At 59.7% G+C, this 57,671-nt stretch carries 35 protein-coding genes and 3 pseudogenes (2 of these 38 only partly in view); 26 read left to right on the forward strand and 12 right to left on the reverse strand.

Annotated features, from left to right (window positions below; genetic code table 11):
• The 4 genes in view from BFQ00_RS08375 to BFQ00_RS08390 are tightly spaced (at most 2 nt apart) and all read left to right on the forward strand, a layout consistent with a single transcriptional unit that may run on beyond the window.
• Window positions 1–6,168, forward strand: the 3' portion of a protein-coding gene (locus tag BFQ00_RS08375) for a non-ribosomal peptide synthetase (protein ID WP_139114979.1). The gene continues 3,312 nt to the left of window position 1, outside the view; the window shows 6,168 of its 9,480 coding nt (coding positions 3,313–9,480); the start codon falls outside the window, past its left edge; the stop codon is at window positions 6,166–6,168.
• A 2-nt stretch (window positions 6,169–6,170) separates the two neighbouring features.
• The gene (locus BFQ00_RS08380; protein ID WP_065933174.1) at window positions 6,171–15,197 is read left to right on the forward strand and encodes a non-ribosomal peptide synthetase; all 9,027 of its coding nucleotides are present in this window, start codon (window positions 6,171–6,173) and stop codon (window positions 15,195–15,197) included.
• On the forward strand, window positions 15,194–18,976 hold the full coding sequence (locus tag BFQ00_RS08385) for a non-ribosomal peptide synthetase (RefSeq protein WP_065933175.1): 3,783 nt from the start codon (window positions 15,194–15,196) through the stop codon (window positions 18,974–18,976). Before BFQ00_RS08380 ends, BFQ00_RS08385 begins: the two co-directional genes overlap by 4 nt.
• Window positions 18,976–20,619 (forward strand): cyclic peptide export ABC transporter, encoded by a 1,644-nt coding sequence (locus BFQ00_RS08390; RefSeq protein WP_065933176.1) that lies wholly within the window; start codon window positions 18,976–18,978, stop codon window positions 20,617–20,619. Before BFQ00_RS08385 ends, BFQ00_RS08390 begins: the two co-directional genes overlap by 1 nt.
• 14 nt (window positions 20,620–20,633) lie before the next feature.
• On the opposite strand, the gene fhuF is transcribed toward BFQ00_RS08390, so the two are convergent.
• Window positions 20,634–21,356, reverse strand: coding sequence for a siderophore-iron reductase FhuF (gene fhuF / locus BFQ00_RS08395; RefSeq protein ID WP_065933177.1), 723 nt, complete (start codon window positions 21,354–21,356; stop codon window positions 20,634–20,636).
• A 299-nt stretch (window positions 21,357–21,655) separates the two neighbouring features.
• Here fhuF and BFQ00_RS08400 point away from each other — a divergent pair, with 299 nt between their 5' ends.
• Both BFQ00_RS08400 and BFQ00_RS08405 read left to right on the forward strand, forming a co-directional pair.
• On the forward strand, window positions 21,656–21,871 hold the full coding sequence (locus tag BFQ00_RS08400; RefSeq protein ID WP_065884378.1) for an MbtH family protein: 216 nt from the start codon (window positions 21,656–21,658) through the stop codon (window positions 21,869–21,871).
• 14 nt (window positions 21,872–21,885) lie between these two features.
• The gene (locus BFQ00_RS08405) at window positions 21,886–23,301 is read left to right on the forward strand and encodes a diaminobutyrate--2-oxoglutarate transaminase (protein WP_083227326.1); all 1,416 of its coding nucleotides are present in this window, start codon (window positions 21,886–21,888) and stop codon (window positions 23,299–23,301) included.
• A 382-nt stretch (window positions 23,302–23,683) separates the two neighbouring features.
• Here BFQ00_RS08405 and BFQ00_RS27850 read toward each other — a convergent pair.
• A pseudogene (locus BFQ00_RS27850) lies at window positions 23,684–23,836 on the reverse strand (IS3 family transposase); the annotation flags it as partial.
• A gap of 202 nt (window positions 23,837–24,038) precedes the next feature.
• On the opposite strand from BFQ00_RS27850, the gene BFQ00_RS29030 reads away from it, so the two are divergent.
• The 18 genes and pseudogenes from BFQ00_RS29030 to BFQ00_RS29970 form a co-directional block, all read left to right on the forward strand.
• A complete protein-coding gene (locus BFQ00_RS29030; RefSeq protein ID WP_139114980.1) occupies window positions 24,039–24,278 on the forward strand; it encodes a hypothetical protein in 240 nt (79 codons plus the stop codon).
• 2 nt (window positions 24,279–24,280) lie between these two features.
• On the forward strand, window positions 24,281–25,267 hold the full coding sequence (locus BFQ00_RS08410; RefSeq protein WP_065933178.1) for an ABC transporter ATP-binding protein: 987 nt from the start codon (window positions 24,281–24,283) through the stop codon (window positions 25,265–25,267).
• Window positions 25,268–25,303: 36 nt separating this feature from the next.
• Window positions 25,304–26,347, forward strand: a complete 1,044-nt coding sequence (locus BFQ00_RS08415; RefSeq protein ID WP_065884375.1) for an ABC transporter permease — start codon at window positions 25,304–25,306, stop codon at window positions 26,345–26,347.
• Entirely contained in the window at window positions 26,347–27,279 is a 933-nt protein-coding gene (locus BFQ00_RS08420; protein WP_065933179.1) for a lantibiotic dehydratase C-terminal domain-containing protein, read from the forward strand. The genes BFQ00_RS08415 and BFQ00_RS08420 overlap by 1 nt, the downstream gene beginning before the upstream one ends.
• A complete protein-coding gene (locus BFQ00_RS08425; RefSeq protein ID WP_170827542.1) occupies window positions 27,266–28,612 on the forward strand; it encodes a YcaO-like family protein in 1,347 nt (448 codons plus the stop codon). Before BFQ00_RS08420 ends, BFQ00_RS08425 begins: the two co-directional genes overlap by 14 nt.
• 10 nt (window positions 28,613–28,622) lie before the next feature.
• Window positions 28,623–29,252, forward strand: a complete 630-nt coding sequence (locus BFQ00_RS08430) for a hypothetical protein (RefSeq protein ID WP_065933181.1) — start codon at window positions 28,623–28,625, stop codon at window positions 29,250–29,252.
• 11 nt (window positions 29,253–29,263) lie between these two features.
• Window positions 29,264–31,654 carry a SagB family peptide dehydrogenase gene (locus tag BFQ00_RS08435; protein WP_170827543.1) on the forward strand — a complete coding sequence of 797 codons (2,391 nt, stop codon included), beginning with the start codon at window positions 29,264–29,266 and terminating at the stop codon, window positions 31,652–31,654.
• A complete protein-coding gene (locus tag BFQ00_RS29595; protein WP_065933183.1) occupies window positions 31,654–32,673 on the forward strand; it encodes a hypothetical protein in 1,020 nt (339 codons plus the stop codon). Before BFQ00_RS08435 ends, BFQ00_RS29595 begins: the two co-directional genes overlap by 1 nt.
• On the forward strand, window positions 32,670–35,240 hold the full coding sequence (locus BFQ00_RS08445) for a lantibiotic dehydratase (RefSeq protein ID WP_065933184.1): 2,571 nt from the start codon (window positions 32,670–32,672) through the stop codon (window positions 35,238–35,240). The genes BFQ00_RS29595 and BFQ00_RS08445 overlap by 4 nt, the downstream gene beginning before the upstream one ends.
• A complete protein-coding gene (locus tag BFQ00_RS08450; RefSeq protein WP_065933185.1) occupies window positions 35,237–36,238 on the forward strand; it encodes an efflux RND transporter periplasmic adaptor subunit in 1,002 nt (333 codons plus the stop codon). Before BFQ00_RS08445 ends, BFQ00_RS08450 begins: the two co-directional genes overlap by 4 nt.
• Before the next feature lie 11 nt (window positions 36,239–36,249).
• The gene (locus BFQ00_RS08455; protein WP_065884367.1) at window positions 36,250–36,960 is read left to right on the forward strand and encodes an ABC transporter ATP-binding protein; all 711 of its coding nucleotides are present in this window, start codon (window positions 36,250–36,252) and stop codon (window positions 36,958–36,960) included.
• On the forward strand, window positions 36,957–38,102 hold the full coding sequence (locus BFQ00_RS29600) for an ABC transporter permease (protein ID WP_065884366.1): 1,146 nt from the start codon (window positions 36,957–36,959) through the stop codon (window positions 38,100–38,102). The genes BFQ00_RS08455 and BFQ00_RS29600 overlap by 4 nt, the downstream gene beginning before the upstream one ends.
• A complete protein-coding gene (locus tag BFQ00_RS08465; RefSeq protein ID WP_165386107.1) occupies window positions 38,099–39,298 on the forward strand; it encodes an ABC transporter permease in 1,200 nt (399 codons plus the stop codon). The genes BFQ00_RS29600 and BFQ00_RS08465 overlap by 4 nt, the downstream gene beginning before the upstream one ends.
• Window positions 39,291–41,207 carry a S9 family peptidase gene (locus BFQ00_RS08470; protein WP_065933187.1) on the forward strand — a complete coding sequence of 639 codons (1,917 nt, stop codon included), beginning with the start codon at window positions 39,291–39,293 and terminating at the stop codon, window positions 41,205–41,207. Before BFQ00_RS08465 ends, BFQ00_RS08470 begins: the two co-directional genes overlap by 8 nt.
• 57 nt (window positions 41,208–41,264) lie before the next feature.
• Complete coding sequence (locus tag BFQ00_RS08475) at window positions 41,265–42,413, forward strand: SbmA/BacA-like family transporter (RefSeq protein WP_065884363.1); 1,149 nt, start codon at window positions 41,265–41,267, stop codon at window positions 42,411–42,413.
• On the forward strand, window positions 42,410–44,128 hold the full coding sequence (locus BFQ00_RS08480) for a hypothetical protein (protein WP_065884362.1): 1,719 nt from the start codon (window positions 42,410–42,412) through the stop codon (window positions 44,126–44,128). Before BFQ00_RS08475 ends, BFQ00_RS08480 begins: the two co-directional genes overlap by 4 nt.
• Window positions 44,121–44,585, forward strand: a complete 465-nt coding sequence (locus BFQ00_RS08485; protein WP_065892716.1) for a toxin-activating lysine-acyltransferase — start codon at window positions 44,121–44,123, stop codon at window positions 44,583–44,585. The genes BFQ00_RS08480 and BFQ00_RS08485 overlap by 8 nt, the downstream gene beginning before the upstream one ends.
• 200 nt (window positions 44,586–44,785) lie before the next feature.
• Window positions 44,786–45,032, forward strand: a pseudogene (locus BFQ00_RS29970) (NAD-dependent deacylase); the annotation flags it as partial.
• 12 nt (window positions 45,033–45,044) lie between these two features.
• On the opposite strand, the gene BFQ00_RS08490 reads toward BFQ00_RS29970, so the two are convergent.
• The 5 genes and pseudogenes from BFQ00_RS08490 to BFQ00_RS08505 all read right to left on the reverse strand — a co-directional run bounded on the left by BFQ00_RS08490 (window position 45,045) and on the right by BFQ00_RS08505 (window position 50,570).
• Window positions 45,045–45,650, reverse strand: coding sequence for a TetR/AcrR family transcriptional regulator (locus BFQ00_RS08490; RefSeq protein ID WP_065884360.1), 606 nt, complete (start codon window positions 45,648–45,650; stop codon window positions 45,045–45,047).
• Window positions 45,651–45,667: 17 nt separating this feature from the next.
• Entirely contained in the window at window positions 45,668–46,888 is a 1,221-nt protein-coding gene (locus BFQ00_RS08495) for a multidrug effflux MFS transporter (protein WP_065884359.1), read from the reverse strand.
• Window positions 46,889–47,106: 218 nt separating this feature from the next.
• Window positions 47,107–47,211: pseudogene (locus BFQ00_RS29975) on the reverse strand (transcriptional regulator FeaR); the annotation flags it as partial.
• Window positions 47,212–47,429: 218 nt separating this feature from the next.
• Window positions 47,430–49,055: a methyl-accepting chemotaxis protein gene (locus BFQ00_RS08500; RefSeq protein WP_065933188.1), complete on the reverse strand. Its 1,626-nt coding sequence runs from the start codon at window positions 49,053–49,055 to the stop codon at window positions 47,430–47,432.
• Between the two features lie 324 nt (window positions 49,056–49,379).
• On the reverse strand, window positions 49,380–50,570 hold the full coding sequence (locus BFQ00_RS08505) for an acyl-CoA dehydrogenase family protein (protein WP_065933189.1): 1,191 nt from the start codon (window positions 50,568–50,570) through the stop codon (window positions 49,380–49,382).
• 259 nt (window positions 50,571–50,829) lie between these two features.
• Here BFQ00_RS08505 and BFQ00_RS08510 point away from each other — a divergent pair, with 259 nt between their 5' ends.
• On the forward strand, window positions 50,830–51,357 hold the full coding sequence (locus BFQ00_RS08510) for a flavin reductase (protein WP_065884356.1): 528 nt from the start codon (window positions 50,830–50,832) through the stop codon (window positions 51,355–51,357).
• A gap of 56 nt (window positions 51,358–51,413) precedes the next feature.
• Here BFQ00_RS08510 and BFQ00_RS08515 read toward each other — a convergent pair whose 3' ends face one another.
• The 5 genes from BFQ00_RS08515 to BFQ00_RS08535 all read right to left on the reverse strand — a co-directional run bounded on the left by BFQ00_RS08515 (window position 51,414) and on the right by BFQ00_RS08535 (window position 56,789).
• Complete coding sequence (locus tag BFQ00_RS08515) at window positions 51,414–52,355, reverse strand: LysR family transcriptional regulator (protein WP_065933190.1); 942 nt, start codon at window positions 52,353–52,355, stop codon at window positions 51,414–51,416.
• On the reverse strand, window positions 52,356–52,913 hold the full coding sequence (locus tag BFQ00_RS08520; protein WP_065933191.1) for a cytochrome b: 558 nt from the start codon (window positions 52,911–52,913) through the stop codon (window positions 52,356–52,358).
• On the reverse strand, window positions 52,913–53,989 hold the full coding sequence (locus BFQ00_RS08525; protein WP_065884353.1) for a catalase family peroxidase: 1,077 nt from the start codon (window positions 53,987–53,989) through the stop codon (window positions 52,913–52,915). Before BFQ00_RS08525 ends, BFQ00_RS08520 begins: the two co-directional genes overlap by 1 nt.
• A 259-nt stretch (window positions 53,990–54,248) precedes the next feature.
• On the reverse strand, window positions 54,249–55,202 hold the full coding sequence (locus tag BFQ00_RS08530) for a PDR/VanB family oxidoreductase (RefSeq protein ID WP_065884352.1): 954 nt from the start codon (window positions 55,200–55,202) through the stop codon (window positions 54,249–54,251).
• Between the two features lie 66 nt (window positions 55,203–55,268).
• Window positions 55,269–56,789 (reverse strand): aldehyde dehydrogenase family protein, encoded by a 1,521-nt coding sequence (locus tag BFQ00_RS08535; RefSeq protein ID WP_065933192.1) that lies wholly within the window; start codon window positions 56,787–56,789, stop codon window positions 55,269–55,271.
• Window positions 56,790–57,171: 382 nt separating this feature from the next.
• Here BFQ00_RS08535 and BFQ00_RS08540 point away from each other — a divergent pair, with 382 nt between their 5' ends.
• On the forward strand, window positions 57,172–57,671 hold the 5' portion of the coding sequence (locus BFQ00_RS08540; RefSeq protein ID WP_065933193.1) for a TetR/AcrR family transcriptional regulator. Its footprint extends 133 nt past the window's final position; 500 of the gene's 633 nt are visible here — the first part of the coding sequence; the start codon lies at window positions 57,172–57,174; its stop codon lies off the right edge, out of view.

Consider the following 57,671-nt stretch of genomic DNA (forward strand, 5'->3'; position numbering starts at 1 on the left):
GGCGCGGTGCGCCTGAGCGGCGACCTGCATGTCGCTGACCTGCAGGCCGCTTTGCAGGCCCTGGTCGATCAGCACGAAGTCCTGCGTACCCGTTTCGTCAGCGATGGCGGTGAACCGTCGCAGGTCATACTCGCCAAGGCCGAGCTGGCCTTGCCGCTGATCGAGGTGGCCAGCGAGGCGCAGTTGCACGACCTGCTGCGCCAGGACGCGATGACTCCGTTTGCCCTGGACAGCGCGCCGCTGCTGCGTGCGTGCCTGTATCGCCTCGGGCCGCAGGCGCACGTGCTGGCGCTCAATTGCCACCATATCGCCGCCGATGGCTGGTCGCTGCAACTGATCATCGACGGGCTTTGCAGCCATTACCGCGAGCTGCGCCAGGGGCGTAAACCGGCGTTGGCCGAGGCGCCGATGCAGTACGCCGACTATGCCCTGTGGCAACGCCAGTGGATGGACAGCGCCGCCTGCCAGGACGAGCTGGCCTACTGGCGCGAGCAGTTGTCCGGCGAATTGCCGGTGCTCGAGCTGGCCGCCGACTTCCCCCGGCCGGCCCATGCCAGCCAGGCCGGCGGGCGCGTCGAGCAACGCCTGCCGGATGCGCTGGCGGCGCGCGTGCGGGCATTCAGCGCGAGCCACGGCTGGAGCAACTTCATCCCCATGCTCTGCGCCTTCCAGCTGCTGCTGCGCAGCCGCAGCGGCGAGCACGACATCCTCGTCGGGGTGCCGGCCGCCAACCGCCATCACGCGGCGTTGCAGCCGTTGGTGGGCTGCTTCGTCAATACCCTGGTCTATCGCCAGAAGCTCTCCGGCACGGCCAGCCTGCTGCAACTGATGCGCCAATTGCAGGCGCTGTCCGTGGCGGTGCAGTCACATCAGGACCTGCCCTTCGATTACCTGATCGAACAGCTCGGCGTGGCCCGCCAGGTCAGCTACAACCCGTTGTTCCAGGCCATGTTCAACTACTTCCCGGGCCATGCCCTGGAGCGTTTCGAGCTGACCGAGCTGATCGCCGAGCCGCTCGACAATCGCCCGGACAGCGCCCTGTGCGACCTGCATCTGGACGTGCGCGACAGCGAACACGGCATTGCCCTGAGCCTGCAGTACAGCAGCGAGCTGTTCGGCGAGCAGACCGTGCAGGCGATGCTCGAGCAGTATCTGGCGCTGCTCGATGCCGTGCTCGAACAACCGCAGCAGGTACTGGGCGAACTCGCCTGGCAGCCCGAGCAGCGCGCGCTGGCGCGCTTGCACGGTGAGGCCGTGGAGGGTCGGGAAGACATCCTGCAGGCCTTTGCACGGCAGGTCGCCGGGCAGCCCGAAGCCATCGCCGTGCAGGCCGGCGAACAGCGCCTGAGCTATGCCGACCTGAACCAGGCGGCCGAACGCTTGGCCGCTGCCTTGCAGGCCCGTGGCGTCGGCGCCGAGGATCGTGTGGCCCTGCGCCTGCCGCGCGATGCGCGGCTGCCCATGGCCATGCTGGCCATTCTCAAGGCTGGCGCCGCCTACGTGCCGCTGGCCGAGGACACCCCGGCCGAGCGTGGCCGTTACATCCTTGCCCATGCGCAGCCGCGGTTGTGCCTGACCAATGCCGAGGCCCTGGCGGAGCTGGCAGAGTGGGGCAGTGCCGTCGAACTGCTGGATATCGATGCGCTGACCACCCCCGAGCCCTACCGCTCGCCGAGCGTGCATCCTGCCCAGCTCGCCTACGTGCTCTATACCTCCGGTTCCACCGGCCAGCCCAAGGGCGTGGCCATCGCCCGTGGCAACTTGATGAACCTCATGCTCGGCGTGCAGCAGGTGCTGCCATTGACGGCGCAGGACAGGGTGCTGGCGCTGACCACAGCGACCTTCGATATCGCCATCCTCGAGCTGCTGCTGCCGCTGAGTCGCGGGGCCATCATCCTGCTCGCCGACCGTGAGCAGGCACGCGACCCGCGCGCCCTCGACCGCCTGATCGAGGCCGGCCAGCCGACCGTAATGCAGGCCACCCCCGCCACCTGGCGCATGTTGGTGGCGCACACCGGGCGCAGTTGGCAGGGCGTGCGCGCCATTTCCGGTGGCGAGGCCCTGCCGTGTGCATTGGCCGAGGCCATGGAGCAGCGTGGTGCCCAGGTGATCAACGGTTATGGGCCGACCGAGGCCACCGTCTACAGCACCTTCGAGCCGCGTCAGGGCGAGAGCGGCGGGGCGGAGGTGCCGATCGGCCGGCCGCTGGTCAATACCGCCGCCTATGTGCTGGACGCCGACTTGCAACCCGTGGCGCCAGGCGTTTCCGGCGAGCTGTACCTGGCGGGTGCCAACCTGGGGCGTGGCTACTTCGCCGCGCCTGCCCTGAGTGCGGCGAGCTTCCTGCCTGATCCTTTTGTGCCGGGGGCGCGCATGTACCGCACCGGCGACCGTGTGCGACGCAACGCCAAAGGCAGCCTGGACTACCAGGGGCGCCTGGATTTTCAGGTCAAGCTGCGTGGCTTCCGTATCGAGCTGGGCGAGATCGAGGCCTTGCTGGCGCGGCTCAGTGGGGTGCGGGAAGCGGCCGTGGTGCTGCTCGGCAGCGGCGACGGCGCGCGCCTGGTGGCTTACTACTCGGTCACGCAGGCGGCGGATGCTGAACTGGACGACGCCGCGCTACGCGTGCAGCTGGCGCAGCACCTGCCGGATTACATGCTGCCGAGCCAGTTCGTGCGCCTGGACAGCTTGCCGTTGAGCCCCAGTGGCAAGGTCGAGCGCAAGGCGCTACCGGCGCCAACCCAACATGAAGGTCAGCGCGACGGCGAGCCGAGCAAACCCTGGGAGGCGCCACTGGCCGAACTGTGGTGCGAGCTGCTCGGTTGCAACGCGGTTGGCGCCGGCGACAATTTCTTCGCCCTCGGCGGCCATTCGCTGCTGGCGGCACGGCTGGTGGCGCGCATCGCCGAGCGCTACGAGCGGCAACTGCCGCTGCGCAGCGTGTTCGAGTGCCCGACCCTGGGTGAACTGGCGGCCAGCCTGGCCACTGCCGAGGGCGCAGGCGAGAGCATCCTGCGGCCATTCGGCGAGGCGCCGGCGCCGCTGCACTTCACCCAGCAGCGGCTGTGGTTCCTCGACCGCTTGCAGGGCGATACCCAGGCCTACCACCTGTCACTGGCCATGCACCTGCGCGGTACGCTGCAAGCCGAAGTCCTGGAACGCGCGTTGGCACAATTGGTGGCGCGCCAGCACAGCCTGCGTAGCGTGTTCAGCGAGACGCAAGCAGGCGCGCGTCAGCAGGTCGTGCAGTTGCACGGCAGGCTGCTTCGCGTCGAACCCTTGCAACAGGATGTGCAGTCGCCGGCCTTCGCCCGCACCTTGAGCGAGGAAGCGCAGCGCGCCTTCGACCTGAGCGCAACGCCGCTGTGGCGGGTGCGGCTGTATCAGGGCGAAGGGCAGAGCGTGCTGCAGGCCACCTTGCACCACATCATCGCCGACGCCCGCTCGCTGGAGATCTTCTTCGATGAGCTGCAACGTCTTTACCAGGCCGAGCTGAGCGCAACCCAGGCGGCGTTGGCGCCGCTGCCGCTGCAGTTCAGCGATGTCGCCGCCAGTTGGCAGACGCCTGCCGGGCAGGCACGCATTGAAGCGCAGCTGGACTACTGGCGGCAGGCCCTGGCCGGCGAACCGCCGGTGCTGGACCTGCCCACCGACCTGCCACGTCCTGCCGAGCAGGGCTACCACGGGCGGCGCCTGCGTTTCGAGCTGCCCGTCGAGTTGGTCGAACGCCTGCGCAGCACCGCGCAGCGTCATGGCCTGACCGCCTTCGCGCCCCTGCTGGCAGCATGGAAAGTGCTGCTGGCCAGGCATTCGGGGCAGCGCGAGCTGTGGATCGGCCTGCCGGTGGCGCAGCGTCAGCAGGCGCACACCGACAACCTCATCGGCTATTTCGCCAGCACCCAGGTGCTGCGTAGCCAGATCGACCCACTGCAATCCGTGGCCTCGTTCTGGCAGGCGTTGCAAGCCACCCACCTGACCGCGCAGCAGCACGGCGACGTGCCCTTCGAGCGGCTGGTGGAGGCTTTGCAGGTACGCCGCGATCTCAGCCATACGCCGCTGTTCCAGGCGCTGTTCAACCTGATCCAGCGCGATGACGTAGCGGCGGTCGGCCAGAGTTTTGCCGGCCTGCCGGCGCAGCGCCTGAATGTCGAGAGCGACAGCGCCCTGGTGGACATCGGCCTGCATATCGAGCAGCACGGCAGCGCCTGGCACTGCGTGCTGGAGTACAACACCGAGCTGTTCGTCGCCGGCACCATGCAACGCTATGCCGACGAGTACTGTCACCTGCTCGACGGCATGCTGGCGCGGCCCGAGGCGCGGCTGTGGGATATCGACCTGGCAAATGCCGATCATGCCCTGACACGCCGCACGTGGAACCTGCCGGCGCATGCGCTGAGCGAGACGCAGGATCTGATCGCGCGCTTCGAGCGCCAGGTCCTGCGCACCCCGGATGCGCTGGCCGTGGATTGCCAGGAGCAACGCTACAGCTATGCCCAGCTCAATGCCTTGAGCAACCGCCTGGCCCACTGGCTGCGCGCCCAGGGTGTCGGCTGCGACGATCTGGTCGCGCTGTGCCTGACCCGTGGCCCGTGGCTGCTGCCCAGCATCCTGGCGATCCACAAGGCGGGCGCGGCCTACTTGCCGCTGGATCCGCAGCAACCGGGCGAACGGCTGCGCTTCATCATCGAGCATGCGCGGCCGCAGCTGGTGCTCAGCGAGCACGCCTGCGCCGACGTGCTCGGCAGTGTCGACAGCCTGGCCGTCGACCACCTGCCGCTGGACGAACAGCCGGCACACGACCTGGCATTACCGGTGTCGCCGCTGCAGCGGGCCTACGTGATCTACACCTCGGGTTCCACCGGCACGCCGAAGGGCGTACAGGTGACCCGTGGCAACCTGAGCAACCTGCTTGCCGGCCTTGACCGCCAGTTGCCGCTGACGGCCGAGGATGTCTGGCTGGCCAGCACCACCTACGCCTTCGATATGTGCAAGCCGGAGCTGTTCCTGCCGCTGCTCAAGGGTGCGGCCATCCTCCTGGCGCGTCGCGAGCAGGTGGTCGATGGACACCGCCTGTTCGATCTGCTGCGCCGTGCCACGGTGTTCCAGGCCACCCCGGCCGGCTGGCAGATCCTGCTGGAAACCGGGCGTGACGACTGGCCGGCCCTGCGCGGCCTGATCGGCGGCGAAGCGGTGCCGGCTGAACTGGTGAGTGTGCTGCAGGCCAAGGGGGTGAAGCTGATCAACGCCTATGGCCCGACGGAAACCACCGTCTGGTCGACCACCCAGGCGCTGCGGGAAGTACCGGCCGGTGTCGCCGATATCGGCATGCCGCTGCTCAACACCCGTTGCTACGTGCTCGACGAATGCCTGCGGCCAGTGCCGCAGGGCAGCACCGGCGAGCTGTATATCGCCGGCAGCGGAGTCACCCGTGGTTACCAGCGGGCGCCGGCGATCACCGCAGCGGCGTACCTGCCCGATCCGTTCGCCAGCGAGCCTGGCAGCCGCATGTACCGCACCGGCGACCTGGTGCATCGACGCAGCGATGGGCACCTGGCCTATGTCGGCCGCGCCGATTTCCAGGTCAAGGTGCGTGGTTTCCGCATCGAGCCGGGTGAGATCGAATCGCTGCTGCGCCGTTACCCCGGGGTTGAAGAGGCGGTGGTCATGCTCGATGCGCGCAACCACAGCTTCTTCGCCTGGCTGCAGGCCGCGAGCCCGGTCGACGAGGTGGCGCTGCGCCGTCATCTGGAAAGCCTGCTACCCGCCTACATGGTGCCGGCCGGCTTCATCCAGGTGCAGCGTTTCGCCCTTAATGCCAACGGCAAGATCGACCGCAAGGCCCTGCCGGCGCCGCAAGCGCAGGTCGAGCAAGGCGTGGCGCCGCGTACGGCGCTGGAGCGTGAACTGGCCGAGCTGTGGCAGGAGCTACTCGATCTGCCGCAGGTCGGCGTGCTCACCAGCTTCTTCGAACTCGGTGGCCATTCGCTGCTGGCGATGCGCCTGATGACCCGGGTGGAGAGCCGCTTCGGCGTGAAGGTCGAGTTGCGCAGCCTGTTCCATAATCCGACCATTTCCGGCTTGGCCGAACAGATCGAAAACCCGCAGCGGCCTTCGACCGACCAGGCACTGGATGAGATGCAGCGTTTGCTGGCAGAGATGGAAGACTGAAGATGACTGTGACCAACCAACAGGCCTTTATCGAGATCGCCCAGCGCCTGGCCTCACTGCCGGCGGACAAGAAGCAACTGTTCCGCCAACGCCTGGCCGAGAAGGGCATCGATAGCTGGCGCCTGCCCATCGTCCCGGCCGCTGGCGGGGAGGGTGCAGCGGTGCCGCTGGCCCATGCGCAACTGCGTTTTCTCTCGGCCGAGGCCCTGAGCAGCCGTGCGCTGTACAACCTCTGCTCGGTGCTGCGCTTCGATGGCCGTCTGGACCTGGCGTGCCTGCAGCAGGCCATGCAGCAACTGGTGGAGCGGCACACAATCCTGCGCACCCGCTACGTGGCCGATGCCGGAGGCCACTTGCAGGCGCACTGCGAGCCCTGGACGGCGGGCCTGCCGGCGGTCGAGCCGCTACCCCGCGAGGCGCTCGCCGACCCGCAGCAATGGTGCGCCGACGAGTACGCCCGGCAACTGGCCGAGCCCTTCGACCTGAGCCGTGAAGTGCCATGGCGCTGGCGCGCGTTCAGCGGTGCCGAGGACAGCACCTGGCTGTTCTTCACCATCCACCACGTCGCCTACGACGCGTGGTCGGCCCAGCAACTGACCCGCGAGCTGGCCGACGGCTACCGTGCCTTGAGCCTGGGCGTGCCAGCCCGGTTGCCGCCGCTAGACATCCAATACGCCGACTATGCCGCCTGGGAGCACGAGTGGCTGACCAGCGACGCCTGCCGCCAGCAACTCGATTACTGGTGCAGCCAGTTGGCCGATGCGCCCGCTGCGCTGGCCTTGCCCTGCGATCATCCGCGTCCGCCCGCCAACCAGCGTCGCCATAGCGGCGCGGTACGGGTGCGCGAATTGCCGGCTGACGTATCGGCGCAGGTGGACAGGGCCATCCGCGAGCAGGGCGTGACCCTGTACATCTTTGGCCTGACCGCTTTCGCCTGCCTGCTGGCGCGCTACAGCGGCGAGCGTGACCTGTGCCTGGGTACATCGGTGGCGCAACGCGATCGCCCCGAGCTGGCGCCGCTGATCGGGCCGCTGCTCAACACCCTGGTGATTCGCCAGCGCCTGGAGGACGACCCGGACTTTCGCAGCGCCCTGCTGCGCACCCGCGACAGCGTGGCGGCGGCGTTCGACCAGCAGACCCTGCCGTATGAAAAGATCCTCGAAGCCCTCGACCGGCCGCGTTCCAGCCCGCTGTTCCAGGCCATGTTCGTGCAGGTCGAATTGCCGGAAAGCCGCACCCTGAGCCTGCCGGGGGTGACCGTCGAGGTGCTTGACCCGCCGCAGCGCCATGCCCGTTTCGATCTCACCCTGCGTCTGCTGCGTTGCGCCGACCAGCGCCTGCGCTGCGAGCTGGAATACAGCGATGAGCTGTTCGAGGCGGCCACCATCGAGCAACTGCTCGACGATCTGCAGGCCATCCTGCAGGAGGCATCAGTCAATCCCGGGCAGCGCTTGTCGGCACTGCGCCTGGCCTCGCCGGGCAGCGAACTGCAGGGCCCCGCGCTGGGCGCCAGCCCTGAACCGCTGGATCGACAGGTGCAGCAGTGGGCCGCGCGCACGCCGCAGGCGCCCGCCCTGTGCGATACGCGGCAGTCGCTGGCCTACGGCGATCTGGCCAATGCCGTGCAGGCACTGGCGCTGCGCCTGGCCGAGCAGCACGTCGGCCCCGGCCAGGTAGTCGCGCTGTGCATGCCGCGCAGCGCCGAGCAGGTGCTGGCGATGCTGGCCTGCTGGCAACGGGGGGCGACCTGCCTGTTCCTCGACCCGGCGCAGCCCGTGCAGCGCTTGCAGCAACTGCTTGAAAGCAGCGCGGCGAGCCTGCTGCTGACCCTGGCCGAGGCGCCAGCGCTGAACGGCGCGGTCGCGCGTCTGCAACTGAGCGCCGCCGATCTCGCCGCCCCCGCACCGTGCCAACCTGTGCCCAGCCTTAGCCAGCCCGAGCAGGCCGCGTACCTGATCTACACCTCGGGCTCCACCGGCCAGCCCAAGGGGGTGCTGGTCAGCCATGCCAACCTGGCGCATTACGCCGCTGCCGTCAGCCAGCGCCTGCAGGCCAGCGCCGGCAGCCGTTGGGCGACCCTGGCCACGGTCGCCGCCGACCTCGGCCTGACCTGCGTCTTCGCCGCCTTGCACTCAGGTGATCCGCTGATCCTGCCGGAGGCTGCGCTGGCCTTCGATCCACCTGGCTGGGCCGATTTTCTGGCCCAACATCCCGTGGACTGCCTGAAGATCGCCCCATCGCATTTGCGTGGCCTGCTGGCGCTGGACGATGCCCGGCGGGTACTGCCGCGGCAGTTGCTGATCCTGGGCGGTGAAGGCTTCGATGCGGCGCTGTTCGCGCGCATCCGCGAACTGGCGCCGCAGCTGCGCGTGTTCAACCATTACGGCCCGTCGGAAACCACCATCGGTGTGGTCTGTGGCGAGGTGACGGAGGCCGGGCAGGGCGCTTACCTGCCGCTGGGCCAGCCATTGGCCGGTGCCGAGCTGCGTATCGTCGATGCGGCGGGCCAGCCCGTGCCGCGCGGCGTGGCGGGCGAGTTGCTGATCGGTGGCCCCCAGGTCGCGCTGGGCTACCTGGGCCAGCCGCACGTCACTGCCGCCGCCTTCATCGATGACGCAGGGCAGCGTTTCTACCGCAGCGGTGATCGGGTACGCCTGGATCATCATGGGCGTCTGGCGTTCCTAGGGCGCCAGGACGATCAGGTGAAGATTCGCGGTTTCCGCGTCGAGCCCGGTGAGGTCAGTGCCTGGCTGAGCCGGCAATCGCGGGTACGCGAAGCCGTTGTGCTGGCACGCGAGATTCAGGGACGCATGCAACTGGTGGCCTATTTCGCGCCGCGCCTGACCCCGGACGAACTGAGCGCCATCCAGGCGCAGGCCCGGGCGCAATTGCCCGAACCGCTGCAGCCGGCGTACTGGTCGAGCCTGGATGCCTTGCCGCTGACCGCCAATGGCAAGCTGGATCGGCGTGCCTTGCCCGAGCCTGAAACCGACGTGGCGGTGGACGAGGGCGGGCAGGCGCCCCAGGGCGTCAGCGAGCAATTGCTGGCCCGGCTGTGGTGCCAGGTGCTCGGCTGCGCCGCGGTCACTCGCCAGGACGATTTCTTCGCCCTCGGCGGCGATTCGATTCTCAGCTTGCAGCTGATCGGCCTCGCCGCGCGCGAAGGGCTCCGGCTGCAGCCGCGCGACGTGCTGGAACAGCCGACCCTGGCGGCCATGGCAGCCAGTGCCGACTGCCGCGCGCAGCCGCGTCTGGCCAGTATTCTGGCGGCCTTCCGCGAACTGCTGGGCCAGCCGCAACTGGGGCTGGACGATGACTTCTTCGCCGCGGGTGGCGATTCGATTCTCAGCCTGCAACTGATCGCCCGGCTGCGCCAGGCCGACCTGCGCCTGATGCCGCGCCAGTTGCTGGAAAACCCCACGCCGCGGCAACTGGCGGCCGCGCTGGAGCCGGCGCCTGCCACCCGCAACGAGCCGGCAGAGACGTCGCCAGCGTTGGCCAGCACGGTGGCGCGGCTGTCCCATGCCCAGGAGCGGCTGTGGTTCATGCAGCAGCTCGAACCCGACACCACCGCCTACAACGTCACGCAACTGCTGGTCTTGCAGGGTGAACTGCACGTGCCACGCCTGCGCAGCGCCTGCCTGAGCCTGATCGAACGTCACGAAGCCCTGCGCTGCCGTTTCTTCGAGGACAACGGGCAGGTGCGCCAGCGCCTGGTGGAAACGCCCGAGGCCAGCTTCGCCCTGCACGATCTGCGCGCATCGCCGGCAGATGCACGGGAGGCCGCGATTGCCCTGGCCGCGCAGCGGGTCTTCGACCTGGCCCAGGGGCCGCTGGTGGCCATCGACCTGTTCCAGTTCGCTGAAGACGACTATCGCCTGCTGTTCAACGCCCACCATATCGCCGTGGATGGCTGGTCCATGGGGCTGCTGGTGCAGGATCTGGCCGCTCTTTATGAGGGCCGTCAGTCCGCGCCCGGAACGGGCCTTTTGCAAGTGATCGAAGCGCAGCGCCAGGCGCTGGAAGGGGATGCCGGCCAGGTACTGCTCGATTACTGGCAGCAGCGCCTGCAGGGCTTGAGTGACGAGCCGCTGGCCCTCAGCGAAAGCCCGCGCCCGGCAGTGCAGGCGTATGCCGGCGCGCGTGAGCAGTTCCCGTTACCCGGCGAGCTGACCTCGGCAATCGCGGCCCGTGCCAAGCAGCTTGGGGTCACCCCCTTCGTGCTGTATTTCGCCGCGCAGCAACTGCTGCTGTGGAAACACGCCGGGCGCCGCGATTTCGCCATCGGCCTGCCGGTGTCCGGGCGTGAGTCGGCGGACAGCCAGGCGCTGGTGGGTCTGTTCGTCAACACCCTGGCCTACCGCGTGCAGCTTGATGGGCTGGAAAGCCTGGAGCATTTTCTGCGGCGCCTTGGCCAGCGCCTGGCGGATGACCGGGCCCATGAGCAATTGCCGTTCGAGCGTCTGCTCGACGTGCTCCAGGTCGAGCGCAGCCTCGACCGCACGCCATTGTTCCAGGCCATGTTCAACTACCAGGTCGATCACCTCGGCGAGCGCAATCTGCAACTGCCGGGCGTCACGGTAGCGCCCCTGGTATTGCCGCAGGGGGCGATCAGCGCCAAGTTCGACCTGACCTTCAATGTGTTCAGCCAGGGCCGCGGCGATGAGGCCAGCAGCCAACTGATCGTCGAGTACGCCACCGCGCTGTTCGACCCGGCCCGCATCCAGTGCCTGGTGGACGACTACCTGGGTGTGCTGGCCAGCCTGGCGCATCTCGATCTGCAGCAGCCGCTGCTGACGCTGCCACTGCGCTCGGTACAACGCCTGCACAGCGCGGGCGACGCTGCCGAGCTGGGCGTCGAGGCGGATTTCGTGACCCGCTTCGAGGTTCAGGCCGCCTTGCATCCTGAGCGCACCGCCGTGTTCTGCCGCGACCAACAACTGAGCTACGGGCAGTTGCAGGCACAGGCCAACCAGCTTGCGCACTGGTTGTTGGCGCAAGGTGTGACGACGGAGTCCACAATCGCCTTCTGCCTGCCGCGCGACGAGCGCCTGCTGGTCTGCCTGCTGGGCATCCAGAAGGCCGGGGCGCAGTACCTGCCGCTCGATCCGAGCCATCCGCCTGCGCGGCAGGCGGCCATCGTGCAGCGGGCGCGGCCGCATCTGCTGCTGTGCGACCTTCAGGATGAGCATTTCCCGGACACGTTGCGCTGCCAGCTCTGGCAGGACCTGGCGTTGCAGGCGCAGCCGATCGATGCACCGGCGCTGCCCAGGCACCTGCAGCAACTGGCCTACACGCTCTACACCTCCGGCTCCACCGGGCAGCCCAAGGGCGTGCAGATCAGCCGGGGCAACTTTGCCAACTTCCTGTTGGCGATGGAGCGCGCCTTGCCGCTGGACGGCGTGCAGCGCTACCTGGCTCTGACCACCGTGACCTTCGATATCAGCGGCCTGGAACTGTGCCTGCCGTTGGTGCGCGGTGGCAGCGTGGTCCTCGCCGATGACGAGCAACGCCAGGACCCGCTGCTGCTGGCGCAGTTGATCCGTGAGCGGGCGGTGGAGCTGATCCAGGCCACCCCGGCGACCTGGGCCATGCTGCTGCAGGGCGATCGCCAGGTGCTGGCCGGGCGGGTCGCCCTGGCCGGCGGCGAGGCCCTGCCGGCAGAAATGGCCAGCGAGCTGAAGCCGCTCGTCGGCTGCCTGATCAACGTCTACGGGCCAACCGAAACCAGCGTCTGGTCGACCTGTACGTCGGTGGAGGCGCTGCATCAGCCGGTGGTGCCGATTGGCCGGCCGCTGCTCAACACGCGCTGCCATGTGCTCGACGAGTTCCTCTGTGAGGTTCCGCCAGGCCGTGTCGGCGAGCTGTATATCGCAGGCCTTGGGCTGGCCCGTGGTTATGCCGGGCAGCCGGCGCTCAGCGCCGAGCGTTTCATCCCCGACCCGTTCGGCGGCGCTGGCGGGCGCCTGTACCGCACCGGCGATGTGGCCCGCTGGCAGGCCGATGGGCAGTTGTATTACCTGGGCCGCAGCGACGATCAGATCAAGCTGCGCGGCTTCCGCATCGAGCTGGGCGAGATCGAGGCGGCGCTGCTCGGTCACCCGGGGGTCGCCCAGGCGGTGGTGGCGGTGCAGGGTGAGCACCTGGCCGCGTTCTGGGTTGCCAGTCTGGCTGGCGAGCCGAGCGCAGACGAGTTGCGTGAACATCTGCAGGCACGTCTGCCGGTGTATATGCTGCCAACTCACCTGCAAGCGCTGCCGGCATTGCCGCTCAACAGCAACGGCAAGGTGGATCGCCAGCAATTGCCGCAGTTGCGCAACCGGCAGCAGGCGGCAGCCGGCAGCGCGCAGCGGCCGATGAGCGCCAGCGAGGCCCTGCTGAGCGAGATCTGGGGCCAGGTGCTGCAGCTTGATCAGGTGCCGCTCGATGGGCATTTCTTCCAGCTCGGCGGGCACTCGCTGATGGCCGCGCAGGTGCGTTCGCGGTTGCGCGAGCAGGGCTTCGAGGTGCCGCTGCGCTGGCTGTTCGAGACGCCTTCGCTGACGGAGCTGGCGGCGCGCGTGGAAACCCAGGCCACCGCCATCGACCCGGCTGGATTGAACATCGCGCGGGTCGATCAGCACATCGACCAGCCGCTGTCGCCTGCGCAGCAACGGGCCTGGCTGATGCAGCAACTGCAGCCGAGCGACAGCAGCTTCAACATGAGCAGCAACGTGCGCCTGCGTGGCGCCCTCGATACCCAGGCGTTGCAGCGGGCCTTGCAGCGTGTGATACGGCGCCATGCGATCCTGCGCACCACCTACCATCAGCAGCAGGGCGAGGCGCGCCAGCGCATCCAGGCGGATTCTGCGTTGACGCTGCAACTGGCGACCCTGAGCCAGGCGCAGTGGGCGCAGGCTGAACATGAGATGGCCACGCGACCGTTCGACCTGAGCGTTGAGGCGCCGCTGCGCGCGGTGCTGTATCGCTTGGGCGAGCAGGAGCATGTGCTGCAACTGGTGCTGCACCATATCGCCTCCGACGGCTGGTCCGGCTCGGTGCTGATCGGTGAGCTGGTCGAAGGCTATGAGGCCTACAGCCAGGGCCGGCTGCCCGTGGAGCGCGAACTGGCGATCCAGTACGTCGACTATGCCGCCTGGCAGGTTTCAGCGGCGCTGCGCGCCCGTCAGCGCCAGGGCCAGCAGTTCTGGCAACGTACCCTGGCCGGCGTACCGAGCCAGGTGCCGTTGCCGTTCGACTTCCCGCGCGGCGAGCGCGATAGCGGCGGTGGCGCGGCCTTGGACTTCCAGTTGCCGGCGGCGACGCTGGCACGCCTGGAGGCCTTGCAGCGTGACAGCGGCTTGTCGCTGTTCATGTTGCTGCTGACCGTCTATGCCGCCGTGCTGCAGCGCGAAACCCAGGGCCGCGATCTGGTCATCGGCACCGACGTGGCCAACCGCGAACACCCGGCTACCGAGGCGCTGATCGGCTTCTTCGTCAACCTGCTGGCGTTGCGAATTCGCCTGCAACCGGAGCTGAGCTTCCGTGAGCAGGCGGTATTGGTGCGCGATGTCTGCCTGGATGCCTTCGCCTGGCAAGACACACCGTTCGAGCAGGTGGTGGAATGTCTCGACCTGCCGCGTGTGGCCAACCAGCATCCGTTGCTGCAGACCCTTTTCGTGCTGGACAACACGCCGCGTCAGCCGCGCCGCCTCGGCAACCTCGAGGTCACGCCGCTGAGCCGTGAACAACAACACTCCAAGTTCGATATGGCGCTGTTCGCCGCTGCCGACGGCGATGCCCTCAGCCTGCGCTGGGTGTATCGCACCAGCCTGTTCCGCCCAGCCACCATCGAGCGTTTGCGCGACAGCTTCCTGGCGCTGCTCGATGCTGCGTTGGGTGCGCCGGACAGCCCCATCGATGCCTTACCTCTGCCTTCCAAGGGAGCCGCTGCCATGTCCACCACCACGGACAACCCGCTGCAACGCAAGATGAGCAAACTCGGCAAGCTGCGCCAGAATGGCCCGGCTGCTGCGGCCACACCGATCGAAACCCGGCCGCTGCGTGCCGGCTCCAGCTTCCCCCTGCTGGTGCAACTGCGCGAGCGCGAGCTGGCCCCCGCCGTGTGGGCCGAGAACCATCGCGAGCAGGTGGAAGGCTGGCTGCGCGAGCACGGCGGGATTCTCTTCCGTGGTTTCGATCTGCCGACCCCGGCGGACTTTGAGCAGTTCTGCCAGGCGTTGTGCCCGCAGCTGTACGGCGAGTACGGCGATCTGCCGAAGAAGGAGGGCGGCAACAAGATCTACAAGTCCACGCCCTATCCGAAGGACCGCATGATCATGTTCCACAACGAGAGCGCTCATCAGCATCGCTGGCCGCGCCGACAGTGGTTCTATTGCGAGACGCCGGCCACCAGCGGTGGGGCCACGCCCATCGTCGACAGCCGTGAGGTGTACCGCGAGCTGCCGGCCTGGCTGCAGGTCAAGCTGCGTCGCAAGCAACTGATGTACGTGCGCAATTTCAGCGCCAGCCTGGATGTCAGTTGGCAGCACTTCTTCCAGACTGAGGAGCGTGCCGAGGCCGAGCGCATCTGCCGTGAGGGCGGGATCGAGTTCGAGTGGCGCGGCGCCAACCAATTGCACACGCGCCAGGTGTGTCCGGCGGTGATCCTCCACCCGCTGACCGGCGATGCCAGCTTCTTCAACCAGATCCAGCTCTACCATCCGGCGTTTCTCGATGCCGATATCCGTGAGCAATTCCTCAAGGGGCGCGATAGCGTCATGCCCCGGCAGGTGTTCTACGGTGATGGCAGCGAACTGGAAGAGGCTGCCATCGAGGCGATCAATGCCGCTTACGAGCGTTGTGCGGTGCGCTTCGACTGGCAGCGCGGCGATGTGGTGATGCTCGACAATATGCTCGCCGCCCATGCCCGCGACCCCTTCGAGGGCGAGCGGCGCATCGTCGTCGCCATGGGCGACATCTACCGCCGCGATCAGGTCGCGGCCGCACCGGCTACGGCTGAGGAAAACCCTCTGGAGATGACACCATGATGGATCTTGGCCTGCCTCTGTCCCCGGCCCAGAAGCAATTGGCCGAGGCCAACCCGCAGGCGTACCGCTGGGTGCGCATGACGCTCGCCGGCGTTGCGCCGGAGCGGGTCGAACAGCGTCTGCGTGACACCCTGGGCCGACACGATGCGCTGCGCCTGCGTTATCAGCGCCCGCTCGGCGCCACTGGCCTGCGCCAGCGCGTGGCCGAGCCGGGCGAGTTGCGCCTGGACTGGCACCAGGCGGGTGCCGGCACCGATGCGACGGCCTGGCAGCGCGACGCCCAGGCCCAGTGCCAGGCGCAGCAGCCCGACCTGCTGGCCTGGTGGCGCGACGAGCAGCTATGGCTGGCGCTGCCGGCCTGCTCCCTGGATCTGCGCAGCCTTGAGCAACTGCGCCGTGAGCTGCTGGGGCAGGGCGCGGCACTTGAGGCCGAGCCGATGCAGTACAGCGACTACGCCGAGTGGATCGCCGGCCTGCAACTGGACGAGGACGCCGAGCAGGGCGTGCAGTTCTGGCGCAACCTGGCCCTGCAGGAGGTGCCGGGGCTGCGCCTGATCGAACGCTATGGCATGGCCAGCGGTGCCCGCGGCTGCGTGCAGCAGGCGCTCGAACCTGCACTGTGCAGTGCCGTGCAGGCACTGGCCGGGGGCGAGGGGTTGACCATCGAGCCTCTCGCCCTGGCAGCCTGGGGCGCCTTGCTCGGCCGCCTGAACGGTCAGCGTCATGCGCAGTTGGGCCTGCAGCACGACCCGCGTGACGACTATGAGGAACTGCAGGGCGCCTACGGGCTGTTCGAGCAAACGCTGCCCATGCAGGTGCATGTGTCCGAGCATGCCAGTTGGGTCAGCCTGGCCCGGCAACTGGCCCGGCAACTGGAAAGCGCCGTGCTCTGGCAGGAGTACCTCGGCCAGGCCGAGCTGCTGCCGGAGTGGCGCGCCAGCTACCAGGCCGGGCTGCGCGTGCAGCATCTGGCCGAGGTACAGGCACTGCAGGCCTTGTCCTTCGACACTCCGGTGGAACTGCAACTGCACTGGCTGCTGGATGAGTCCGGCCAGGGCCAGTTGGCGCTGGTGTACGACACCGGGTTGTATCGCCGTGAGCAGATGCAGCTCTTGCTGCGCCGTTACGTGCACTGGATCGGCCAACTGCTGCAGGCGCCGCAAGCGCCGCTGGACGGCCTGGATGCCTTGCTGACGGAGGAGGCGCAGCCCACAGTGACTGGCGAGGAACTGCCGGCGGACGTCGATATCGTCGAGCGCTTCCGTGCCCATGCGCGCCACCAGCCGCACAGCCCGGCGCTGCGCGATGGCCGGCAATTGTTGTCCTACGCCGAAGTGGATGCGCTGAGCGAACGGGTGGCCGGCAGCTTGCAGCAGGCCGGCGCTGGCCCTGACCAGGTGGTGGCGCTGCTGCTGCCGCGTGGCGCGCAGATGCTGGTCGCCATGCTGGCCTGCTTCAAGGCGGGCGCGGCCTATCTGCCGCTGGACCCGGCGCTGCCACCGCTGCGCCTGGCCAGCATTCTCGAGGATGCCAAACCTGCTGTTGTGCTGCACCTGGATGAGTCGAGCCTGGTCTGCGACGTGCCCAGCCTGGCCTGGTCGAGGGCCAGCAGCGCTGCACCACTCGCTGCACCGGTGACCAGCGCGCCGCAGCACCTGGCCTATGTGCTCTACACCTCGGGCACCAGCGGCAAGCCCAAGGGCGTGCAGATCGAGCAGGGGCAGCTACGCCACTACGCGAGCCAGATCACTCACGCGCTGGATCTGCCGGCAGGTGCTCACTACGGGCTGGTGTCGTCGCTGCTCGCCGACCTGGGCAATACCGTGCTTTACCCGGCCTGGCTGCAGGGCGGCTGCGTGCACCTGCTGAGCCAGGCCAGCGTCACCGATGCACAGGCCTTCGCCGAGGAACTGCGCGAGCATCCGCTGGATGTGCTGAAGATCGTTCCATCGCACCTTGAGGCATTGATCGGCGAGCATCCGCCGGAGGGTGTACTGCCGCGTCAGGTGCTGGTGCTTGGCGGCGAAGCGGTGGGCGAGAGCCTGCTGGCGCGGCTGGCACAGGCAGGGTCTGGTTGCCGCCTGTACAACCACTACGGGCCGAGCGAAACCACGGTCGGCGTGCTCTGGCGGGCCATCGACAGCGGGCAGGGGGCGAGCGGCACGGCCTTGAACCAGGTGCTCGGCAACAACCGCATCTATCTGCTCGACGAACAACAGCGCCCCGTGCCTTGCGGGCAGGCGGGCGAGTTGTGCGTGGCCGGGGCCAGTGTCGGCCGCGGCTACCTGGGGGATGTCGGCAGTTCGGCATTCGGCCAAGACCTGCGGTCCGGCGCGCGCCTGTATCGCACCGGTGATCTGGCGTTGCGCCAGGCCGATGGCGCCTTGCGCATTCTCGGGCGCAATGATCAGCAGGTGAAGATTCGCGGTTTTCGTCTGGAGTTGGTGGAGGTCGAACAGGCGTTGCGCGGCCTGCCGGGTGTGCAGCAGGCGGCGGTGCTGCTTGATGGTGAGCGCCTGTTGGCCTTCGTTGTTGAGGAGCCAGGGCAGGGCAGGGCCGCGAACCTGCTGCGCGACGATCTGGCCCAACAACTGCCGGACTACATGCTGCCCGCCGGCATCTTCGCCCTGAAAACCCTGCCGCTGAACAGCAATGGCAAACTCGATCGCCAGGCGCTGCTGGAGCGTGCCCGGCAGCGCCTGCAAGGTGCGCGGGTGGCCCCGGTCGGCGAACTGGAAAGCGCCGTGCTGGAAATCTGGTGCCGCGTGCTGGGTGTCGAGGATCTCGGCGTGACCGACAACTTCTTCGCCACGGGCGGGCATTCCCTGGCGGCGATCAAGGTGGTGGCACTGATTCGCGAGCAACTGGGGCGCAATCCGCCAACTAATCTGCTGTTCGAACGGCAGACCGTGCGCGAACTGGTGCAGAGCCTCGATCAGGGCGCGAGTAGCGAGGGCTGGCAGGTGCTGAACGATGTGGCCGGTGAGGCGCCTGCCTTGCTCCTGGTCCATGGCGCGGAGGGCCACCTGAAAGACTACCGACCGTTGGTGGAGCACCTTGGCGAAACCCAGGCCGTTTATGGCCTGGCGGCATTTGACGAGGGGTGGGAAAGCAAGGATCTGGGCAGCCTGCTGCAGCGCTATGTGCAGAGCATTCCCGAGTCGCTCAAGCAGCGGCCGCTGGTGGTGCTGGGCTGGTGCCTGGCTTCGCGCCTGGCACTGCTGTTGATTGCGCACCTGCAATCAGCCGGCTTCACCATCAAGGCCTTGGCGACGGTGGATCATGATCCGCAGCGCAGCCTTGCAGGCGACGGCGACGAGGGTGGCCAGTTGCTCGCCGACCTGGTGTTCCTGTGTCGCACCCGTTCGCGGCCGCTTGGCGATACGTTGCGCGAGCGTCTGGCCCGGCAACTGGTCGATTGCGATTATGCCGAGGGCGTGACCCGCATGCTGGCCGACGCCGAGGTGCGTGAGCATTTGCAATCCCACGGCGCTGATGCCGAGTTGCAGGCCGTGATGGTGCGCTACCGGGCGATCAAGACGCGCCTGTACGAACAGGCCTTACCGGTGGTCGATGTGCCCATCTGGTTGTGGCGCAGCAATGCCCACGGTGATCTGCGTACACCCTGGCAGGCGCACACGCGCAAGGCGCTGCATTATCGCAGCCTGGATGTCGGCCATCATGCGATCGTTGCCGAGCCGCGCCTGAGTACGGATCTGTTGTCCTTGCTGGCGCCAAGCATTGCGCCGCAACACCCCGCCGAGAAGGTGTCGAACTGATGATGTTATTGAAGGAACTGCTGCATGATGCGCGCTGGCGCATTTTCCTGGCGGTGCTGTGCAGTGCCTTGAGTGCGGCCAGCAGCATTGGCCTGATCGGCTATATCAACCGCAGCCTGGAGCAGGGGCTGGATGACCTGAGCCAGGCGCTGGCGCTGTTCGCCGGCCTGCTGTTGCTGCTGTTCGTCAGCGGCACCCTGGCCCAGTGGCTGCTGGTGCAGATTGGCCATCGCCTGGTCTATCAGTTGCGCCTGCGCCTGGTGGGCAAAGTGCTGGGCACCGCCCTGGAGCGCATCGAGCGACTGGGCAGCTCGCGCATCTTCAATGCGCTGACCAAGGACGTGACCACCGTGGCCACGGCCTTCAAACAATTGCCGATCTCGCTGTACAACGGCTTGCTGCTGCTGGTTGGCCTGGCTTACATGGCCTGGCTGAGCCTGCCCTTTTTCGCCCTGACCCTGGTGGTGATCGCCTTCGGCGTGCTGCTCGACGTGCTGCTCGGGCGCAAGGTCAAGCGCCTGATGCAGCAGGTGCGGCAGCAGGACGACCGGTTGACCGAGCAGTTCGAGGCGACTATCAACGGCCGCTGCGAACTGGCCTTGAGCCGGGAACGTCGGCAGATGTTGTACAACCAGCGCCTGGAGCCGATCGCGCAGGCCTCGCTGCAGGCCTCGGTACGCGCCGATACCCTGTGGGCGATCAACCTGAACTGGACGTCGCTGCTGGTGTTCGTGCTGATCGGTACGCTGTTCTTCCTCGGTCAGGGCCTCGGGCTGCTGAGCCAGGAGGTGGTGGTGGGCTACGTGTTGGCGATCATGTTCCTGCGTACGCCGATCTCGATGATCCTCGATGCCGTTCCGGCGGTGATCCGCGGCCATGTGGCCTTGCAGGCCATCGATGACCTGGCCCTGGGCGAGACGGTGCACTTCAACATGCCGCCCAAGGCCGCCGAGCCTTTCCGTGAGTTGCGCCTGAGCAACGTGCAATACCGCTACCCCGGGCAGAGCGACGAATTCGCCTTCCAGCTGGGCCCCATCGATCTGCACGTTCGCCGTGGCGAACTGATCTTTATCGTCGGCGGCAATGGCAGCGGCAAGTCGACCCTGGCCAAATTGCTGACCGGGCTCTACCAGCCCAGCGAGGGTACGGTCGCGCTCAATGGCGTGACACTGGATGTCTCGAACAGCGAGTGGCACCGCGAGCATTTCGCGGCGATCTTCGCCGACTTCTATCTGTTCGCCGATGTGCTCGGTGAGAACGGCCAGCTCGATGGTCTGGAGGAGCGGGTCGATCACTATCTGCAACGCCTGGGGCTGGCACACAAGGTGCAGTTCGTCGATGGCCGCCTGTCCACCACGGCCCTTTCACAGGGGCAGCGCAAGCGCCTGGCCCTGCTGTTGCTGATGATGGAGGGTCGCGAGGTGCTGCTGCTCGACGAATGGGCGGCGGACCAGGACCCGGTGTTCCGCCATGTGTTCTACCACGAGCTGCTGCCCGAGTTGCAGGCGGCCGGGAAAACGGTCATCGCCATCACCCACGATGACCGCTACTTCGACGTGGCCGATCGCATCTACCGGCTTGATTACGGCCAGTTGGTGGACTATGACCACAGCAGCGAGAACCCTTTCCAGTTGGTCAGGTAGCCGCTTGGAGCGGCTTACTCGGGTGTTTTGTCGCGGTCGAGTGGGCAACTGCTGCAATAGCCGATGCCGGGCAGGCGGTAGCGAATGCAGCAAATACGGCGTAACCGCTGCGGCTCGTCAGCGCCGACGTCCTTGTAGTACACCGGGGCGAACAGCGGGTTGCGCCGGCCGTCGGGGCGCAGGCGGCTTTCCAGCACGGTTCTGGCCGGGGCTGCGCAATCGGACGTTGCCAATCGATGCTGTTCGACTTGGGTAGTGGCGAATTCGAAGAGGTTGCCGGCGTTGCTCCAGAACAGTCGTGGCGAGGCTTTCGAGACGCTGGCCATTACCTCGATCACCGGTTTCAGATGCCGCTCGATCAAGGCGTCGAAGCGCGCGAAGGGCGTGCAGGGTGGCAGAACGCTGCCTTCATGGGGCAGGTGCAGGCCAAGCGGCTTTCCCGCTGCCGAGAGGGTGACGCCGACATCGCTCAGGGCGATAGGCAACTCGCGCTGCAAGAGCAAGCTGGCCGCCACGGCGGGTGCTATGAAGCAGAAATACCATTTCGACCAGATAGAGGTCAGCGCCATGAAATCGTCGCTGCCATGGCGGGCTGCCAGTTCACCAATGAACTCGGCGAAATAGTCCGGCTGAAACAGCTGCGAGCCGGCAATTGCCTGCTGATCACCGGCCAGTTGCAGGTTTTCCCCATAGTCCGCCAGCGGGCCGCTGAACAGCGGGGCGAGGCTGGCGATCATCCTCGCGGCCCAGTGTCACCGTCAGGCGGCATTGCGCGATACGTGTTCAGGGAGGCTGTGGGTCGAGGCATAGTCAGTCGCTTGCTGTTGAGACTCGTTATCACTGGTGGCGATCAGTATAAACAAACGGGGGGCATTCAGGCGAACTCTGTCTCTGACATCAGAGGGTCTGTGACAGCAGGGCGTGTAAAGGCGCCATGCCAATACCTAATGATAATTGTTATTAACTGTATTATCCTACGGCCGCTCGTATGCAAAGCCTACGAGCACTCGCACTTTCAGTGGAAACGGAGTGGAACATGAGTCTGGACAGTCCTGACACGCGATTTTTGGTTGTAGTCAACGACGAGGAGCAGTATTCCCTCTGGCCGGATTACAAGGCAATACCGCAAGGCTGGCGCGCGGCCGGCAAGCAGGGCAGCAAGGAAGAGTGCCTGGCCTATATCGAGTCGGCCTGGACTGACATGCGGCCTTTGAGCTTGCGTCAAGCCATGCAGCCACAGGGTCGCGGCTGAACGAGGATGCACTGATGAATGCAATCACCCCGATCACCAACACCACGCTCGAACTCCAGCACCGGCACAGCGGGCTAAGCCAGCGCTACTGCCTGGACAGCACGCCGGCATTGCAGCGGCAAATGCAGCGCGAGTCGAATGCGCGCAGCTACCCACGGCGCATACCGCTGGAGCTCAAGCGGGCGCAGGGGGTGTATGTTGAGGATTCGCGGGGGCAGGTGTACATCGATTGCCTGGCCGGTGCCGGTACCCTGGCGCTGGGGCACAATCACCCGGTGATCATGGAAGCGATCCAGAAGACCCTGGCCTCGGGCATACCGCTGCATGCCCTCGATCTGACTACGCCGATCAAGGACGCCTTCGTGGAGACAGTCTTCGATCTGCTGCCTGGCGACTTCGCCAGGGATGCGCGCATCCAGTTCTGTGGCCCCACGGGGGCGGACGCAGTGGAGGCGGCGCTCAAGCTGTCGCGCACGGCAACCGGGCGGCAGAGCATCCTGGCGTTCCATGGCGCCTATCACGGCATGACCCTCGGCACGCTGTCTGTGAGCGGCAACCTGGGGCCGAAGAATGCCCTGGGTGGGCTGCTGGCTGGGGTGCAATTCTTGCCGTATCCACATGACTACCGTTGCCCGTTCGGCCTGCGCGGCGAGCAGGCGATCGACGCCAGCCTGCATTACATCCGCCACCTGCTCGCCGACCCGGAAAGCGGCGTGACCCAGCCGGCGGCCATGATCCTGGAAACGGTGCAGGGCGAGGGCGGGGTGATTTGCGCCCCTGATCGCTGGCTGCAGGGGCTGCGGGCGATCACGCGCGAGCACGATATTCCCCTGATCCTCGACGAGATCCAATGCGGTATCGGCCGTACCGGCGATCTGTTTGCCTTTGAGCGCAGCGCCATCACCCCTGATGTGGTGACGCTGTCGAAGGCCATCGGCGGTGGTCTGCCGCTGTCGGTGGTGGTCTACCGGGGCGAGCTGGATCAATGGCAGCCCGGGGCCCATGCCGGCACTTTCCGAGGTAATCAACTGGCCATGGCCGCCGGCGATGCCACCTTGCGCTTCATTCAGCGCGAAGGCCTCTGCAGCCATGTGCGCAACGTCGGAGCACGCTTGCAGACGCTGCTGCACGGGCTGCAGGCCGAGTTCGATTGGATCGGCGACGTGCGCGGCCGTGGTCTGATGCTGGGCATGGAAATCATCGATCCTGCCAGCCAGGATCCCCTGGGCCAGCCCGCTACCGATGGCGAGCGGGCGCGCAAGCTACAACGTGCTTGCCTGGAGCGTGGCCTGATCGTCGAGCTGGGCGGCCGGTACGGCGCAACCGTTCGCTTCCTGCCGCCGCTGATCATCAGCGAAGCGGAGGTCGATCTGGTTGGGCAGATTCTCTACCAGGCGGCGCAGAACGTGGGCGTCGTCGCCGCGAGCTGATGCAGGTAGGCCGCATGGTTAACCCATTCGCTTTTAAAGCCCTCCCCTGACGAATCAATGCCCCATGTATAGCTCTTCCCAATAACGTGAATCGGTGTCCGGTTTTCCGGGTGGTTTCTTGACTTGCACACTTCAAAAAAGCGGTCGGAACCCAAGAAATCCTCAACGACATAGAACAATGCAAAGAATTTCCTGTAGTGACTGTGTTCCGCATAACCTTTTTAAATGTCAGCTTAGTATTGTTTGTGGACTGCCGAGAAGGGGAGGTTGATCCGATGACTGATGGAACTCCGCCTAGGCAGAATCACAAATATTAGAACTGTATGTGCAGACTCATTCTTATGCCATAGGCATGGGGAAGGCGGAAAGAAACATGGACTGGTTATGCCGCTAAGCCCAGATTTTCACGATACTCAATGGGACTGAGCGCGCCAAGCGAAATCTTTATACGTTTTTCCTTGTACCAGCGAATGTATGAATACAAGGCATGAATGTACTGCTTGATGCTCGTTGACTGCCGGTTGCGGGGATTGAACCGCTACGTTTTCAATCAGCGCCGACACACTGCCTCCTGTCGGCATTGCTTAATGTATGTTTTTCCGAATTCTGCGGGCCTCTCGATGAGAATTCTTATCATTTGCTCGGTTTGTTGTTAGCGCCTATTGCTTGTGGTGCTAAAAAACCCTAACTTGCCCATCGTGATATCAATATGGCGATTGTAAATAAGGATTTTTACCATGAGTTCACTTCAGCAACTGATTGCTCCTTCGCACCGTTTCGACCTCCAATTAAGCCCCGCTAACAGCTATGACGAAATCGAGCTGTTTGTCGAAGAGTTGTCGGATTCGCTGCATTTTGCCAGTGACTGTGCTTCCAGTATTGGTAGCGCCAGCACTACCGGTGGGTGTGCGGGTGGCTGTGTTTCGTCAGCTTCTACTGTAGGTACCTTGTCCTGCATTATCAGTACTGGCAGTTAACTATGCTTCACGAGGCGTTGCTTAAGCCTTTGATACCTTCGCTGAAAACAACTCAATCTGGATACCTGACGGTGTCCGGGCTTAGTCAGTCTTATGCCAAGGTGGAAGTGCTCAAGGATATCAATTTCTCCTTACATCCCGGAGATATTGTTGGTCTGGTCGGTCCCAATGGGGCGGGCAAAACGACCTTGATAGAAACCATACTTGGCTTGTTGCCGTTTGCGTTTGGTCATATCACGTTGTTAGGCGTGGATGTCCGAAAGGGATTGTCTACGCAGGTTAAGCAGCGAATTGGTGTGGCGCCCCAATCGTTTACGCTGCCTGCCAATTTGAATGTCGCTGAGATAGTCGACATGTATCAAGTGGTCTATAAGAATGCTCGATCTGCAAAGCAACTCATACAGCAGGTGGGATTGACAGAGCAAAGTAAGGTTCGTTTTGGTCGGTTATCAGGTGGGCAGAAGCGGCGTTTAGCGTTGGCGCTGTCGCTGATTGGTGAGCCTGATGTCATGTTTCTTGATGAGCCGACCGGCGATATCGATCCTCAAGGTCGCCGCTTTATCTGGGATATTATTTTAGAGCAGGAACGCCAAGCCCAGCGTGCCGTGCTTATTGCGACTCACCAGATGGAAGAAGTGGAAGCGCTCTGCAATCGTGTGATTATTCTTGATAAGGGGCTCATCCTTGAAGATGATCGCCCCCCAGCGTTGATCGCCAAGTACTGCCCTGACCACTGCATTAACTTTATTACGCCTGCCGGTCTGACTGATGCATTGTTATGTGCCATTCCGCGGGTTGAAATTCGTACTATCGCTGAAGACCCGTATCATTGTTTCGTACGCCTGAAAACACGTAATGTCAGTAACGATTTATTGCACGTTGCGAATCTTGAAAAAAGCCACCCTGGAATAATCATCCAGCTTCAGATTGCGAAGAGCACCCTCGAAGATGTGTTCATTCAACTGACAGGAAAAGCCCTGCGCGACTGAATCCAGCACGAGTATCGAGGTATTAAGGATGATGCCATGAAGTCTGTTTTAACCGTTTACGCCCGATTGTCCCTGTCCGCCTTCAAAGAGTATTCGCGCGACCTGCTGCCCCTGCTTTTTTCTTTTGCCCTGCCTATGTTTTTTATTATTACCCTGGGCAACAGTTCGGGAACACCTGACAGCGCCAGTAGTATCAAAGTGCTTGTCGTTGGCAATGAAGGCGCCGCCAATCGGGCGTTCAGCGCATTGACTGAGCAGCCGTTGTTTTCGGTAAGGCGAGTTGCGAGCGCTGATCCTGACCTTGTCATCCAGCAACAGCAAGCCACTCTGGTCATCGCTCCAAGCGGTCAACCCAATCCGCCACTGGCGCTCTACAGTACGCGGCAGGGGCAAAGTCTAGCGCCGCTGATTGACAAGCTGCTTGCTGCGCCCGCGGCCGCCACTACCTCTTTGCAACCTCGACTGGTTGCCGAAAACGGATTTGATTATTTCAAGTTTCTGTTCCCCGCCACTGTGGCGTTATCCCTGCTTCAAGTTTCTTTGTTCGGTACAGCGGCACCCATCATTGCGGCACGGGAAAAAGGCATTTATCGGCACTTTGCGGTAGTGCCTATGCCGCGACTGGCGTTATTGATCTCTCAACTCAGCGTGCGCCTGGTCATCGCCATTCTACAAGTTATGTTATTGGTAATCGTCGGGTGTTTGTTTTTTCGAGTGCGCATCGAACAGCCGGTAGCCTTTGGCTTCGTATTGCTGCTGGGTAGCGCAACACTCGTCACTTACGGTTATGCAATTGCCGGCATCTTCAGTTCATTAAACCTTGCGAATGGTTTTTTATTATTATTGAATTTCTATTGCATGAGTTTTGGCCAGTTGTTCAACGATATTAGTCAGGGGCAGTGGAGTTGGTTGATTCCGACGACACCGGTGGGGCTACTCTCGGACGCGTTGCGGCAAGTGATGTCCGGGCTGGAAGGCGTCTATTCGCTTTCAACCAGTATTCTCGGATTGATTGCCTATTTGATGGTTTCGGCATTTATTGGCGTTAAGTTTTTCCGTTTCAGTCCCAAGGTGAAGTGATGGAAGCAGTTCAGTTGTCGGGTGCACTCAAGCCATTGGAATGGCACTATTACAAGATTTACGTTGGAGGGAACCATGATGCGCTCGACTTTGTTATAACGGACTGTCTGGCGAGTGCACTGACTCTTGTAGAGAGTGGCAACTGGTTTTATTTACGCTACTTCGATGAAGGAGGCCTGCATTTGCGTTTGCGCGTGCACCTCCACGGCGGTGAGGGCAGTGCACAAGAGCGAGAGTTTTATCATCAGTTGCATGATGGACTTTCGTTGCTTTCCCAGCGCGTCCCCTCGACGTATGTGCCACTCGTGTCTTTCGATGGTTATTCCGTTTTATCGTCCGGAGAAGATTCTTCAATCTATTGCTGCCGCGATCGATATATTGCGGAGTTGGATGTTTTTGGCGGCGAACACGGCATGCCTATTGCCGAAGAAGTTTTCTGCCTGTCCAGCGATATTGCCCGTGAAGTATTGCTGCGCGAGTCTCAGGCTGAACTGAGCCGCAAAGACTCTGTCCTGCCTTTTTTTGTAGAGACACTGCAGATATTTTTGTCTGAGGATGCCTGTGCCGAGTTTTTAGAGCGTTATTCAACCTTCTGGCTTTCCGGCAATCCGGAAATCGGTAATTACAAGTCGGCTTTTATCGATAAGGCAAATGCAATGTTGGATGCAAACGAGGCAATTGTCCCGCCAACGCAATCCCAACATCCTTCTATGGCAACACTGATTACGCGTTGGCATAAAGCTATGCGCAATGCGAGGGAGCGCTACAAAAAAGAGTGTCCGCTCTATACCCCGATGCTCGCCGATACGCTGGCCTTTTATTTCGCTCATTTGATGAATAACCGTTTGGGGTTCACCACGTTGGATGAATCTTATCTGGCGATTTTGCTGGCCAAGACTTACGAGCGTGGATTGCACCATGCATCCGCATAATTTTGCGGTTAGCAAAGACCTAGTGGACAAGTACCCTTTTCTGTCGCTATTGGCTCCAGCGGGAGGAGTGGTCAGGTCGGTGCAGACACATTCTTCCCAAGAAATGCACGTACCTCGTTTTCATTCGTTTATTGCGCATTTGGGTAATCTGAATCTGGCTTTTCCCCATGTTTCGGACTACCACGGCAATCGCTCTGGCCGAGTAGAAATGGCCGGGTGCGGGGCCGACGAACGCCCGGAGCTTGCAATGGTTCGTGCGGTCGCCGAAGCAGCAGAACGTTATTCGATGAGCGTCTTCAACAAAGACGACATTGTCACCGCAAGCTTTGCAGAGGTGGGGTCACAAGGCTTGAGTTACGAGAGCATTGCGTGTGGCTCTGCTGCCGAGTACGCGGACCCGCTCAGCCCTTTGAAGCGAATTGACCCGCACGCTCCTGTGCGTTGGGTCTACGGTTATTCGCCGTTGGAAAACCGGCGCAGGCTGGTGCCGCTGATCATGACGCACTTGTTTATACGCCCTTGGCCAAGTGAGCACTTTTGGTTACCCATCTCAACCGGTGTCGCTGCGCACACTGACTTTGCCCAAGCGGCGGTGGCGGCTATCTGCGAAGTCATCGAGCGTGACGCCATCGCCCTGACGTGGTTGCTTCGGCCTACGTTGCCCCGTATCTGGCTGGACGAACCGGCTCCGGCAGAGCATGCGGAAAAGTTTTATCGACTGCGCGAAAGCGGTCTTGAGCAGCTGTTCTTCGATGCCACTTCAGAGCTGGGTATTCCTACGGTGTATGGCTTGCAGCTTAAGGAAGGCGATCCGCAAGCGGCGCAATTTATCAATTGCACCACCGGCTTTAATCGGTGGGATGGTTGCGCAAAGTTGATCCGCGAAAGTGCCATGGGGCGCTCGATATTAGCACTGTCGTTACCCATACCCGATGACGTGCGTGACTTTGTTGAACTGGAACATGGCGCAATTTACATGGGGCGCGCGGAACAGCGCCCAGCCTTTGATTTTCTGACGGGCTCTAACGTAGTGATGCCGATCTCCCGGATGAGTCAGCCGGACGTTGTCACGCCGCGCGAACAATTGCGCTACCTGTTGGAGCGCTTGGATGCAGCGGGCATGGAAGTGGTGTTGGTTGACCTGACTACCGATGAATTGCGCGACGCAGGGCTAAGGGTAATTCGCGCTGTAATCCCTGCGCTGATGCCAATGTCCGCTACTTACCGGGCAAGGTATTTGGGTCACCCTCGGATTTTGCAGGCTCAGGCCAGGCAAGCCGAACAATCGGGACGCGAAGTCGAGATCAACCCCTACCCACAACCGTTTGCCTGAGGAACCTGCCATGTTAGTCATCCATCAAGGCGGGTTTGGTCTTGCCGTTGCCCAGGCAATGTTAGAGCGTTGCGTCAGCGGTCGTTCGCTGAGTATCGACGATGCGCTTTCCCACCGCTGGGAAGATGAGACGAAAGACACATTCGTCGCCTTGGCATTGGGCAGTCTGCATCCCAGTCGAACACGCCGCCTCGCACAGGTGCTTTGGGAGCGGAAACTGACGCATTCGGTCGTGATGCTATCGGATCAAAATCTACTGATCGGACCACTGGTGGCGCCTCCTGATGGGCCATGCTTGCGCTGCGCGATGGCCCGCAGTCTGAGTATGTTCGATACCCCACAGAACGCCAGGCTCGAGAGCAATCGCCAGCTTTACATGGAACACACAGGCACCGCGCAAATACCCGGTTACTTACCCAGCCAGGTGCAAATGGCTGCCGTGAAACTGCTGCAACATGCAGGCGCGGCCCCCGAGCATAGAGGGCGACTGACGGTTATCAGCCTTAATGGCAGCTGGTCGGTGCACACGCGCATAACGGCGTTGCATGGCTGTACTTGTCGTGGCAACACGCTGGTCAGTGTGGCAGAGCGCTGGACTGCGCAATTGGAACGTGACATCGAGGTCGCGCGGCAGATATGAGCGAATGGAGTATGAGCGCGAACCTTTCAGGGCAGCAGTTCGGCGGGCAAGATGAATTATTGGAGCGACTGCCTGCACGCCCAAAGCTATTGCGTGAGTTAGTCGTGGTGCCGGCTGGGCCCGATGCGGTGACTTTTTATGGCACTCAGAAACCACAAACCCTGCGTTGCCCACAGGGGCTGAAGAAACTCAGTGAGTTGCTTGCTCTGCTGGACGGCCGCCACAGTCTCGACGAAATTTCACAAGACCTGGCGTCGCACTTCAGTGGCGGTGTCACAGGGCTGGTATCCCTGTTGTTTCGCTATGGTTTGCTAGAAGACGGCGACGCGCAAAGCGGCAACGATGAGCCTGTGGGCTGCTATGCCGCGCGCTTCTGCGGTTCCTCCGGATATCATGCAAACCGTGACGCAGCCATAGCTCAAGCCGATGCCGTCCGATTACTGGTGGCGTGTCCTCAGCCTGTACGCGCCGCGTTATGCGCCAGCCTTGGAGGCGGCACGCTGGGAACGCTTCGCGTAGTACACAGCGCTGCTGAGGTGGCAGGTTCTGAGCATACTCATGCCCTGCTCGTACTCTCGGGTGGCGTTGAGGATGAAGAACTGCTCAAGGTCGCCGATGCGTTGCATGCCTCGAAAAGACCTTATTTCATCGGTACGCTTGGCAGCGATTGCATGCATCTGGGGCCCTTGGTGTTGCCTGGGCTGTCCGCAAGTCATCGCTGCGCCAGGTTGCAACTCAGCGCACCGGCGCCCTTGGCCGACCCGCTGGAAGCGGAGTTCCAGTGTGCTTACATTGCCCATGAGTGGCTGCAGATTGCGTTGGGGTTGTTGACCGAAACCTATCTGAACAAAGTTCGCGTGCATCCTGTTGATAGTCGCGGCGCCTATCCCGTCAACAAACCCATCGCGCGAATCCCCGGCTGCCTTTTTGGAGGGCTTGCGACAGCCGCCTGCCTGGCTCCCGATGATCCGGCGTTTGCCGCTTGGGTGCATCACGTCAGTGTGCGCATGCCTCCCAAGGAGTGGCTAGCTCCGCGCCTGTTCGAAGGCCATTTCAAGATGGCCAATCTAAAGCTTTATGGTGCTCCCGTCACCCGCAGCTATGCGCTGGGAACCCTGACGCTGCCGGCGGCGGCCGAACTTCCTTCACACGCTGGAGGAGTGAGTGTGCAAGCAGCGTGCGACGAACCGTCATTGGCGCAGCTGGCGGCGATTCTGCTGTATGCAGTCGGCGAGCAAACGTTGGAAGACGGCAGCCGGCGGCGCATCGCGCCCTCGGGGGGAAGCCTGCGCTCATGCAGTTTTTATGTGTTGGTCAATCATTTGGCGCAGCTGGCATCCGGTCTTTATCTTTACGACGGTGAGACTGACTCTTTGATCCCTGTGAAGGTCGCCAGTCTTGTTGCCTTGCGCCAGTTGCTATACGGGACAGAGCACGCACCGTGCCCTGTTTCGCTAGTCGCCTCGAGCCACTTGGGCCGCGTACGCAACAAGTACCAGGATTTCGGCTTTAACCTTGTGCATTGGGATGCCGGTATTGCCTGCCAATACGCCACTCTGGTGGCTTCTGTCTTCGGGTTGAGGGTCGTGCAGCCCGCCTTGCTGCAAGCCGAACGCTGTGCTGAGCTGCTGAACCTCAACACGCAGGAAAATGCCCAGATCGCCAGCAGCGTTCTGCATCTTGGCGGGCCGATGTCGGCCCCTGCCAATCAGCTCTTGAGTTCGAGCAGCAGTACCGCGCAGGAGCTGTTGATCGGCGCCGGCCATACTCGTGCGTGTCACGTTGGACAATCCCTTCCAGGCTGGGTGTCTCCAAGCCCAGAGGGTCGCGACAACACGTTGGATGTTGCCTCTTTGCTGCTGGGCCGTCGTGCAACCTATCGTTACGCCGAACAGCCGATCAGTACCTCGTGCCTGGTCAGGCTGGTTGTCAGTGCTCATCGGGCCTTGGTTGCTCACCAAGAACGGGGAGGCCCGAGACTGGACGTCTGGCCCTGGCTGCTGCTGATGCGCCCTGATGGGTCCATGACGCCGGGCATCTACGATTGCCGCAAACCTGCTCCTGAGCAATGGGTGCAACGCGCAAGCCCGCTGACCCCGGCGATTTTCGCTGAATGCTTCAATCAGCAGGGTTTTCAAAAAGCGGGCGCAGCGTTGGTTTTCATGGCGGATCTGGAGCAAAGCTTCAGTCAGATGGGGCGGCCGGTTTACCCACTGCTGTTGCAGCAAGCGGGCGGCGCTGCGGTCGCCACTTGGCTGGAGGCCCTCGCCATCGGGTTGGTGGGTTGCACGGTGGGTGGAATTATTGAGGCTGGCTTCATGCGTCTGGCGGGTACCGACGGCTACTGCGAAACACCGTTGTTCTCATTGGTATTGGGCCATCCGATCGAGGACGGCGCGTGATGACGTACCCAAGCGAAGCATCCCCCGCCTGCTCATTTAATTCGCGGGTTATCGATGTACAGCCGGATATCGACACGCTGATCCTTGTCGGTGACATGCATAGCCGACCATTAAAGCTGGCAGGTCTTTCCTGCACGCTGGCGTTGGCGATCAAGCGCGGCGCGAGTGAAAGCGAATTGATCGCCATTTTGGGCCTGGCCTATCCCAACCATCCTGCGGCGCATCATCAGCGAGCCTTGCAGACGTTTATCGGTAAATTGCGCACCGCCGGGTTGCTTGACGAGGATCAGGTGCGCTCCATGGGCCGTTGGTCGATGCCTAATCCGGACCCGTTGGCCGAAGTTCTGGCAGGGCGCTTGCTCACCCTTCCTGCGCGCTTGCGTCGTTGGTTGTTGCGCGGCGCGGTGATCGGGAGTGTGGTAATCATTCTGTTGGCCCTGCAACACCAACCCCACTGGCGCGAATGGGCTCTTTCAACGCCCGTCCATTGGGTAGCCCTTGGCGTAGGAGTGCTGGCGTGGCTGATCCTGCATGAATTGGCGCATGCCGTGGCTTGCCGCATGCATGGTTGCCCCGTGTCGGGCGCCGGGCTGATGCTCAGAGGTTTCCTGCTGCCGTCGCCCTTTATCAATACGTCGGCGATTCATCTGTTCCCTGGTGACGCGATACGTCTGCACGTCGCCATTGCGGGCCCCGTCCTGGATCTGCTGCTGGCCGGCGTGCTTGCCGCCGGGTTGATGCTCATGCCACCAGGCAGTGCTACTGCGGTTGTACAGGCGCTGTTGCAACTGGTGTTGCTCGGCCTGTACTTCAATCTCACCCCATTTCGAATCTCTGATGGGCGCACGGCCTTTGACGTGTATTTCGGCGACATCCGACAGACTTATCAGCCGCGATGGGGGAGGGCGTCTATGTCGGTCATGAATGTTCGTCGCAACGCCTTTGCAGCCTATGCGGCGCTCTACATCATCGTCACGGCTTTCGTCATCATCCAAGTCGCCGGCTGGGCCATTCAATGAGCACTTACGAGACATGTGCGCTGCCTTCCAAGGGCGTCCAAGATGCAGTCACCGAGCTGCGGATCATGCCGTTCGTACTGGTACGCATCGCAGGTTTGCCTGCCACTCACGGCGTTGAGTTGCCTGGGCGGGAAGTCAGTGAGATTGCCGCGCGGCTGCGCTCTGTCGTGGAGCAATTGCACGTGCTGGCCCTTAACCTGGTCAGTGCATTATTCGATGCTGTCGCGCAGCCCTCGGCAACGGCCTATCGCGCAGGGTTATTGCGGGCAAAACGGCAGGTCTTCAACGGCGTTGAACTGCTGGCGAGCGCCGAGCTATTGGCATGGCTCGAACAGCAATTGCCCGATGTTCTCGCACTCTGCCAAGCGTATCAGCAGGTATTCAGGACGCGTGCCGAACTGCAGGCGCGTCTGGAGTCCAGCTGCGCTGCGCAACAGGAAACCACTCGAGCAATCTTGCAGGACACACTGGCGCAGCCGGCTTTCAATCGTGCATTGGGACTGGCCGCGCCGCGGCTGCTGGCCCAATTACAGCTGCCCCTGCAGGCGCATCCGCGCAAACGACGCAAGCAATTGGAGCGCACCCTGATGGCGTTTATGCTGCGTGCGGGAATGAAGGTCAGTCCCTTCAGTAGTTTTGCCTCCACCTGCCAAGCAAACCTGGACCCGACCTGCGAACTGGGCCACCTCCACGCTCATGGCCAAAGGTTGCAGGCAACGTCGCGCTTAAGCCGAAGCGTGGTCGTCGCATTGCGCGAGCAGTTGGCCGAGAGTTCGCTGGCTGACAGCAACAAAGTTGAATTTTGTCTGAATCCAAGCCTGCGTTTTTTGCAGGACGAAAACGCTTTTTTGCGATCGCTTCGTGCCCATGGGCGCGATTATCAAGTGCGGCGCGGCACGCTGTGGAGTGAGGAAAGTTTGCTCAATGCCAGGCTGGCTCCTTCGCTGTGCGCGCTGTTGCAAGGATTGCCCGCGTGTTTTGGTCGGGAAGATTTTTTGCGGCGTCTGCGCCAGATTGAGCGGGAACCGCAGAAAGCTGAACGCCTGCTTAAACAGCTGTTACGCAAAGACATCCTGCGCCTGCTCCCGCAATGGCAGGCACAGGATGATGCACCCGCTTTATTGTTGGCCGATGCCATGCAAGAGCACCCGCAGATGACCGAGCTGGCAGGCCGGCTGCGCCAACTCGATAACCGTGCCCGCACCTTTGCCGACACGCCCACATCCTTGCGTCCTGCATTGCTCAATGAGATTGAGGAGGGCATCGCCGAGCTGCATACCCGACTCGGCAATCGCCACCCTCCACGGCTGGCCAGCAGTGTCTATGAAGATGTGCGCAATAGTGGCCTGACCCTGAGTTTCGGGACGCGGTTTGCCGAGCAGACGTTGCGTCGTATTGCTGATGTGGTGGGTCGGTACGCGACTATTTCGGCCGAATATCTATGGCTGCGTGAATGCTTCATTGAGCGATTCGCAGAAGGAGGCTGCTGCACGGACGTCGAGGGTTTCTTGCGTGACGTGTGGCCGGCCTACTTGGCGTTGGGACAAAACATTCTCAATGGCAACGTTCCACGCCCGGCTCTTGGCCGCGTCGCGCCAGCAGCATTGCGCCTGCCCTTGACGGTGTATTTCCAGCTGGTAACGCCTGACCTGGACGAGGCCCTTAACGGCAAACCGCTGGTGGTGATAAATGGCGCGTACCACCGAGCCGCCTGGCAACTTGCGCGTGGGGCCATTAACAATGGCACGCAGCAGGATCCCTACGAAACTCAATTGCGCGATTGGATTGTGGACGTTCATCGCCCGATTGCTCCAGCGACCGTCACGGTCAGTGGTGAGTCAAGCAATCTGCAAGCACAGCCGCGGTTGTGCGAGCGGCAGTTATGCCTGGATGAGCAACCTATGCAGGACAGTGACTTGCTGTTGCGGGATATGCAATTGATCCACAACGCCGACACCGGCCTGCTTGAGCTGATCGGCCCGGATCATCAGCCGCTGGCGTTGCAGTACTTGGGCGGCGCTTCGCCGCTGCCGGCCTGGGGGATCAAGTATCTGCTCACGCTGCTGGTCGAGCCCGTCCAGATCGGGCGCCCAGGCGCTGAAATGGTGAGCGCAGGCCTCCTCGACGCTGACTTTCGCCACCAGCCACGTCTGGAAGACGACGGCTGTGTGCTGTTGCGGGAAACCTGGTGGTTGCGCTCGCGCATGCTGCTTGAGTGCCTGGAGGGCCTCAGCAGCTCGGCACAGGTCGCTGCGCTGTTACGGCTGTGTGCCGAACATGGCATCCCTGAAGACGTGTTTGTGAACGGTCAATTCGACGATTTTTTTGGCTGGAAATCTTTCGCCGCCGCCAAAACCCGCAAGCCGTTCTGGTGCCGCCTGAGCAATATCGCGTGCATGGACTACGTGCTCGGTTTGGCGCGGGACACTGATTGGCTGGTACTTCGCGAGGCGCTTCCGGCGCCACAAGACAGCTGGCTGAAGATTGACGATAAACCCTGCGTTACGGAGATGCATACGGAAATGGTGCTGGTGGGTGGGCATATGGCCAATGGATGGATCAAATGAGCAGCAGCCGCGATCCTTTGGAGTTATTGAACCGTCCTGTCGGCGCCTTTACGGATGCGTCGGTGCCGGCGGTGCGGCATCGGCCTCGCTGGTTGTGGCTATTGCTGCCGGGCGCAGCGGCGGTCGCCTTCTGGGTATTTTCTGCGCAGCCTCAACCTGTGCCTTTGGCCGATAAACGCGAGGTCGGCACACCGGACTCAGTGGAAACGGCCCCTGTACCCGGTGCGGCCACGCAAATCACCGCTGCAGGTTTTATCAAGGCCGATCAGTTGGCGACGGTTTCCGCCGAGGTGACCGGAACCTTGAAGAAAACCTATGTACAACGCGGTGACCGGGTAAAAAAAGGCGATGCCATTGCCGCTTTGGATACGGCGTCCTTGAGCAGCCAACTGAAGTTTGCGCAAGTTCAACTGAAAGTCGCGCAGAACAACGAGCATCAAGCGCGTGAGCGCTTGCCTCTGGCAGAGGCGCGTTTCCGGCGCATTGAGTTGTTGAAGGACGAACAAGTGGTGCCACCCCAGGACTATGAGGATGCCAAGTCCGAAGTCACCGAGCGCCGTGCGGAGGTGCAGCGCTATGGGCTCCAGGCTGAGTCTGCGGCGATTGATATCCAGGGTCGCCAGATCGATTTGGAGCGCGCGACCATCCGTGCCCCATTCGATGGAATCATTGTTTCCCTAGATGCTGCCGTGGGTGAGGTGGTTTCACCGGTTTCCGCTGCCGGCGGCTTCGCCAGAACGGGCATTGCGACATTAGTCGACACTCGACACTTTTATGCCGAGGTCTGGGTACCTGAAAAGTCCCTGGGGAAACTCGAAAGCCGGCAACGTGTTTCAGTCAAACCCGATGCGTTGCCTGAGCTCGCGGTGGGCGGCAGTGTTGCCTATATCTCGCCACTGGTTGACGAGCAACGGGCTGCCGTACTGGTGCGAATTGCCCTGGAGCAAGCCCCGCAAGCCTACAAACACAACATGTCAGTACACGTTGATTTCTTATAAGGAATGCTTTTTTGCAGACGCCCTCAGACGATGAAATCGTGCTGCGCCTCAACGGTGTGGCGCGTGCGCATATCAAAGGTCGCGAACGTATCCGCGTACTGCAGGGCCTGGACCTTGAGGTGCAACGTGGCGAGATGGTCAGCATCATGGGGCCTTCCGGTTCGGGCAAGTCCACGTTGCTGGACGTCATCGCCGGGGTGATCCCGTCTAATGAGGGTGTGGTGGAGCTTGCCGGTCATCGCATGGACGGTAAAAGCGAGTCACTGCGCACCCAGATACGCGCTGCCCATATCGGTTTTGTTTTTCAGTTCTACTGCTTGATTCCGGCTCTGACAGCGGAGGAAAACGTCATGCTGCCGCTGCACTTGTGGAAACTGTCTCGCAAGGAACGGGCACTGCGCGCCGATGCTGCATTAGAGGTGGTGGGCATGACCCATCGGCGGCGTCACCTTCCGGGTGAGCTGTCTGGCGGTGAGCAGCAGCGCATCTCGATTGCCCGTGCAATTGCAGGCAATCCGGACGTGCTGTTATGCGATGAGCCGACCGGAGACTTGAATAAAGAGACTGGCCTGGAAGTGATGGCGATCATTGAGCAATTGAGTCACCACTATCGCAAGGCGGTCGTCGTCGTGACCCATGATCCGAATGTCGCGGCATTAGCCGACCGACATTTGAGGCTGCAAAATGGCGTGCTGGTTGATGACAGGCCGAATCTGCGATGAGCGCCAGACTGACCTATATCTGGCGAGGCTTGCGTGGACATCGCGCGCGCTTTGTCCTAGTCGTGGCCTTTATCGCGTTTGGCATGTTGTTACTGCAGTTGGGAGCGGCGCTTGATAACGTCTTTTCCACGCCGCAGCAGGCTCAGACGGACCGAAGGTTGCTGGTCGTCAACGGGCTCAGCCCGCAGATGCCGCTGCCCGATGTGTATTTGGGACGTATTGCCGACCTCGAAGGGGTGGCCGCGGTTACGCACGTCACTTGGGTCGGTGCTTATTTCCGTCATCCCAGTTGGGTGGTGCCTGCCCTGGCGGTGGACAGTGCCAGTTTTCTTACCTTGAATCCCAGCTTACAGGTGGCGCCCAACCAGCTCGCCGAATGGCAACGCACGCGCGATGGCGTGCTGGTGGACCAGCGTTTTGCACAGTTGTACAAACTTGCCGTGGGCGATCGCCTGCCACTGCAATCCAGCGTCTGGGCTATAGATAATGGCGGCCTGCTGGATTTGCGCATCGTGGGAATTGTCATTGATAACACGCCTGAGAACCGTCCAGGACTGTATCTGCATTACAACTTTTTTGATTCCAGCCGCCTTGAAGGCAAGGGCTTGACCAGTTACTTCCTGATCGAGCCGAGTCAGGAGGCCGATGATGGGGCGCTGTCTCAACGGGTCGACGTCCACTTCAGCAACGATAGTATGCGCGGCACGACACAAACGGCTTCCCTGCAGGTGCACATGCGCCAGTTCACCGCGCGCCTGTTCGACTTCGGGCGCGCCATCGCTTTCGTCAGTTACTGCATCTGCCTGTTATTGGCTATTTTGCTGGCGGCCAATCTCTACGTGATCACGCAAAAATCCCTGGCCGATTATCAGATTTTTTACCGGCTCGGATTTTCTCGGCGCTGGGTAATCGTCACCGCGTTTTTTCAATTAACCAGTTACATCGTGTGTGGCGTGTTAGTCAGCATTCTGCTGGGGATTGCTATCCAACGCCTTATCGTATGGTTGCCCGTGGCGGTGCCGGGGGAGATCAGCCTTCATCCGGCGGACTATCTGCGGCTCTTGGCCGTGGGCGGTGTGTTGACCGTGGTCTGTACCGCACCGGCGCTCAGCCGCTTGATCCGCAGAGGTTTTTCCCAATGACTCGCGCTGGACAAACCGCCGCAGCGACTTCGACGTTGAGTAAAACCTGGGTGCTGGTGGTGATCTACCTGCGTCAGTTGCTGCGCAAACCGGTGTATCTGGCGGCAATAGTGCTCAGCTTTACGGTGGTCATGGCGGCCGTGGTCATGACATTCGCCGTACGTGAAGGGTTGCGTGCGACGCTGGATGCCAGTAGCGAACCCGGCTGGTATTTCATGATCAATGCGCACGCCAATACGGAATTGATGAGCCAGGTCACGCGAGCACAGGCACTTAACCTGGAGCAATTACACGACGCCGACGTTGCGCATGTGCGTGGTTATTCCGCGGAGTTGGCGATGCTTACCCGCCAGAAGGCCGACGGGCGCGATAAGGAGCTTATCGTGCGCGGCGTGACTGACGGGGCGTTCAGTCTGGTCAATCCCCTCAGCGGTGCGAACTATGCGCGGATCATCGAAGGTCGAAGGTTTCAGCCCGACAAAAATGAAGTCATCGTCGGTGCCAGTCTACGTAACCACTACCCGGATTTTGCTGTCGGGCACAGCATTCTGTTGAAAGGACAGCCGTGGAAAATCGTCGGTGTATTCACTTCGGGAGGCTCCGTTCGCGAGTCGGAGTTCTGGAGCGACTTGGTTCATCTGCGCACTGATTACGGCCTGGCCCCGGTCTACAGTGTCATCGCATTCGGCGGGCCGCCGGCGTCAGCGGCCAGATACAACGCAACGCTTGCAGACCTGGAAAAAGACACGCTGACCATACGCGACAGCCGTGAGCACTATGCTGGGCAGGCGCAGGACTTGATTGATCTAGTCATGTACTTTGGCCTCGCATTCGCGGTACTCGTCGGCATTGTGGCGGCCACGGGCGTGGCGGCGTTGATCGAGTCTTTATTGATGGACAATGCTGACGATTTGCGTGTGCTGGCGTTGATCGGCTTCGGCCGTGAACGCCTGATCGCCCACCTCGCGCTGATTGGGTTGCTTGGCTTCGCCGGTGGTGTGCTGGGCCTATTCATCTGCCTGTTGTTGTTCTCCGGCATGACGTTTACCACTTACAGCCAGTCCAGGGAACTTGCCTTTTCGATCTCTATCAATCGAGAGGTCATAAGTGCTTCACTCGCCTATTGCGTCCTACTCGGTATGGCTGCCGCCGCCTTGGTGATTCCACGTTTGCAACGTAGGGCCCGGCATGAATAGTCGCTTATCTTGCGTACCTTTGATCCCGCGGGCGTGCATTTTTGGCAACCCCGCCAATGCCCATCCGCAGATTGAACCCAATGGCCTGCGCCTGGCTTGGCTGGCGCCGCAGCATGGCGTGGTGAATATATGGGTCGCTCCCATCGACAGGTTGCACGACGCCCGGCCAGTCACGAATGCGGGCACTCGCGGAGTCGGTCTGTATGCCTGGACTTATCTGCCAGAGCATTTTGTGTATCTGCACGACGCAGAAGGTGACGAGAATTACCACATCCATTGCGTCAATACCGAGACTGGGATCGACCGTGACTTGACGCCTTTCGCTGGCGTACGTTCGACGATTGTCGCCATAAGTCGTGAATGTCCGGGCCAGATTCTGATCATGTGCAACAAGCGTTCGCTTGAGCATTTCGATCTGTACAACCTGGACCTGCAGAGCGGTCAGTATGTGCATGCGCTGGAAAACCCAGGGTTCATTTCCTTTGTGCTCGATGGTTTGTATCAGCCTCGTTTTGCGACCCGCTTAGCCGATACCGGCGAGCTTGAGATTCTTCGTTATCAGGGCGCGCAAGGGTGGTCGCCGTGGTTGAGTTTTCCAATCGAGGACGTGCGCGTATCCAGGGCACTGATGTTGGCCAAGGACGGAAAGCGGCTTTTTCTGCTCGATAGCCGCCAGCGAGATACCGCCGCCTTGACCTGCGTCGACCTGGAGTCGGGCCACGTGCAGGTGATAGCAGAGGACGCTGGAGCGGACATTTGCGACCTGCACTTCGATCTGGTGACCCAGGAGCCCATCCTGTACGGCGTTACGCGTGAGCGTCGGCGTTACACGGCACTGAATGCCGATATACAGGTGGATATCGACTTTCTGGCAGCCTCAGGCATCACCGATTGGCAGTTGATCAATCGCAGTAGGGATGATCGCTTATGGATCATTTCCACTTGCATCGATTGCCGGCCGCCGACGATTCAACTGTATGACCGCAATACTCGATTGCTGACGACGGTGATGAGTGCCGAAGCGTATTTCGACACCTCGACACTGGTTCCCATGCAGTGCGTCAGCTTCCGTGCACGAGACGGTCGCGCCTTGATCGCGTATCTCACGCGTCCACCTGCAACCACCGCTCGTGGCCCGATGGTGCTGCTGGTTCACGGTGGACCTTGGGCTCGCGATGAGTACGGATTCAATAGCTACCATCAATGGCTCGCCAATCGCGGCTACAACGTGATGAGTGTGAACTTCCGTGGCTCCACCGGGCTGGGCAAAACCTTCATCAATGCCGGTGACGGCGAGTGGGGGCGCAAGATGGACGATGACTTGCTCGACGCAGTTGAGTGGGCGGTATGCGAAGGCGTTGCCGACCCGATGCGCGTGGCGATCATGGGCGTCAGTTATGGAGGCTATGCCGTTTTAGCGGGCATGACCCGTAGTCCTGATCGCTATGCCTGCGGCGTCGACCTCTGCGGACCCACCAATCTGGAAACCTTCATCGACTCGATCCCTGTCTACTGGGCGAGTCTGCGGTCCGCATTCATACAAGCCATCGGTGATCCGCAAACCACAGCAGGCCTTGCACTGCTGCGAGAGCGCTCGCCGATTCATCATGTGCACACACTCAGTAAACCGCTGCTTGTGGGGCATGGCGCCCATGATGTGAGGGTGCGTCGAAACGAAAGCGATCAACTGTGCGAGGCCTTGCGCGCCAACGATATCCCCGTGACTTATCTGCTTTTTCCTGACGAGGGCCACGGCCTGCAACGACCGGGCAACATGCTCTACTTCAATGCCGTCGTCGAAACGTTCCTGGCGCGGTATCTCGGTGGGCGCGCAGAGCCGATCAGTGACGAAGAACGCAGCAATAGCAGTGCTCAGTACCTCATGCAAGCGGAGGACGATTGCCGATAGGGATCGGCTGCAAGACCCATAAAAATATAACGATGAAGTACTAACCGAGATTCCCCGATGGATCAAAATATCTTTAACAAGGATGTGATGGCCTTTAATCAAAGGCATTTCCTGCGCAACACGCTCTCTGTGCTGTCTTTGTACTGGAACAGCGAAGAGAAAGTCTTTGCCTGGTGCGCTTCAGTTTCATTGGTTGTGCTCTCGCTGCTCGCCGTTGTGACGGCGTTGGCGATCAACGAATGGTACAAGCACTTTTACAATGCTGTTCAGGACCATGACGCGGCAAAATTCTACCGCCTGGTGTTGGTGTCGCTGGCCATCATCTCGTTTTCCGTCGCACGATCCGTTGTGATTACGTATCTGGTCGACGTCTTTGCACTTAAATGGCGCCGCTGGTTGACCAACCACTATCTTAGCGAATGGGTCGTCACCTCGAGTCGGCCTGACCACGTAGAGCATTGTGTCGATAACCCTGATCAGCGAATCGCCGAAGACATCAATAAATTCACCTTTGAAACCATCGACCTTGCCTGTGGCCTGATTTACACGCTGGCGAGTGTCATATCGTTCAGTGTGGTGCTGATCGGCATTTCGGGCGATGCAACGTTCGCGGGCATTACTATCCCGGCCTACATGTTCTGGGCTGCTATTTTGTATGCACTGGTGGGTACCTACATCAGCCAGAAAATCGGCTTCAAACTGGTGTCGCTCAGTAGCAACCAACAGCGTTCCGAGGCGGACCTTCGTTATTTTCTAATCCGCTTTCGCAATGCGTCGTCTATTCCCGAGGCCGGCACCCGTCGACACGCCGAGAAAAATCATCTAAGCGAAAAGCTTGAAGTCAGCCTGGCCAATATGCGCCTGACCATTGGCGTAAAAATGCGTTTGTCGCTTTTCACCGAAAGTTACAGCCAGCTGTCTCTACTGTTCAGCAGTTTGTTGGCTGTGCCGCGTTTTTTTTCCGGCAGCATCATGTTCGGCGATGTCATGCAGATCAACTCGGCTTTCGGCAACCTTTGCGAAAACCTGAGTTGGGTGATTAACGCCTATCACCGGCTTGCCGACTGGAAAGCCACCACCGATCGACTGATTTCATTTGATGGCGCCCTTACATCGGCCTCAGTGGCGGGGTGTTATCCAGGTTTTATGGGCGGCTCAAGCGTCCTTCCCATCAATGAGCCCATCCGGGAGGGTGCCCATTCATGATAGCCAAGCAATTGAAGGACCTGCCGGAGGTGTTTGTGCCCTTCGAAACGATCAGGGCCGATGGCGGTGAAGTCATTTATCGTAATGGTGAAATCGACTGCGGCCTGAGCGATGCCGAGTTGCTTTCTGAATACAGCTATATCGTCAGCGAGCCACCTCACGCCGCTGATTACGCCCTCGACAAGAAAGTTTTTTTTGCCGAGCGCTACGGCGGTGATGGCTTGTTGAATAACGGCGGCGGCGGGCGGTGTGGTTTCGATGGGCGCTTTCATTCAAAAGGTATCGGGCCTAATCCTTTGGTCGGGATCAGGCCACCGGACGGTTATGGCAACTCGCATGCCAATGGCTTTCTTTCACTGAATACGGCGGTGTATGAGTCGATTTGGGCAGAAATCATTCATCTTGCGCTTCCCTATGGCGCCGTTAGATCCGTGGCAATCATCGATCTGCGTGTGGAGTTTGAAGAGCCCGATGAACGCCATCCACGCGGCTTATTGGTCAGGATGCCTGCCGTGCGGCCGGCTCACTTCATCAGAGCCATTTATTACAAGGAAAAAAAATTCGACGAACTGAGCGAGGACGCCAAACGCGTCAAGGCCGCGGTGAACAAGTTAGTCGCGTTTTTACCGCAATCGAGTCTGACTCAGCCGTCTGAAAGTCTTACGGAGCGACTGGGCACAGGGCTGGACGAGCTGGCGAAGCGCTACGCCCGGCAATTTGCAGTGGCTCGGGCAAAGCGAATTTTTCATCAAAGTATCAGCGCCTCCAATGTAACGCTGGAGGGCGCATGGATGGACCTGGCAGGGGCTACCGCGTTTTCGGAGCGTATGTGGTGGGAGGGCTTCACGGTCGGTCAATTCACGACGGAATATCTGCCGGCCCTCGGCAGTATTCAAGAGATGGGCTATTACCTTGGGAAGTACAAGGTTGTCAGCCCTGAAGCCGCACAAACCATGGTCGACACAGCGCTGGCGAGCTTTTCAAACGAGTATGAAGTAACGCTGTCACTCTACACGGCGGTGAGCGCTGGTTTCCCTTTGTCGCTGCTTGAGGATGTCGTGGCTGATCGATTGTTTTTGGAATTCTCGACGTGTTTGAGCGCGGTATTGGCGTTCGATACCTTTGAAGTGATTTCTCTGCACACCACCGCAGGCTGGCAGGGTTACGAGTATTGGGCCGCTCGGTTATATATTCAGTTATTGAAGAACAAGAGCACGGATGTCGTTCAGGATTTCAGTTGGGCGTGTTCCGATGTTGCGTTGGTCAGAAAAATGGTAGAGAGCTACGACCGTCTTTTTGAGCTGCTGTTTTCCAAGGCGCAATCATTCGAGGTCAGGCATAACCATTTTGTTGCGTATATGGCGATGAATATCACGCGCTTGAACCGGCGTGCTTTTGTTTTGGAGCTGGCGCCGTTGCGGCAAAAAATAGCCGCGGTTAACCGTGCAGACCCTGATGCCTATCCACGATTATTTAATCAGGCCGTCAGTGCAGCAACGCTCGCCTTTTGCGATGAGCGCGACTTCACCACTGTGTTTTGGGCCAGTGGGAAAACCATCATCCGATTTAATGCGCTGGATGGACGCTTTTACATCGAGAACGAGAGCGGGATGCAGATGCACGCCCATGGGCTGCATGAACTGGACCTGCCAGCGGATGTGATCAACGACGCTGTGGCTTTTTATGCCGACGTGGAGGCGTTATTAAATGCGTAAAAAAGTTAAGGTTTTTACCCTTTGTCGAAAGCAAAGCTACGTCGATAAGGCCGCACTGATAGGGTTTGCCTGCTGGGTTGCGATGGAAAGCCAGATGAAACGCGAGCTTAAGTTGATGGATGTCCGGGCCTGGATTGTGCCGGCCATCAATCATCAGCAAATACTGTTTTTCTTTGACGATTTTGATCGGCCGATTGGCTATATCACCTGGGCCAATTTAGCTCCCGATACCGAACAACGGTTGTTGAAAGCCCCTGATTTTTCGCTGCACGACGCTGAGTGGGATGAGGGGCGCCGCACGTGGATTATTGACTGTTGTTTTCTGGAGGGCAGGGCAGGGCATGCCGAACCGGAAATCCACCGATTATTGAAGGCTGAAGGGATTGATAAGATTTTCTGGACGCGACGAGACGAAAACAACGTAGTGAAGGCCATTATTGAAAACGTGCTTCATTAAGCCCGGACGTGTCTACGAAAGCGCGCTGGACTACCGTTTACTAGTCGGCGGGTAAATACTCGTAAGGGCCAGGAGGGCAGTGATGGCGATGCACTACGGTTCCCGAGTCCTATCTGCCATTCCTATATTTGTCGGCAACGAAATCGGGAATCAGCGTGAATGCTCGATGAGTCGTGATTAGGTGAACAGAAGCTAATCAGATGGGCGAAATGAGTAGGGCTACACAAGCTCTTCGTGCGGCTCGAAAGATTGTATTTTTCACGGGGACAGGTATTTCAGCAGAGAGTGGCATTCCCACTTTCGGGGGATAAGCTCACCGGGCATTGGACAAAACATGATGTATTACACCTGCATGGAAGCTTGGCCACACCGATCTGCTTCGCATGCAAGCGTCCTGCGAATCTGATAAACGAGCAAACGGCGATCTCTTGTGAGTTCGAGTTAGTTTGCATGGATGAGTCACTCATGCGCCAGCTTCCCCACAGCCAGAGACAGCGAATCACCAAGAATGCGCCACAAAGCGGTAAGACGCCGACAGTAGGTGCCTTCACTACAGTAAATCAACTCGACATGAAGGCTGTCGATAACCGCGATATAAGCATCCTGGAACATTGAAATCTCGTTCGCCGACAATGCTGGATACCTGTTCTCAAGGCTTGCGCCAAAGCGTTCACGAAGGCGGTCCAGATAGGCTTCAAAGCCACTTGTAACCGATGCCTTTAATTCCGAAGGCGGAAAGAATGCCGTGCGCAGCAGGAAGCGCAGAGCAGCGGAAGACTCGTAGCGGTTTGAAAGATTGTCCGTGTACAGCTTGCCGGGCTCGTCATCATTCGCTGGAACGCTTGCAAACATCTCTTCGATATAGTGCCTCTCCGTCGCCAGCGCCAGATTCAGCACGGCGTTGAACAGATCATCCTTGCTCTTGAAGTGCGCGTATAACGACGGCTTGCGCATACCCGCCACGACAGCGATTTCATTGAGCGATGAGGCGTCGTATCCCCGCTCAGCGAAATGCACCAGAGCGATATCACAGATTCTGCTTGCCGAAGGGCTCAGCACTTTCATCGGGATGACCTTTTAATTCAATGATTTAACGCGGTGATGTGCTCGGCCCTGCCTTCGCGCACACTGACCCAGGTCAGCGCACCCACCATAACGGCGCAGACTATCAGGAATGCGCACCAGGCAGTGGCGCCATAGCTGCTCGCCCAACCGGTCAACGGTGTGGCGAAGGCCGAGATGCCAAGCTGAAACGCGCCGAGCAATGCAGCCGTTGAACCCAGGGCAGTGGTTTGCGAAGACATCACCAGCGTCATCAGTGAGGTTTCTGCAATCCCCAATCCAAGCAGTGCTACCGCGACACCGGCAGCCAGCCAGTACAAACTGGAACCAGATACTGCTGCGCCGTAGGCCATGACAGAACCTGCAAAGATGCAAAAAGCTCCGGCCGTTGCCATGCGGGCCAAACCGTACTTGCCCACCAGTCTGGTCGCCACGACTGCCCCTATGAGAATCGCGATGCCGGTTGCGCCAAACAGCGTACCGAACTGGGCAGCAGGCAGTCCGTATTCCTTCTGATAAACAAATGTAGCGCCGCCCACATAGGCAAAGAGAAAGAAGAACACTGCTGACAGCGCTAAGGCGGGCCTTAGAAAACGACCGTCTTTTGCGATGCGCGCATACGTGCGTATCGCCAGTCGCATATTCAATGGCTCGCGCTTTTGCATTGGTAGTGTTTCAGGCAAAACAGCCATCGAATTCACCGCCACCAGCGCACCGAGAACAGCCAGTACCAGCATGACGGCCCGCCATCCGAAATGCGCCTCAATGTAACCACCCAACCCCGGGGCGATGATGGGAGCAACACCTTGAATGGTCAGCAGCAGGCCAAAAAGTTTTGCTGCCTGAACGCCCTGAGTGACGTCACGCACCATGCTCATGATGACTACCAACGTCAAAGCACTGCCTATCCCTTGGGCAAATCGTGCCACGAGTAGCCACTCAAGGGTTGGTGCCGCTCCTGCAGCCAGCGCACTCAAACTGAACAGCAACAAGCCTGCTATCAGTGGACGCCGACGGCCCAAGGCGTCAACTACCGGCCCGAACAGCAATTGCCCAAGCCCCATTGCCAACAAAAAGACCGTGAGCGTCAGCTGAATGCTGGCAACACTGGTCGAATAATCAACCGCCATTTCGGGCAGGCTTGGCAAATACATATCGACGGCTGAGGGCCCCAGTGCAGCGATGGCGCCCAAGGCAATGGCAAACTTCAGTGAAGGATTGCCGAAATGACTCTTTTCCATAACAAACTCGTGATTTGCTTCCTACCGGAAGGTAGGAACATGGCGAGAAGTTAACGAGAACCCGGAGGCAAGGTCAAGCCGTAATTTTCTTAGCGGCCAGGCATCATCGCCAGCGCTCCGCGCAAGGCATGCGCACGTCAGTGTTTTAGGCTTCAGTTCAAAGTGTTTTTTTCAAGAAGCGGCTGAAAATGAGCGGGATCTGTGAAACATTATTTTTAAGCGATCGAGGTAAGCGACTCAGTTCGCAGAAACGGGTTGGCCCAATCGATCGCGCTGCGTTCGAGCCTGGTGCGCTGGATGTATCGACAGACGCTGTCACCTTGCGCACCAGCGATGGGAGCTGAGAGGGTGGCCATGTTGGCCCGCACGCCAACGGAACACTTAGCGCCAATGGCCGTAACTGTGTGGACGGGATCAGGGTTCAAATTGAACTCCGTGAGAGCCAGACTTGCCTGCGAACCAGGCGCCTTGGTATATCAGGCAAACCGCGTCATCGCTCTCGCGGGCAAGCCTCGCTCCAACAGATGGCCTCCAATACCTCTTACAAGCGAAACCTTGACACCATGCTGTTCAGGTCTACCGCCAGGCGGGTCAACTCGCCGCTGGCGGCGCTGGTCTGGGCGGCGCCGTTGGAAGATTGCGTCGACAGGTCCCGGATGTTGACCAAGTTGCGGTCCACTTCACGGGCGACTGCAGCCTGTTCTTCCGCAGCGGCGGCGATGACCAGGTTACGCTCGTTGATCTCGATCACTGCGGTGTTGATGGTTTCCAGCGCCAGGCCTGCGCCTTTCGCGATGTTCAGGGTAGATTCAGCACGGTCAGTGCTGTTACGCATTGAACTGACTGCTTTTTGGGTACCGCCTTGAATGCTGCCAACCATGCGTTCAATTTCGCTGGTGGACTGTTGGGTGCGATGGGCCAAAGCGCGTACTTCATCGGCGACAACCGCGAAGCCGCGACCGGCTTCACCGGCCCTGGCCGCTTCGATAGCTGCGTTCAGCGCCAGCAGGTTGGTCTGATCCGCCAAGCCACGAATCACGTCCAGAACCTTGCCGATGTCGCGGGACTCTTCCGCAAGATTACCAATCAGATCGGCGGTGCTTTGCACATCCCCGCTCATGCGTTCGATAGCGTTGACGGTTTCGTGAACCAGATCCCGGCCATCGCCTGCTGACGCCGTCGCGTTTTTTGACGCCTCGGAAGTGCTCACTGCGTTACGCGCCACTTCTTCGACGGCGCTGGTCATTTCGTTGACTGCAGTCGCAGCTTGTTCTATTTCGTTGTCCTGCTGCGCAAAGCCACGGGCGCTTTCATCGGTAACTGCGTTCAGCTCCTCGGCAGCGGAAGCCAGTTGTGTTGCGGATCCGGAAATACGCATCAAGGTATCGCGCAGTTTCTCCTGCATTTTTTGCATGGCGAGCAGCAACCGGCCCGCTTCGTCAGTGCCATCAACCTTTATCGGTCGGGTCAGATTGCCTTCGGCGATGGTTTCAGCCGCTTCAAGTGCCAACGCTATCGGTTGGGTGATGCTCCTGGTCAGCAGCCAGGCAAACAGCATAGTCAGTAGCGAGGCAATAATGAGGAGGCCGACAACCCAGTTGAACGCAGAGCTGTACTGGTCAGCAGCAGATTGATTGATGATAGCCAGCTGGCCGTTATTGAAGTCAGTAAGCTTATTCAACGCTACGTTGATCTGCTCAGCGTTAGCCGCAGACTCGGCGTTCAGCACGCGCGTTAGCTCCTGCAGATCGCCAGCCCGACTGAGGGTAACAAGGCGCGTTTCAATTTTGCGATATTCACCCATCAGCCGCATATAGTCGTTGTAGTCGGATTGCTCTACAGGGGATGAAATCAGTTTGGCGTATGCTGCCTGCGACTTGTTAAGTTGTTGGTTTTGTTCCTCAAGTAATTCGATGGTCCTGTTCTGAATATTCGGTTCGCGATCAGTCAACAGCCGATGCGATAAAACCCGCATGCGGACGCCCGTCACCGTGAGAGCATTCAGGGTCTGAAAGCTAGGGACGCCATTTATCGCGATATCGTCGCCAGCTGCTCGGATCTTGCTCATCTGAGACAGGGCGAAGAGGCCGAGAATCAGCATGAGCGCGCCTATCAGGGAGAACCCCAGAAATGCGCGCGGAGCAATGTTCATTGTTCTTATTGTCATGGTTTTCCCAGAGCGTGGAATGTGCTCCCCGCAAGCAGCGGCGGATGGCCCAGCGCATAAGTTTTTATCGGTCGATTGATGACACACTTGAGCGAAAACAGCTGTGTGCCGCATATTAAAACTGATATTGCCCACTCACCAGCTTGCAGACATCGACTGATGGTGGCCCGATGCAGCCCGATGGCGACAATCTTCAACCCAAACGACCTGGACGCGACGTTCGTTCAGTTGGTAGAGACGCGCTAACAAGGTTGCATATTTCTCTTGCAGAATCAGCTCTAGAGGCTGCAGCAGCGTGGCAGAAGATGCTGTGCACAATGGTGCTCAAGGATAGGGGATGGTCGGTTCGATGCCGGCGAACACCGCGCCAGCGCCGTCGTAAGTCGCTTCGCCGAGGAAAGCATGCTGTGTCACTACCATGGAGTCGCGTACGATCCATTGCAGACGATTGTCATTGAAGATGGCTGCAGTCCCTGCCAGTCGATAAGCCTTCATGACTACGTCCGCTCCGGTATGAGCGGCATGGGTGGCGCTGAGGCGTAATAAGTTAGTCTGCTGCAGGGTCACCGCATTACCGGCGATGAGCGAAGCCCATACAGCTTCGGCGGATTCGTAGAAAAACGCCTGGGCGCTTCGCAGCATCGCTTCTGCCTTACCCAGTTCGCTGCGGTAATAAGCTCGATCACCCAAGCGCGGGGCACCGGTGACAGTCTTGGTGCTGCCCGACATTGCGATCACTAAATCCAGTGCTGCGCGTGCCAACCCAAGGTTAACGGCGGCGTGAACTTGCGCCTGGTAGGAAACGGACGGGTAATAATAGAGGGGCTCGTCAATTGTGGAGGCACTGCCACGCACGAAAGTCCACTCGCGTTGGATGTTCTTTTGGTGCAATTTGAGGTCATGGCTCCCCGTCCCTTGCATCCCGACAACATTCCAGTTGTCGACGATCTGTACTTCGCTTGCCGGGAACACAGCGGTCAGCGGTTTGCCTGCCGTCGGTCCTCGACCGTTGGCCGATGTGCCACCGATGCCTACACCAATCCAGTTGGCACCTTTGCACCCACTAGCAAACCGCCAGTGCCCGCTGACTTCCCAGCCATTTTCAGTCTCTTTGGCGGGTTGTAGAGGGTAAAGGCCGCCAGCATAGACCTGGTCTGGCCCGTTGGCATAAATCAACGCTTGGGTTGTCGGGGGGAGTGCCGCCAGGTAGATGTTGGCTGAGCCGAACGCGGTCACCCAACCGACCGACCCGTCAGCTTCGGAAACCCGCTCTACGATGCGCAGGAACTCGGCTGGAGGCAGCGCGTCGCCACCGAAACATTTGGGAGTACTGGCGCGGAAGATACCCACTGCTTTCATTTTTTCGATCATGTCTAAAGGGACGTGGGAGCGTTGGTTAAACTCGCTGCGACGCTCGGCAATCTCCGCAATCACATCATCCAGGGAAATCGCCTTGATGCTGATTGGGGCGCCTTTACGTGTGTCACGATCATCGAAATTGTTTTTGCTGTTCATGTTTATTGTTCTCTGGCCAGGGTGATTGCATACACGTTCAGAATGCGTGGGCTGATAAGAAAAAATCAAATTCGGAATATGAATAAGCTAAATAATCTGTGGGAATTATCTGTCGTGCTATGCGCCTCTAATTGGGAGGGCATTTAAGGGCGATGGCTATTCCTGCTGTCAATAGTGCGTATGAGTAAAGCGAATTTGACCGGATGAACAATCCGTCTCAACATGGATTCACCCAGTCAATAATTACAAGGTGAAGGTTATGGTTAGCGATCAATCAAAACAACATTTTCGGCAAGCGCTGTCATTGTTGTCTGCGGCGGTGAATATCATTACTACCGATGGACCCCATGGTCGCTTCGGATTAACTGCGAGTGCGGTCTGTTCGGTCACTGATACGCCCCCAACATTATTGGTTTGCATCAACCGTAACAGTTCAATTCATGACGCGTTGCTGGGCAACAGGGCGTTGTGCGTAAATATACTGACCGGTGATCTGGAGGGTGCTGCGCGACAGTTTGCTGGTATGACCGACCTGCCGCCTGCTGAACGTTTTACCGGCCAGGATTGGCGGACAGGCTCCTCGGGCCTGCCGGTGTTGAACGATGCCCTAGCAAGCCTCGAAGGAAACATAGTAGATATCAAGGAAGTCGGATCGCACTCGGTATTATTTGTCGAAATTAACCAAATTCAGGTCCGTGAAGAGGGGGAGAGTCTGATTTACTTTGGGAGAAACTTTCACCGTCTGGGGCGGGCTGCAGCCGTCAACGTACAGACGTCGGCATCCTGAATAATTGCAGTTCCCCATTCGTGGGTGACAGGGTTTATAAAGAATGCTCGCACGCATCATTTGATATGAACTCCAGTATGGCTGCCGGAAGCAAACAGACTAATGATTAACCCGCGCAGCCAGGTTATCCCGGCATCCGATAGGAAACGGCTATGGCAATAAAGTCCCACCGAGATGGCTGGCAATTCGATGGGCAGACTCAGCAGCCGATAGCGCTGGTTGTGGTTTAGCTGCATGGCAATGGCACGCGGCAGAATCAATGCCAGATCAGTGTTGGCGACGATTTTCGGGGCAATCGTAAAGTTAGGCACTTTCAGAGCGATTTCGCGCGCAATGCCGGCCTTTCCAAATGCTGCATCGGCGGTTAGGCCATGGCCGGTAATATTGCTCGAAACGTCAACATAGCGCAGGGCGAGTATGTCCTGAACGCTCAATTCATCTTCCTGAAAAGGATGGCCGTCGCGCAACAGACAAATGAATTCGTCGTCTAGCAGGTTTTCGTGAATGCACTCTTCACCAAGTTCTACCAGATAGCCTATCGCGATATCTACATCACCTTTGCGCAATGCCATAGCCAGTTGCTCTATAGGCATTTGACGTACATCCAGGCGTACTTTCGGCGCCTCGCGCGCTAGCACTTCCATCACCGTCGGTAGCACATAAAGTTGCGACATATCCGACATGGAGATGCGAAAAGTACGATCCGCTGTTTTCGGTTCGAAGTTCGAAAACATCATTAATGCGCTTTGAATAATAGTCAGCGCATGTTCAATGGGTCCGTGCAGGCGAATAGCTGCGTCAGTCGGCTCCATCGACGTTGCTGTTCGTACGAACAGCGGATCGTCAAACACATCGCGTAGTCGACGCAGTGCGTGACTGACGGCGGGCTGGCTGAGGTGTAGGCGTTCGGCCGCGATTGTCAGGCTGCGGTGTTCCCAAATAGCCACAAAAGTCCTGAGAAGATTCAGATCGATCGTGGCCATGTTGATGTGCGTCATTTATTTACCACGAGCCTTACGCGTGATGCTGGAAAAGACGCCGTCGCGGTATATCCAGGCATGTATCAGCGCTGCGCAAAGATGTCCTAACACGAGCATAAACAGAACCCAGGCGAATAACCCATGTGCGGCTCGAAACCAAGCGTAAAGCGCGGAGCTGACAGGAGCAATGGGTGGAAGGTTCCAGCCCGCGAACATGGTGACAGGCCAGTTTCCGGCAGAGAGCGTCGCCCAACCGAGCAGTGGCAGGCAGAGCATCAGCAAGTAGAGCAATAGATGCGAAACATGCGCCGCCATTGCCTGCCAGTACGGTACGCTGACAGGCAATGGCGGGGTGGCGCTTAAAAGCCGATTGCCTAGACGCAGGATAGCCAAAAGAAGAATGGCGATTCCCAGAGGCCTATGAAGATCAATGAGCCAGGGACGCAGGCTCAGAGAAGACATCATGCCTACACCTATAAATAGCATAGCCAGGATAAGGACAGCCATGAACCAATGGAGAAGCCGTGCCGCGAAGTTGAAACTTTGCACACCGGTGTGCTTCTGCTGGGTATGCATTATTTGATTTCCTGTTTGCCAACCGCGTCAGTGGCTTTACCAAAACCGATTTCTCGTAATCGGGCGTTATAGGACTGGGAGTAAATACCCGCACGGGCTGCAAGCACCGGATCGTCTGAAAGTGCTATTCCTGAAGGTACAAGCGTCGGGTCAAAGTTAATGTCACGACATGCCCCATGAGTTTGCTCTACCACCTGGTTGACCTCTAACGTCCCAGCGATTACCTCCTTGCGGTTGCTCGGCCATGGTTGAGAAGGGTCGTTCACCGGATCTCCTGCCTCGGCCAGTTGGAATACCAGATCCCAGTACAAGGGTGCTATACCCACACGCTGAGTTATTTCATCAAACAGGAAGTCATGACTGGCTTGCGCATGAGCCTCTTTGCTCAACATCTCTACCGCCGCATGGGGGCGCATGGACCAGCGCACAGGTTGACGTTTTCCATCCGCTGCAATAAGTACGAAGGCGTTGATGGAATTATATTCGGTTCCTGCAAAACTGGCCGGCCAAGTCGCGTTCGCCTCTCGCTCTACAGACTTGCGAGCCTCTGGATATTTTTGAAAAAACGCGGCCACCTTGTCCGGGGCTGGTTGTCCAGTGGCAGCCACCGGTTCAAAGGCTTCGACCTGCGCCAGGAAACCTTCGGCATCCCGAGTCGCGAAGTAGGGTTCGTTGTTGAGCTTCATTCGCCACTGTGACTTATCGTCGCCTACCAGCATGAGTGCCATGCTGACGGTCGCCGTCGAATTGTCCGCCGCATGCGGGTCCACGGTGCCGATTGAAAAACGCCCGATGGCGGGGATGTTGGCCGGTAGAAAAATACGTGAGGTCGACAGAGGGACGGCCGCGCCGCTCGCATGAAAAGTCCCACTGAAACACATACCCTTACCGTGGGCCCGTCGATAGCCTGGTGGAAAATTATCCAGGGAGTCACCCAGAAACTCTTTTGTGGTAACGCCGGTGCCTAAAAATCCTCCTGCCCAGGCAAAAACCAGCACAAGAGCAGTCGCGATACTGAATATGCCCAACAACGGCACTCGATATTTCCATAAACCCTGAAGGTTATTCTTAAGCATAAAATTCTCAGCTGCACGTTGTCAGGCAGCGCTGGATTGAAACTGCCGAATGGATAGCGCCAACACTAGCCGGCGCAAAGCAGTAGTCATGTGTAAGACAGAGGGATTTGAACCGCCGATACGGCAGGGAAAAATCCCGTGGGCTCAATGGGTTTGCTTGAGCGGTAACGCATGACGAGCCCTGCGCCATAGCCTGCGTGTCATTACATTGCTGAGCACGCCCAAGGCAAATCACGCCGGCGATGCGCCGCTTTTGACGTTATATGTCCAGCACCAATCGTGGAGATTTTGATCGTGAACAGCAAACCAATATCGTATCGTTCGCCGCTTTTTCATCAGCAGTGAGATACACATCGCGATGGTCTGGTTCACCCTCTAAAACATCACAGAGGCATGTGCCACAAACACCCTGCTCGCAGGATATTTCGATATCAATACCTACTTCAGCCAGTGCTTGATAAATGGTCTGCCCGGTCATGACATTGACGGTTTTACCGCTGCGCGCCGCCACAACCTCAAAACCAGACCCATTGGTATCAATGTCGGCCTGAAAGTATTCGCGGTGAATGTGTGCATCAGGGTAGCCGAGTTCGAGAGCATTATTGATAACCCACTTCATAAAACCTCCCGGTCCACATGTATAGATGTGAGCCGTGTCCTGGCTGCCTCCTAATACGCGTTTGAGGTCCAGTTTGCTTTCAGGTTCATCGTCGAAGTGCAGCTGGACGGCTTGGGAAAATCCGGAGAGCTCCAACTCTTCAAGAAACGCACTTCGGCTACGTGAGCGTGCGCAATAATGCATTTCAAACGCCTTGCCCCTGGCTTCAAGTGCATAGGCCATGGCCAGCATCGGTGTGATGCCAATACCCCCTCCGAGCAGGATTGAACGTTCGGCATTCAAGTCCAGCGGGAAATGGTTACGAGGCAGGCTTATGTTTACCCTTACGCCTTCAAGCAATTCCTGATGGACTGCAATGGACCCACCCCTGGATTGAGGATCTCTCAATACCCCAAGGCGATAAATGCCTGCGTCAGCGGGATCGCCGCACAACGAATATTGGCGGATCACATTTGAGGGTAGGTGCACATCAATATGGGCACCGGCCTCAAAGGTCGGTAAATTGCCGCGGTCTGCCCGCGCCAGCTCGATGACGACCACATCATCACCTTGCAGCACTCGTTTAAGCACGACTACGTTTAGGAGTTCATTCATCGGGTAATACCTGTACGCACGCGGGAAGACAATTCATATTGATGGTTTAAAAAAGCTCGCCAATCTTCATTCAGCCTGATCAAAAACACGCATAACACCGGCCTTGAGTGACGTGTGGGCGAGTAAGCCTTCTTCACCCAATTCATGACCTGCGCCTGAATCCTTCATGCCGCCGAAGGGGAGGCTGAGATCCAGCACATTGTGGTTATTGATCCAGATAGTGCCTGCCTTCACGCCGCCGAAGAAGCTCGTGATCCGATCAACGTTTTTGGTCCAGATACTGGCACCCAAACCAAATGAGGTCGCATTGGCGCGCTGGATAACCTCACGGTCGTCCTTGAAGGAAAAGGCTGTTAGCACCGGCCCAAAAATCTCCTTTTGGGATGTGATGCTGTTGTTTGTAAGGTCGGTCAAAATGGTAGGCTGAATATAAGCGCCAGGGCTGTTGATCGTTTCGCCCCCACACAGTAATTCTGCACCGGACTCAAGGCCCTGGTGGATCATGCTCATCACCTTGTCGCGGTGGGCGTGATGCACGAGTGGACCCATCTGCGAACTTAAATCCAGACCCGGGCCAATTTTGATGGTCCGTGCGATTTCAGCGACTCCCGCAGTGACTTCGGCGTAGTGGCGTTCGTGGACGTACAGCCGAGAACCTGCGCAGCAGTTTTGACCATGATTGCCGAAAATAGCCCAGGCAGCGCCGGGAATAGCGATGTTCAAATCGGCATCTTCGGCGATGACTACCGGTGACTTACCGCCGAGTTCAAGCGTGTATTTTTTCATCAGGGGCGCAGCTATTGCGGCGATTCGTTTCCCTGTCTCAGTCGAGCCTGTAAAACTTATCTTGTCCACGCCAGGGTGCGCAACAAGCGCCGCACCTACTTCATGACCCAGGCCGGTAATGACATTGACAACTCCAGGTGGAATGCCAGCTTCATTACACAGCTCCGCCATGCGCAAAGTAGTGAACGGGGTTTGTTCAGCGGGCTTGAGAACAATAGTGCACCCCGTTGCAAGAACAGGCGCCAATTTCCAGACCGCTTGGCAAAGCGGCACGTTCCACGGGGTAATTGCTGCGACGACACCCAGTGGCGATCGTTTTGTGAAACCAAAGAATTTTTGATCCGGCAGGTAAGGAACGGACAAGTCCAGGGTTTTTCCAGAGATTTTGGTGGACCACCCGGCCATATAACGCAGCGTATAGACCGACAGGTCCGCATCGAATGCGCGAGTGTTTCGAATAAGGCGGCCACTGCTGAGCGTCTCGAGTTCAGAAAGCTCCTGAGCATTTTCCGCAATCAAATCAGCGAGCCGCAGCATCAAAGCTTCACGTTGATAGGGTCTCATTCTGGACCAGGCGCTGTCTTCAAATGCCTTGCGTGCAGCGGCCACTGCCAGGTCGACGTCAAATTGGTCTGCCTGTGCGATTTGACCTAATTCAAGACCGTTACTAGGATCGGCGATAGAAAAGTATTTTTCTGAATGCGGGTCCCTGAACTCACCATTAATGAAGATTTGGGTACGTTTGCCGATCCTGGATTTAGCCCCAGCGGTGAGGTGTTCGTAGTTATTTGCCAATGTCATGATCGAATGCCCATTGTTATTGTTTCAGGGGCCGCTATCGTACTAGCGGAATATAAAGGAAATTAATATCCCGCACCGTCAAGAGTTGGACAATGACAGCAGAGGTACCTATTGTTGCCCTTGCTGCAACAAAGGCGAATCATCCAGGTGGTGCGTCCAATGTCTCACTTGCGTGTAGGGCGGATTGGTTTTTGCTGATCGTGCCCTAGGTCGTGGACCGCGACTGCACTAAGCTGAGACGATGACGATATCGGGTAAAAAAGTGGTGCATCTAACCGGACCGGTATATCTGGCCTGTATGGATACAAGCAAGTATGGGCTTTAAGGCGAATTAAGAGTGTTGTATAATTTCTGGAATTTTTAGGTAAAAAGGAAATTCTTAATGAGGGTTGCTAAAAACAATCAAAAGACTGAAGAGAAACGTACGGCTATTTTGGTCGAGGCAAGGATGGTATTTCTCGACTCGGGAAATGCTGGATTCAGTATGAGAAGCGTGGCTAAAAAAGTCGATATGTCGCTGAGTCATCTTCAATATTTTTTTCCGACCAAAGATCAACTATTTTTGGAGATGGTCAGGTATACCGTAAATGACTATCTGAAAAATTATAAACTCATAATGATAGAGTCCTATAATAGTCCCGAACAACAGATGTCTGCTGTGTTGGATTATTTGTTTAGCGATCTCATGCGACTGGATGTCACAGCTATCTTCGTCGAGCTCTGGGGGATGGCACTCCGGGATGTAGAGGCGCGCCTTTTTCAGCGTAAACTGTACAGAGTCAATAGGCGAAAATTTTCGACAATCCTTACCAGGGTTTACCCTGACGCATCGCGTGAGACCATCAAACGGGTCGCAACCCAGGTGCTGTTACACATCGATGG

Source organism: Pseudomonas sp. 28 E 9 (assembly GCF_900004785.1).
Taxonomy (GTDB): domain Bacteria; phylum Pseudomonadota; class Gammaproteobacteria; order Pseudomonadales; family Pseudomonadaceae; genus Aquipseudomonas; species Aquipseudomonas orientalis_A.

Bases quoted from the DNA above. Each gene is read 5' to 3' on its own strand.
- BFQ00_RS08380 (WP_065933174.1), top strand. From the start codon at position 6,171: ATGACTGTGACCAACCAACAGGCCTTTATCGAGATCGCCCAGCGCCTG.
- BFQ00_RS08385 (WP_065933175.1), top strand. From the start codon at position 15,194: ATGATGGATCTTGGCCTGCCTCTGTCCCCGGCCCAGAAGCAATTGGCC.
- BFQ00_RS08390 (WP_065933176.1), top strand. From the start codon at position 18,976: ATGATGTTATTGAAGGAACTGCTGCATGATGCGCGCTGGCGCATTTTC.
- fhuF (WP_065933177.1), bottom strand. From the start codon at position 21,356: ATGATCGCCAGCCTCGCCCCGCTGTTCAGCGGCCCGCTGGCGGACTAT.
- BFQ00_RS08400 (WP_065884378.1), top strand. From the start codon at position 21,656: ATGAGTCTGGACAGTCCTGACACGCGATTTTTGGTTGTAGTCAACGAC.
- BFQ00_RS08405 (WP_083227326.1), top strand. From the start codon at position 21,886: ATGAATGCAATCACCCCGATCACCAACACCACGCTCGAACTCCAGCAC.
- BFQ00_RS29030 (WP_139114980.1), top strand. From the start codon at position 24,039: ATGAGTTCACTTCAGCAACTGATTGCTCCTTCGCACCGTTTCGACCTC.
- BFQ00_RS08410 (WP_065933178.1), top strand. From the start codon at position 24,281: ATGCTTCACGAGGCGTTGCTTAAGCCTTTGATACCTTCGCTGAAAACA.
- BFQ00_RS08415 (WP_065884375.1), top strand. From the start codon at position 25,304: ATGAAGTCTGTTTTAACCGTTTACGCCCGATTGTCCCTGTCCGCCTTC.
- BFQ00_RS08420 (WP_065933179.1), top strand. From the start codon at position 26,347: ATGGAAGCAGTTCAGTTGTCGGGTGCACTCAAGCCATTGGAATGGCAC.
- BFQ00_RS08425 (WP_170827542.1), top strand. From the start codon at position 27,266: ATGCATCCGCATAATTTTGCGGTTAGCAAAGACCTAGTGGACAAGTAC.
- BFQ00_RS08430 (WP_065933181.1), top strand. From the start codon at position 28,623: ATGTTAGTCATCCATCAAGGCGGGTTTGGTCTTGCCGTTGCCCAGGCA.
- BFQ00_RS08435 (WP_170827543.1), top strand. From the start codon at position 29,264: ATGAGCGCGAACCTTTCAGGGCAGCAGTTCGGCGGGCAAGATGAATTA.
- BFQ00_RS29595 (WP_065933183.1), top strand. From the start codon at position 31,654: ATGACGTACCCAAGCGAAGCATCCCCCGCCTGCTCATTTAATTCGCGG.
- BFQ00_RS08445 (WP_065933184.1), top strand. From the start codon at position 32,670: ATGAGCACTTACGAGACATGTGCGCTGCCTTCCAAGGGCGTCCAAGAT.
- BFQ00_RS08450 (WP_065933185.1), top strand. From the start codon at position 35,237: ATGAGCAGCAGCCGCGATCCTTTGGAGTTATTGAACCGTCCTGTCGGC.
- BFQ00_RS29600 (WP_065884366.1), top strand. From the start codon at position 36,957: ATGAGCGCCAGACTGACCTATATCTGGCGAGGCTTGCGTGGACATCGC.
- BFQ00_RS08465 (WP_165386107.1), top strand. From the start codon at position 38,099: ATGACTCGCGCTGGACAAACCGCCGCAGCGACTTCGACGTTGAGTAAA.
- BFQ00_RS08470 (WP_065933187.1), top strand. From the start codon at position 39,291: ATGAATAGTCGCTTATCTTGCGTACCTTTGATCCCGCGGGCGTGCATT.
- BFQ00_RS08475 (WP_065884363.1), top strand. From the start codon at position 41,265: ATGGATCAAAATATCTTTAACAAGGATGTGATGGCCTTTAATCAAAGG.
- BFQ00_RS08480 (WP_065884362.1), top strand. From the start codon at position 42,410: ATGATAGCCAAGCAATTGAAGGACCTGCCGGAGGTGTTTGTGCCCTTC.
- BFQ00_RS08485 (WP_065892716.1), top strand. From the start codon at position 44,121: ATGCGTAAAAAAGTTAAGGTTTTTACCCTTTGTCGAAAGCAAAGCTAC.
- BFQ00_RS08490 (WP_065884360.1), bottom strand. From the start codon at position 45,650: ATGAAAGTGCTGAGCCCTTCGGCAAGCAGAATCTGTGATATCGCTCTG.
- BFQ00_RS08495 (WP_065884359.1), bottom strand. From the start codon at position 46,888: ATGGAAAAGAGTCATTTCGGCAATCCTTCACTGAAGTTTGCCATTGCC.
- BFQ00_RS08500 (WP_065933188.1), bottom strand. From the start codon at position 49,055: ATGACAATAAGAACAATGAACATTGCTCCGCGCGCATTTCTGGGGTTC.
- BFQ00_RS08505 (WP_065933189.1), bottom strand. From the start codon at position 50,570: ATGAACAGCAAAAACAATTTCGATGATCGTGACACACGTAAAGGCGCC.
- BFQ00_RS08510 (WP_065884356.1), top strand. From the start codon at position 50,830: ATGGTTAGCGATCAATCAAAACAACATTTTCGGCAAGCGCTGTCATTG.
- BFQ00_RS08515 (WP_065933190.1), bottom strand. From the start codon at position 52,355: ATGACGCACATCAACATGGCCACGATCGATCTGAATCTTCTCAGGACT.
- BFQ00_RS08520 (WP_065933191.1), bottom strand. From the start codon at position 52,913: ATGCATACCCAGCAGAAGCACACCGGTGTGCAAAGTTTCAACTTCGCG.
- BFQ00_RS08525 (WP_065884353.1), bottom strand. From the start codon at position 53,989: ATGCTTAAGAATAACCTTCAGGGTTTATGGAAATATCGAGTGCCGTTG.
- BFQ00_RS08530 (WP_065884352.1), bottom strand. From the start codon at position 55,202: ATGAATGAACTCCTAAACGTAGTCGTGCTTAAACGAGTGCTGCAAGGT.
- BFQ00_RS08535 (WP_065933192.1), bottom strand. From the start codon at position 56,789: ATGACATTGGCAAATAACTACGAACACCTCACCGCTGGGGCTAAATCC.